Annotated in this window: 42 protein-coding genes and 2 pseudogenes; 25 read left to right on the top strand and 19 right to left on the bottom strand. The window is 71.7% G+C overall.

Annotated features, from left to right (window positions below; genetic code table 11):
• Positions 1 to 19: 19 nt before the first annotated feature.
• The gene (locus tag ACXAHD_RS13395; RefSeq protein ID WP_289212526.1) at positions 20 to 658 is read right to left on the bottom strand and encodes a DUF3710 domain-containing protein; all 639 of its coding nucleotides are present in this window, start codon (positions 656 to 658) and stop codon (positions 20 to 22) included.
• A 31-nt stretch (positions 659 to 689) separates the two neighbouring features.
• Positions 690 to 1,187, bottom strand: a complete 498-nt coding sequence (gene dut, locus ACXAHD_RS13390; RefSeq protein WP_281554077.1) for a dUTP diphosphatase — start codon at positions 1,185 to 1,187, stop codon at positions 690 to 692.
• Positions 1,188 to 1,282: 95 nt separating this feature from the next.
• On the opposite strand from dut, the gene ACXAHD_RS13385 reads away from it, so the two are divergent.
• A complete protein-coding gene (locus ACXAHD_RS13385; RefSeq protein WP_475050854.1) occupies positions 1,283 to 1,840 on the top strand; it encodes a DUF3093 domain-containing protein in 558 nt (185 codons plus the stop codon).
• 7 nt (positions 1,841 to 1,847) lie between these two features.
• Here the strand turns inward: ACXAHD_RS13385 and ACXAHD_RS13380 are convergent, their stop codons facing one another.
• Both ACXAHD_RS13380 and ACXAHD_RS13375 read right to left on the bottom strand, forming a co-directional pair.
• A complete protein-coding gene (locus ACXAHD_RS13380; RefSeq protein ID WP_475050852.1) occupies positions 1,848 to 2,672 on the bottom strand; it encodes a hypothetical protein in 825 nt (274 codons plus the stop codon).
• Between the two features lie 95 nt (positions 2,673 to 2,767).
• Positions 2,768 to 3,064: a DUF4193 domain-containing protein gene (locus tag ACXAHD_RS13375; RefSeq protein ID WP_123600728.1), complete on the bottom strand. Its 297-nt coding sequence runs from the start codon at positions 3,062 to 3,064 to the stop codon at positions 2,768 to 2,770.
• Between the two features lie 435 nt (positions 3,065 to 3,499).
• On the opposite strand from ACXAHD_RS13375, the gene ACXAHD_RS13370 reads away from it, so the two are divergent.
• Positions 3,500 to 4,018 carry a LytR C-terminal domain-containing protein gene (locus tag ACXAHD_RS13370; RefSeq protein WP_199757489.1) on the top strand — a complete coding sequence of 173 codons (519 nt, stop codon included), beginning with the start codon at positions 3,500 to 3,502 and terminating at the stop codon, positions 4,016 to 4,018.
• A gap of 12 nt (positions 4,019 to 4,030) precedes the next feature.
• Here ACXAHD_RS13370 and ACXAHD_RS13365 read toward each other — a convergent pair whose 3' ends face one another.
• Positions 4,031 to 4,846, bottom strand: coding sequence for an inositol monophosphatase family protein (locus ACXAHD_RS13365; protein WP_289212522.1), 816 nt, complete (start codon positions 4,844 to 4,846; stop codon positions 4,031 to 4,033).
• A 350-nt stretch (positions 4,847 to 5,196) separates the two neighbouring features.
• On the opposite strand from ACXAHD_RS13365, the gene ACXAHD_RS13360 reads away from it, so the two are divergent.
• The 4 genes from ACXAHD_RS13360 (at position 5,197) to ACXAHD_RS13345 (ending at position 8,411) form a co-directional block, all read left to right on the top strand.
• Positions 5,197 to 6,885, top strand: a complete 1,689-nt coding sequence (locus ACXAHD_RS13360) for an RNA polymerase sigma factor (protein WP_281554073.1) — start codon at positions 5,197 to 5,199, stop codon at positions 6,883 to 6,885.
• Between the two features lie 242 nt (positions 6,886 to 7,127).
• Positions 7,128 to 7,358 carry a DUF7455 domain-containing protein gene (locus ACXAHD_RS13355; protein WP_281554072.1) on the top strand — a complete coding sequence of 77 codons (231 nt, stop codon included), beginning with the start codon at positions 7,128 to 7,130 and terminating at the stop codon, positions 7,356 to 7,358.
• Positions 7,359 to 7,524: 166 nt separating this feature from the next.
• On the top strand, positions 7,525 to 7,911 hold the full coding sequence (locus ACXAHD_RS13350; RefSeq protein ID WP_281554071.1) for an ArsR/SmtB family transcription factor: 387 nt from the start codon (positions 7,525 to 7,527) through the stop codon (positions 7,909 to 7,911).
• Positions 7,908 to 8,411, top strand: coding sequence for an SRPBCC family protein (locus ACXAHD_RS13345; protein ID WP_289212520.1), 504 nt, complete (start codon positions 7,908 to 7,910; stop codon positions 8,409 to 8,411). The genes ACXAHD_RS13350 and ACXAHD_RS13345 overlap by 4 nt, the downstream gene beginning before the upstream one ends.
• Positions 8,412 to 8,427: 16 nt before the next feature.
• On the opposite strand, the gene ACXAHD_RS13340 is transcribed toward ACXAHD_RS13345, so the two are convergent.
• Positions 8,428 to 10,140: a DEAD/DEAH box helicase gene (locus tag ACXAHD_RS13340; protein ID WP_281555519.1), complete on the bottom strand. Its 1,713-nt coding sequence runs from the start codon at positions 10,138 to 10,140 to the stop codon at positions 8,428 to 8,430.
• Positions 10,141 to 10,302: 162 nt separating this feature from the next.
• The gene (locus tag ACXAHD_RS13335) at positions 10,303 to 10,527 is read right to left on the bottom strand and encodes a DUF3039 domain-containing protein (protein ID WP_123600724.1); all 225 of its coding nucleotides are present in this window, start codon (positions 10,525 to 10,527) and stop codon (positions 10,303 to 10,305) included.
• Between the two features lie 90 nt (positions 10,528 to 10,617).
• Between ACXAHD_RS13335 and ACXAHD_RS13330 the strand changes: the two genes are divergently transcribed.
• Together ACXAHD_RS13330 and ACXAHD_RS13325 are read left to right on the top strand one after the other, a co-directional pair.
• Positions 10,618 to 11,619: a pseudouridine-5'-phosphate glycosidase gene (locus tag ACXAHD_RS13330; RefSeq protein ID WP_281554069.1), complete on the top strand. Its 1,002-nt coding sequence runs from the start codon at positions 10,618 to 10,620 to the stop codon at positions 11,617 to 11,619.
• Positions 11,620 to 11,645: 26 nt separating this feature from the next.
• A complete protein-coding gene (locus ACXAHD_RS13325; protein ID WP_281555518.1) occupies positions 11,646 to 12,602 on the top strand; it encodes a carbohydrate kinase family protein in 957 nt (318 codons plus the stop codon).
• Here the strand turns inward: ACXAHD_RS13325 and ACXAHD_RS13320 are convergent.
• Together ACXAHD_RS13320 and ACXAHD_RS13315 are read right to left on the bottom strand one after the other, a co-directional pair.
• Positions 12,570 to 12,932 (bottom strand): DUF3099 domain-containing protein, encoded by a 363-nt coding sequence (locus ACXAHD_RS13320; RefSeq protein ID WP_281554068.1) that lies wholly within the window; start codon positions 12,930 to 12,932, stop codon positions 12,570 to 12,572. The two genes, ACXAHD_RS13325 and ACXAHD_RS13320, sit on opposite strands and share 33 nt — an antisense overlap.
• A 120-nt stretch (positions 12,933 to 13,052) precedes the next feature.
• Positions 13,053 to 13,628 (bottom strand): HhH-GPD-type base excision DNA repair protein, encoded by a 576-nt coding sequence (locus ACXAHD_RS13315; RefSeq protein WP_281554067.1) that lies wholly within the window; start codon positions 13,626 to 13,628, stop codon positions 13,053 to 13,055.
• A gap of 111 nt (positions 13,629 to 13,739) precedes the next feature.
• On the opposite strand from ACXAHD_RS13315, the gene ACXAHD_RS13310 reads away from it, so the two are divergent.
• From ACXAHD_RS13310 to sigB, 3 genes are all read left to right on the top strand, one after another.
• Positions 13,740 to 15,224, top strand: coding sequence for a DUF7782 domain-containing protein (locus ACXAHD_RS13310; RefSeq protein WP_475050861.1), 1,485 nt, complete (start codon positions 13,740 to 13,742; stop codon positions 15,222 to 15,224).
• 83 nt (positions 15,225 to 15,307) lie between these two features.
• The gene (gene dtd / locus ACXAHD_RS13305; protein ID WP_281554066.1) at positions 15,308 to 15,754 is read left to right on the top strand and encodes a D-aminoacyl-tRNA deacylase; all 447 of its coding nucleotides are present in this window, start codon (positions 15,308 to 15,310) and stop codon (positions 15,752 to 15,754) included.
• Positions 15,755 to 15,949: 195 nt separating this feature from the next.
• Positions 15,950 to 16,927 carry an RNA polymerase sigma factor SigB gene (gene sigB / locus ACXAHD_RS13300; protein WP_281555516.1) on the top strand — a complete coding sequence of 326 codons (978 nt, stop codon included), beginning with the start codon at positions 15,950 to 15,952 and terminating at the stop codon, positions 16,925 to 16,927.
• A 53-nt stretch (positions 16,928 to 16,980) separates the two neighbouring features.
• Here sigB and ACXAHD_RS13295 read toward each other — a convergent pair whose 3' ends face one another.
• The 3 genes from ACXAHD_RS13295 to ACXAHD_RS13285 all read right to left on the bottom strand — a co-directional run bounded on the left by ACXAHD_RS13295 (position 16,981) and on the right by ACXAHD_RS13285 (position 21,694).
• A complete protein-coding gene (locus tag ACXAHD_RS13295) occupies positions 16,981 to 19,527 on the bottom strand; it encodes a bifunctional acetate--CoA ligase family protein/GNAT family N-acetyltransferase (RefSeq protein ID WP_475050848.1) in 2,547 nt (848 codons plus the stop codon).
• A gap of 2 nt (positions 19,528 to 19,529) precedes the next feature.
• A complete protein-coding gene (locus ACXAHD_RS13290; RefSeq protein ID WP_475050859.1) occupies positions 19,530 to 20,747 on the bottom strand; it encodes an acetoin utilization protein AcuC in 1,218 nt (405 codons plus the stop codon).
• 89 nt (positions 20,748 to 20,836) lie between these two features.
• Positions 20,837 to 21,694, bottom strand: a complete 858-nt coding sequence (locus tag ACXAHD_RS13285) for a sulfurtransferase (protein ID WP_475050857.1) — start codon at positions 21,692 to 21,694, stop codon at positions 20,837 to 20,839.
• Between the two features lie 107 nt (positions 21,695 to 21,801).
• On the opposite strand from ACXAHD_RS13285, the gene ACXAHD_RS13280 reads away from it, so the two are divergent.
• On the top strand, positions 21,802 to 22,527 hold the full coding sequence (locus ACXAHD_RS13280) for an iron-dependent transcriptional repressor DtxR (protein ID WP_475050846.1): 726 nt from the start codon (positions 21,802 to 21,804) through the stop codon (positions 22,525 to 22,527).
• A 101-nt stretch (positions 22,528 to 22,628) separates the two neighbouring features.
• On the opposite strand, the gene ACXAHD_RS13275 is transcribed toward ACXAHD_RS13280, so the two are convergent.
• Together ACXAHD_RS13275 and ACXAHD_RS13270 are read right to left on the bottom strand one after the other, a co-directional pair.
• Positions 22,629 to 23,240 carry a hypothetical protein gene (locus ACXAHD_RS13275; protein WP_475050844.1) on the bottom strand — a complete coding sequence of 204 codons (612 nt, stop codon included), beginning with the start codon at positions 23,238 to 23,240 and terminating at the stop codon, positions 22,629 to 22,631.
• 123 nt (positions 23,241 to 23,363) lie between these two features.
• Positions 23,364 to 23,612, bottom strand: coding sequence for a DUF5522 domain-containing protein (locus ACXAHD_RS13270; RefSeq protein WP_281554062.1), 249 nt, complete (start codon positions 23,610 to 23,612; stop codon positions 23,364 to 23,366).
• A 91-nt stretch (positions 23,613 to 23,703) separates the two neighbouring features.
• On the opposite strand from ACXAHD_RS13270, the gene ACXAHD_RS13265 reads away from it, so the two are divergent.
• The 7 genes from ACXAHD_RS13265 to ACXAHD_RS13235 all read left to right on the top strand — a co-directional run bounded on the left by ACXAHD_RS13265 (position 23,704) and on the right by ACXAHD_RS13235 (position 31,727).
• Positions 23,704 to 24,804 carry a TRM11 family SAM-dependent methyltransferase gene (locus tag ACXAHD_RS13265; RefSeq protein WP_281554061.1) on the top strand — a complete coding sequence of 367 codons (1,101 nt, stop codon included), beginning with the start codon at positions 23,704 to 23,706 and terminating at the stop codon, positions 24,802 to 24,804.
• Positions 24,805 to 24,972: 168 nt separating this feature from the next.
• Positions 24,973 to 25,758 carry a class I SAM-dependent methyltransferase gene (locus ACXAHD_RS13260; RefSeq protein WP_475050842.1) on the top strand — a complete coding sequence of 262 codons (786 nt, stop codon included), beginning with the start codon at positions 24,973 to 24,975 and terminating at the stop codon, positions 25,756 to 25,758.
• Positions 25,743 to 27,242: a class I adenylate-forming enzyme family protein gene (locus tag ACXAHD_RS13255; protein ID WP_475050840.1), complete on the top strand. Its 1,500-nt coding sequence runs from the start codon at positions 25,743 to 25,745 to the stop codon at positions 27,240 to 27,242. The genes ACXAHD_RS13260 and ACXAHD_RS13255 overlap by 16 nt, the downstream gene beginning before the upstream one ends.
• Entirely contained in the window at positions 27,239 to 28,063 is an 825-nt protein-coding gene (locus ACXAHD_RS13250; protein ID WP_475050838.1) for an alpha/beta fold hydrolase, read from the top strand. The genes ACXAHD_RS13255 and ACXAHD_RS13250 overlap by 4 nt, the downstream gene beginning before the upstream one ends.
• Positions 28,064 to 28,135: 72 nt before the next feature.
• A complete protein-coding gene (locus ACXAHD_RS13245) occupies positions 28,136 to 29,161 on the top strand; it encodes an ATP-grasp domain-containing protein (RefSeq protein WP_289212517.1) in 1,026 nt (341 codons plus the stop codon).
• Positions 29,116 to 30,318, top strand: a complete 1,203-nt coding sequence (locus ACXAHD_RS13240) for an AMP-binding protein (RefSeq protein WP_475050836.1) — start codon at positions 29,116 to 29,118, stop codon at positions 30,316 to 30,318. Before ACXAHD_RS13245 ends, ACXAHD_RS13240 begins: the two co-directional genes overlap by 46 nt.
• Entirely contained in the window at positions 30,315 to 31,727 is a 1,413-nt protein-coding gene (locus tag ACXAHD_RS13235) for an MFS transporter (protein ID WP_475050834.1), read from the top strand. The genes ACXAHD_RS13240 and ACXAHD_RS13235 overlap by 4 nt, the downstream gene beginning before the upstream one ends.
• Before the next feature lie 103 nt (positions 31,728 to 31,830).
• Here ACXAHD_RS13235 and ACXAHD_RS13230 read toward each other — a convergent pair whose 3' ends face one another.
• Positions 31,831 to 32,265 (bottom strand): type II toxin-antitoxin system VapC family toxin, encoded by a 435-nt coding sequence (locus tag ACXAHD_RS13230; protein WP_475050832.1) that lies wholly within the window; start codon positions 32,263 to 32,265, stop codon positions 31,831 to 31,833.
• 632 nt (positions 32,266 to 32,897) lie between these two features.
• Here ACXAHD_RS13230 and helR point away from each other — a divergent pair.
• The 3 genes and pseudogenes from helR to ACXAHD_RS13215 form a co-directional block, all read left to right on the top strand.
• Positions 32,898 to 34,655 (top strand): annotated as a pseudogene (gene helR / locus ACXAHD_RS13225) (RNA polymerase recycling motor ATPase HelR); the annotation flags it as partial.
• Positions 34,591 to 34,737, top strand: a pseudogene (locus ACXAHD_RS13220) (hypothetical protein); the annotation flags it as partial. The pseudogenes helR and ACXAHD_RS13220, both read left to right, overlap by 65 nt.
• 43 nt (positions 34,738 to 34,780) lie before the next feature.
• On the top strand, positions 34,781 to 35,227 hold the full coding sequence (locus ACXAHD_RS13215) for an NADPH-dependent F420 reductase (RefSeq protein WP_348650091.1): 447 nt from the start codon (positions 34,781 to 34,783) through the stop codon (positions 35,225 to 35,227).
• 51 nt (positions 35,228 to 35,278) lie between these two features.
• On the opposite strand, the gene ACXAHD_RS13210 is transcribed toward ACXAHD_RS13215, so the two are convergent.
• Genes ACXAHD_RS13210 through ACXAHD_RS13200 form a run of 3 tightly spaced genes read right to left on the bottom strand, consistent with a single transcriptional unit; the run spans position 35,279 to position 37,943 of the window.
• Positions 35,279 to 35,938: a response regulator gene (locus tag ACXAHD_RS13210; protein ID WP_281554044.1), complete on the bottom strand. Its 660-nt coding sequence runs from the start codon at positions 35,936 to 35,938 to the stop codon at positions 35,279 to 35,281.
• Entirely contained in the window at positions 35,935 to 37,125 is a 1,191-nt protein-coding gene (locus ACXAHD_RS13205) for a sensor histidine kinase (protein WP_281554043.1), read from the bottom strand. Before ACXAHD_RS13205 ends, ACXAHD_RS13210 begins: the two co-directional genes overlap by 4 nt.
• On the bottom strand, positions 37,122 to 37,943 hold the full coding sequence (locus tag ACXAHD_RS13200) for a CPBP family intramembrane glutamic endopeptidase (RefSeq protein WP_281555512.1): 822 nt from the start codon (positions 37,941 to 37,943) through the stop codon (positions 37,122 to 37,124). Before ACXAHD_RS13200 ends, ACXAHD_RS13205 begins: the two co-directional genes overlap by 4 nt.
• 176 nt (positions 37,944 to 38,119) lie before the next feature.
• Between ACXAHD_RS13200 and ACXAHD_RS13195 the strand changes: the two genes are divergently transcribed.
• Together ACXAHD_RS13195 and ACXAHD_RS13190 are read left to right on the top strand one after the other, a co-directional pair.
• The gene (locus tag ACXAHD_RS13195; RefSeq protein ID WP_281554042.1) at positions 38,120 to 38,830 is read left to right on the top strand and encodes a DNA alkylation repair protein; all 711 of its coding nucleotides are present in this window, start codon (positions 38,120 to 38,122) and stop codon (positions 38,828 to 38,830) included.
• Positions 38,831 to 38,838: 8 nt separating this feature from the next.
• On the top strand, positions 38,839 to 39,450 hold the full coding sequence (locus ACXAHD_RS13190; RefSeq protein ID WP_289212514.1) for a class I SAM-dependent methyltransferase: 612 nt from the start codon (positions 38,839 to 38,841) through the stop codon (positions 39,448 to 39,450).
• Here ACXAHD_RS13190 and ACXAHD_RS13185 read toward each other — a convergent pair.
• The gene (locus tag ACXAHD_RS13185; RefSeq protein ID WP_281554040.1) at positions 39,425 to 39,856 is read right to left on the bottom strand and encodes an SHOCT-like domain-containing protein; all 432 of its coding nucleotides are present in this window, start codon (positions 39,854 to 39,856) and stop codon (positions 39,425 to 39,427) included. The genes ACXAHD_RS13190 and ACXAHD_RS13185 overlap by 26 nt on opposite strands.
• A 243-nt stretch (positions 39,857 to 40,099) precedes the next feature.
• Here ACXAHD_RS13185 and ACXAHD_RS13180 point away from each other — a divergent pair, with 243 nt between their 5' ends.
• The gene (locus ACXAHD_RS13180; RefSeq protein ID WP_475050829.1) at positions 40,100 to 40,624 is read left to right on the top strand and encodes a flavoprotein; all 525 of its coding nucleotides are present in this window, start codon (positions 40,100 to 40,102) and stop codon (positions 40,622 to 40,624) included.
• The last annotated feature ends 175 nt before the right edge of the window (positions 40,625 to 40,799 follow it).

The following is a 40,799-nucleotide window of genomic DNA, read 5'->3' as shown; positions in this document are numbered from 1 at the left end:
CGGCGGGGGCGGCTGCGCGCTACGGCGTGGCCGGCGGCGACTGCCGCGCCTGCTCGGCGAGCTCGCGGGGCAGTCGCAGCGGCAACGGTTCGCGTACCGGCTTGGCCTCCTGGCCGCGGTCGACTACCAGACCGTGCAGCACCTCGGTCAGCGTCGCGGCGGCCGCCGGGTCCACGGCGGCCGGGCCCTGGAACAGCGCCCGCACCATCCAGCGTGGTCCGTCGATGCCGACGAACCGCAGGTCGGTGCCGCCGTCCGGAGTACGCACCTGGGCCAGCAGCTCAGGTCCGTACTCGCCGACGGCTTCCCGGACGGTCGCCCCGTCGCGGCGCAGCGACTCGGTGATCTCGACGCGCACCTCGTCCCAGATGCCCTCGGTACGCGGTGCGGCGAAGACCCCGAGCTGCAGCGCACTGCCCCGGTTGGCGAGCACCACCTGCTGGATCGCCCCGTCCGGGTTGGCCTGGACCCGGACCTCCACCCCTTCGATCGCGGGGATCTGCAGGCTGCCCAGGTCGAGCCGGCGGACGCCGGTCGGGGCCTCGGTCACGTCGTACGGGCCCTGCGTGGGGTTGCCTGGCGCCAGGTCGTCGGTCTCGGGACCGACGAGTCCGTCCTGGGCGTGCCGGCCGCGCCCGCGGCCGCGGGAGAAGACCACGATGCCAACCTTCCGTATGCGCTGTCGCTGGTCAGCGGGCTGCTGGTTCGGCCGGGGTCGGCTGGACCACGACGGACAGGCCGGCATGGCCGCCGGTCGAGCCGTGTCCGGCGGAACCTCGCGCCGAGTCGGGCAGCTCGTCGACGACAGAGAACTCTGCTGTTTCGACGCGTTGTATCACAAGTTGGGCTATCCGGTCACCTCGGCATATCCGGGCCGGCCGGGACGGATCGTGGTTGATCAGGTTCACCAGGATCTCACCGCGGTAGCCCGCGTCGACCGTACCGGGGGCGTTCAGCACGGTGACGCCCAGCCGCGCGGCGAGGCCGGAGCGGGGGTGGACCAGCCCGACGTACCCGGCCGGCAGTGCGACCGCCACCCCGGTACGCACCAGTGCCCGCGCGCCGGGAGCCAACTCGGCGTCCTCGGCGGCGAACAGGTCAGCCCCGGCGTCGTCGGGATGGGCGTAGCCCGGCACCGGCAGACCCGGATCGAGCCGACACACCGCCACCCGCACCGTGTCAGACATGAACCCCACCTCTCCGCCACCGCCGACCGGGACGACTCCCGCGCACCACAGGCCGCCGAACACACCCCGCTGCTGAACCCGTACCCTCGGACGACGTGGCATCCGCTTCCGTCGAACCCGACACACCGTACCGGGCCGTGGTGCACTACCGGGAGCGACTCCGCCTGCCGTGGTGGCTCTGGGTGGGCGGATCGGCGCTCGCCGCCTTCCTTGCCGCCGAGGTCTGGATGGGCACCTCCGGGGTCCGGGCCTGGCTGCCGTTCAGCGTGCTGCTGCCGTCGACCGCCGCCGGCCTGTGGTGGCTGGGTCGAATCCCGATCCGGGTCACCTCGGACGAGCTCCAGGTCGACGATGCCCGACTGCCCCTGCGGTACGTCGCCGAGGTCGTCGCCCTGGACGGCGACGGCCGCCGGGAACTGCTCGGAGTAGGCGCCGATCCGCTGGCGTTCGTCATCCAACGGCCGTGGATCGCCGGCGCCGTACAGGTCGTGCTGAACGATCCGGCGGACCCCACGCCGTACTGGGTGGTGAGCACCCGGGACCCGGTCCGGTTGGCCGGCGAGATCCGCGCCGCCCGGCAGGGCCAGGCAGCCGGCCCGACCGGTGACCGCCCGACGGCTGGCGGCGCCACCGGCGAGCCGCCGGCACGCTGAGGCCGGATCATTCGGGCTGTGGGCGCACACCGCCGATCGCCGGTGGGGCCGGCGGATGCATCAGACCGAGCGCCCGCCGCTGGCTACCCAGGTCGGCGCGGACGCGGTCGGCGAGTGCCCGGGTCGCCCGACGGTTGAGATAGCTGGCCACCGCCGCGCCGGTCAGGAACGGGCCGAGGGTGGTGAGGTTGCGGCCGAATCGGCGAAGCAGGAGCTCGCCCAGCTCGCGACGGGCGGCGGTGCCGAGCACCGCGCCCACTCCGACACCGGGCACCATCGGGTTGACGCCCCGCTGGTTGGCCCAGGCGTGGATCATGTTGACGGCACGCTCCGTGCCGGTACCGGGCACCGGTACGCCGTACACCTGGTGCAGCTCGCCGACCAGCTTGAGCTCCACGGCCACGACGGCGACCGTCTCGGCCGCCAGCAGTACCGGCGCGGACAGCAGGGTCGGGGTGACGGTCCACTGGACCGCCGAGACGCCGCCACCCGCCGCGCCGATCCCGGCGCTGACCCGGCTGGCGTTGCGGATCAGCCGCTCGGCCAGCTCCTCGTCGTCGAGGCCCGGATGGTGCTGGCGCAACGTGGCCAGATCGCGGACCGGGAGGTACGGGGCGACGTCGGCCACCGCCTGGACCAGCCACCGGCCCGCCGCCGCCGGCTTGAACAGCTCGGTCACGCCGCGCCGACGCAGTTGTTCGACGAGCCGCCCGAGCAGGCGTCGCCGGGCGACCGGCGGGGTCGCGTCCCCGGTCAGTTCGGCCACTGTGGCGGCGAACCGGTCGGTCCCGGCCCGGTCGCCGTCCTGCGCGGAGTTGTCAGGGTCGGTCATGTTGCCTCCAGGGCCGGCGGCAGAACACGGGCACGGCGACTGTGGCGCCCTTGTGTTGAGGTCCCCCCGTGTCCCCCTCTTCCCCCGGTGTGTCGTCAGGTGCACTCGCGACAGATCAGCTCGTTGTTGCGCTCGACGGCGAGTTGACTGCGGTGGTGGACCAGGAAGCAGCGCGCGCAGCGGAACTCGTCCGACTGCATCGGCAGCACCTTCACCGTCAGTTCCTCGTCCGCCAGGTCGGCACCGGGCAGCTCGAAGCTCTCGGCCACCTCGGCTTCGTCCACATCGACGGCGCCCGACTGTGAGTCGACGCGCCGTGCCTTGAGCTCCTCCAGGCTGTCCTCGCCGAGGTCGACCTCGTCGCGACGCGGAGCGTCGTAGTCGGTGGCCATCGGTTCACTCTCCCGTATCGTTCAGTCGCTTCCGGTGATAACGCCGGACGACGGTATTTCGGTTCCCGTGCGGGCCCTGATGAGACCGCATCCCGGCGAAACGTACCGTTTTGCGCCGTTTTGCGGTTGCCGCAGGAAACTCCCCCCGCGAGCGCGGTACCTTACCCCTCTCTGGCCGACGCATGTATACCGCCCTTGTGGGACTGATGTACGCCCAGACACCGGAAGTTGTTCCCAGTGTGACTCAGGCGACACGAAGATAGGGGTACCCGCCGGCCGATCGGCGCCGGCACGCCGGCCGGACGGCGAGCTGTTTACCGTGCCGTCCGGACAACCGCTAACCTCGGCGGGCATACTCGGTACTCACCGGTGCGGCGGGCCGACACCCGGCACCGCCACACCTCGCAGGGGGCCAGATCCATGAGCTTTGCGCGCGTGCGAGCGCTCGTTGTCATCGGCGGACTTGTCGTGTTCGCCCTGGTCTTCGTCATCGTCGCGATGGTCCGCGACAGCCAGGGGGGCGAGGCCACCGCGACCACCTGCCCGGACGGCTGGGCACTGGCCGACGTCCAACTGCGGGAGGCCAAGGACGTCCGGCTCAATGTCTACAATGCGACCGACACCAGCGGGCTCGCCACCAACATCGCCGACGATCTGAGCAACCGCAACTTCCAGATCGAGGAGGCGGCCAACGACCCGGAGGGTCGGCGGATCGACGACGTGGCCGTGCTGCGGTACGGCCCCGAGGCGGTCGGCTCGGCCCACCTGATGCGCGCGTACTTCCTCGACCAGGCCAGGACCGAGTACGACCCGGCCCGCGAGGACGACATCGTGGACGTGGTCATTGGCAACGCGTTCCGGCAACTGGCGACCACCACCGAGGTGAACCAGTCGCTGGCGGCGCTGGGCAAGCCGGTGCTGCCGCCACAGACCTGCGCCGCGCCCGAGGACTGACCGACCCTGCCCTCACGGCCCGCCGGCGGCGTCCAGCCGGTTCAGGTGCCCCTCCAGCGCCGGGAACAACGCCGGTGGAGCGGCCACCACCATCTGCGGTCCGGCCGGTGCCCCGGCCAGTCCGGCGACCAGCAGGCCCGCTTCCGCCGCCACCAGTCCCCCCGCCGCCTGGTCCCAGGGGTTGAGGCCCTTCTCGAAGTACGCGTCGACCTGGCCCTCGGCGGCCAGGCACAGGTCGATCGCCGCCGCGCCGAACCGGCGGATGTCCCGCACATGCGGCATCAGGCCGACGAGCACCTGCGCCTGGTGCACCCGGCGCGCCGAGTCGTAGCCGAACCCGGTGGCGACCAGGGCCTGGGCCAGCTCCGACTGATCGGAGCCGGCCAGCCGTCGCCCGTCGCGGTAGGCACCACCGCCCCGCACGGCGGTCCATTCGGCCCCGGTGGCCGCGTTGCGCACCACTCCCGCGACCACCTGGCCGTCGACCTCTGCGGCGAGCGACACGGCGTAGTTCGGCAGCCCGTACAGGTAGTTCACCGTGCCGTCGATCGGGTCGAGGATCCAGCGCACCCGGGCCGACCCGGACGGAGCGGAGTCGCCGTACTCCTCGCCCAGCACGGAGTCGGTCGGGCGCCGCTCGCGCAGGGCCGCGACGGCCTGACGTTCGACCGCCCGGTCCGCGGCGGTCACCACGTCGGTCGCGGTGCTCTTGGTGGCCAGCCCGGAGACCCCGGCCCGGCGCATCTCGGCCGCGGTGCGCGCCGCCGCCCGCGCGACGTCGACCGCGATCTCCAACAGGTGGTCCGGTTCGGGTGTCCGCTCCGCCATCGTCTCCCCTTCTTCGCCGTACGCCCGGTTCTCCGCCGCCTTCGCCAGGGTGGCCGGGGACCGGTGGCCACCTCGGCCGGGTGGTCAACGACAATCACCCGTACGGCAGGGGTAACATCCTGTCAAAGTCCACGTTCGTCCCATGTCGGTGGCCCCCGACCGGCGGCTGGCTCGCGCGTGGCGGGATGATCCCCACAAACGGCGTTACAATTCACGCCTGCCCTCGTGTCACGGTCAGCCGGTCCGGCCGGTGGAGCGGTCGCGGGGGGACACAATCACAACCGGCACGTCGCTCCGCGCTGCGGTGGCCGGTCCGGCCGTGCTCGTTCATCGCCTCCGGAAGGTCATTCGTGACAGAACTCCGCCACACCGGCGCCGACGTACGCTCGCTAACCGACACCCTGATCGCCCATGCCGAACAGGCCGGTGGTCAGCTAACGTCGGCCGAGGTCGCACGGACGGTTGAGTCCGCCGAAGTGACTCCGGCCCAAGCCAAGAAGATTCTCCGCGCGCTCGCCGACGCCGGCGTCACGGTCGTGGTGGACGGCTCGGCCAGCACTCGGCGCCGGGTCGCCGCGGCCCGGTCCGCCACCCCGGCGTCCAAGGCCACCACGGCCAAGACCACCCGTCGGGCCCCGACCGCCCCGAAACAGGCGCCGGGTCCCGACGAGCCGGCCCCGGCCGTGGCCGTGCCGGCGAAGAAGGCCACCACCCGCAAGGCCACCACGGCGGCGGTGCCGGCCGCAGCGCAGAACGGCACCCCGGCCGAGGAGCCGGCGGCCAAGCCCGCCGCGAAGCCCGCGCCGAAGGGCACCCGGACCCGGGCCGCCAAGGCAGCCGGTGGTGCCGCCCCGGCCAAGGCCGCCGGCGCCACGCCGGCCGGCAAGGCCCCGGCCAAGGCGGGCAAGGCCACCGCGAAGGACGGCAGCAACCCGGACACGCCGGACGAGGAGATCGATCCGGAGACACTGGCGGCAGAGATCGAGGACGTCGTGGTGGAGGAGCCGGCCGAGCTCGCCCAGGCGGCCGAGGCCGACGCTACCCGGGACAACGACTTCGAGTGGGATGACGAGGAGTCCGAGGCGCTCAAGCAGGCCCGCCGGGACGCCGAGCTGACCGCCTCGGCCGACTCGGTCCGGGCGTACCTGAAGCAGATCGGCAAGGTGCCGCTGCTCAACGCCGAGCAGGAAGTCGAGCTGGCCAAGCGGATCGAGGCCGGGCTGTACGCGGCGGAGCGGCTGCGGGCCGCCGACGAGAGCGACCAGAAGATGCCCACCCAGCTGACCCGGGACCTGGGCTGGATCTCCCGGGACGGGGAGCGGGCCAAGAACCACCTGCTGGAGGCAAACCTGCGGCTGGTCGTCTCGCTGGCCAAGCGGTACACCGGTCGGGGGATGGCCTTTCTCGACCTGATCCAGGAGGGCAACCTCGGCCTGATCCGCGCCGTCGAGAAGTTCGACTACACCAAGGGCTACAAGTTCTCCACCTACGCGACCTGGTGGATCCGCCAGGCCATCACCCGTGCCATGGCCGACCAGGCGCGCACCATCCGGATCCCGGTGCACATGGTCGAGGTGATCAACAAGCTGGGTCGTATCCAACGCGAGCTGCTGCAGGACCTGGGCCGTGAGCCCACGCCGGAGGAGCTGGCCAAGGAGATGGACATCACACCGGAAAAGGTGCTGGAGATCCAGCAGTACGCCCGGGAGCCCATCTCGCTGGACCAGACCATCGGCGACGAGGGCGACAGCCAGCTCGGTGACTTCATCGAGGACTCCGAAGCCGTGGTAGCGGTGGACGCGGTCTCCTTCTCGTTGCTGCAGGACCAGCTGCAGCAGGTGCTGCAGACCCTGTCGGAACGCGAGGCCGGGGTGGTCAGGTTGCGGTTCGGTCTCACCGACGGGCAGCCGCGGACGCTGGACGAGATCGGACAGGTCTACGGGGTCACCCGGGAGCGGATCCGCCAGATCGAGTCCAAGACGATGTCCAAGTTGCGACACCCGTCACGTTCGCAGGTACTCCGGGACTACTTGGACTGACCAGTTCAGGACAACCCAATGTGTAACTTTGGTCACTTGGCGTCTACCAAACCCAGGTCATCACGGCGTTACCCGGCGGTGATCGTTGACGTGGCACCCTTGGTTCACGGCACACTGTGCCTACCAGGTGTGAGCCCGGTCCCCCGGGGGCACATCGGGAAGGCGGGGACCCCCGCCGGTGTTGGACGATGGGTGACAGACCGAAGAGTGTGTTCATCGGTGACGACCAGAGGAGGAAGGCGATGACCCCGACTCTCACGCCTCCGGAGACGGTGGATGCAGTAGGCGCCGATGAACGGTGCGACCGGTGCAACGCGGCCGGCAAACTACGGGTGACCTTGGCGGGCGGCAGCGAGCTGGTGTTCTGCGGACACCACGCCAACAAGTACGCCGACGATCTCGTCAAGATCGCGGTGCAGTTCAAGGCCGACCCTGAGTTCACTTGGCGTGGCGCCGATCTGATGGCCAACTGACACGACGAGACCACTGGACAGCGATGGCTGGGCCCCACCGGACGGTGGGGCCCAGCCCTTCTTTTTGCCTGCGCCAGCTGCTTATTCAACCAATTTGTTGCGAAGCTGCCCGGGATCAGCATAACCTCTTGTTCAACCAGAACGTTGAACAAGAGGGAGGTGCCGGGTGAGCGAGGACCGGTTGTCGCTGGTGTTCGCGGCGCTGGCCGACCCGACCCGCCGGGACATCGTCACCCGGCTGACCGACGGCGACGCCACCGTCAATCAACTGGCCGCGCCCTACGACATCTCGGTGCAAGCGGTCTCCCGGCACATCAAGGTGCTTGAGGACGCCGGCCTGGTCAGTCGCAGCCGGGACGCCCAGCGGCGGCCCTGCCACCTGGAAGCCGAGGTCTTCGACCTGATGTCCCGGTGGCTCGACCGGTACCGCCAACGGGCGGAGGAGCGGTTCAGCCGGCTGGACGCCGTTCTGGCGGCGCTGGACGACGACCAGCCGACCACCGACCGTCAAAGCACCCACGGAATCGACCCAAAACAGCAAGGAGCAGCGTGAAAGCCACGACCACGACCGGCGACCCGACCACCCGTACCCGCGTCGAGGCGCACCCCGACCTGCCCTCGATCCAGATCGTCCGCGACTTCGCCGCGCCCCGGGCCCGGGTGTTCCGCGCCTGGATCGACCCCGACCTGGTCACCCAGTGGCTCGGCCCGAAGGACCTGGAGCTGCGGATCGAACACTGGGACGGCCGCACCGGCGGCAGCTACCGCTACACGAACTGGCGCGACGGCGAACAGATCGCCGGATTCTACGGTTCCTTCCACGAGGTACGCCCCGACGAGCGGCTGGTGCAGACCTTCACCTACGACGGGGTGCCTGACGGGGTCAGCCTGGACACCGCCACCTTCGAGGACCTGCCCGATGGCGGCACTCGGGTCACCGTACTGTCGCTGGTCGAGAACCTGGTCGCCCGCGACCAGATGCTGGCCAGCGGGATGGAGCACGGCGTCCGCGAGGGGTACGAGAAGCTGGACCACCTGCTGGCGACCGGCTGACCGGCACCTGCCCGGATCACAGCGTCTGCACCGTCGCGATCCGCTCCTCCAGCTGCTCGATGGTGGCCTGCGCACTCGGCGGGCCGCCGCACCGCCGCCGCAACTCGGCGTGGATCTTGCCGTGCGGCAGTCCGGTGCGGTGGTGGTGCGCGGCGACCAGGGCGTTCAGCTGACGGCGCAGGGTGATCCGCCGCTCCCCGGCCGTCGGTGCACGTTCCGCCGGCCGGGCGGCGGGTACCGGTTGATCCGTCGACCGGGCCCGCCGCTGCGCGGCGATCTGCTCGGCCTGCCTACGGTTCAGCAGCACCGTGACCTGATCGGGGGTGAGCAGGCCGGGCAGGCCGAGGTACTCCTCCTCCTCGGCGGTGCCGGCCTGGGCGCCGGTGCCGAACGAGGCGCCGTCGAAGATCACCTGGTCCAGCTCGGCGGTGGCGGACAGCGCCTCGAACCGCTTCTCCAGCTCCCCGCTGGCCTGCTCGTTGCGCTGGGCGCGCTCCAGCAGGTCGTCGTCGAAGCCCTCCCGCTTCTTGGCCGCCCCGATCACATGGTCCCGCTCGGCCTCCATCTCGCTGGCCAGCCCGAGCAGGTGCGGGACGCTGGGCAGGAACACCGTCGCCGACTCCCCCGGCCGGCGGGCCCGGACGAACCGGCCGATCGCCTGGGCGAAGTACAGCGGCGTCGAGGCGCTGGTCGCATAGACCCCGACGGCCAGCCGGGGGATGTCCACCCCTTCGGAGACCATCCGGACCGCCACCATCCAGCGCTGCTCGGACCGGGCGAACGCGGCGATCCGGGCCGACGCGCCGGCGTCGTCGGAGAGCACCACCGCGGCCTTCTCCCCGGTGAGCCGCTCCAGCAGCCGGGCGTACGAGCGGGCCGCCGCCTGATCGCTGGCGATGACCAGACCGCCGGCGTCGGACATGCCACCGTCGCGCAGGAAGGTGAGCCGGGCGTCGGCCGCGCGCAGCACCGCCGGCATCCAGTCGCCGGCCGGATCCAAGGCGGTCCGCCAAGCCTGGGCGACGAGGTCCTGGGTCATCGGCTCGCCCAGCCGGGCGGCGAGCTCGTCCCCGGCGCTGGTCCGCCACCGGGTCTCCCCCGAATAGGCCAGGAACAGTACCGGCCGGACCACCCCGTCGCGCAACGCGTCGGAGTAGCCGTAGATGCTGTCCGCCCGGGACCTCGGCAGGCCGTCGCCGCCCGCTTCGTAACGCACGAACGGGATCGGGTTGTCGTCCGAGCGGAACGGCGTACCGGTGAGCATCAGCCGGCGGACCGCCGGCTCGAACGCGGCCTTGATCCCGTCGCCCCAGGACCGGGAATCACCCGCGTGGTGGATCTCGTCGAGGATGACCAGCGTCCGCCGGGTCATCGTGCGCCGCCGATGCACCTGGGGAGCCATCCCGACCTGGGCATAGGTGACCACCGCGCCGTGAAAATCGGCGGCCGAGTGCAGGTCGGCGTTGCGGAACGCGGCGTCGAGCTGGATGCCGACCCGGCCGGCCGCCGCCGCCCACTGGGTCTTCAGGTGCTCGGTCGGTGCGACCACGGTGACCGCCTCGACGGTGCCGTCGGCCAGCAACTCGGCCGCGATCCGCAGCGCGAACGTGGTCTTACCGGCACCCGGCGTGGCGACGGCGAGGAAGTCCTCGCTGCGCCGGCGCAGATACTCCACCAGTGCCCGGCGCTGCCAACCGCGCAGCGCCGGGAACGTGTCGACCGTCGGCATGGTGGTCGGCACGCGAACCCCTTTCCCCCGTGATCGGACCCGGACCAGCCGGCGATCACGGAACCGTCTACCCGCTCGTCCGGCGGCCGTGACCGGAGTGCGGTCGACGGCCACGAAAAGGCCCTCGCGGCCGGTGGACGCGAAGGCCGATCGGAGTCCGGCTCAGCCGGTCATCGACTCGTAGATCTCCTTGCACCGGGGACAGACGGGTGATCCGGGTTTCGGCGTACGGGTCACCGGGAAACGCTCGCCGCACAGTGCGATCACGAAGGTGCCCATGACGGCGCTCTCGGCGATCTTGTCCTTGCGGACGTAGTGGAACATCTCCGGGCCGTTGTCGGCGTCGGCATCCTTGACCTCGGGACGCTCAAGAACCTCGGTAGTCACGTCGTCTCCCACCTCCAGGCTGAGAGTCTGGCAGTTTGTGGCGTACGGGTCCAACGTCCGGCACGACCCCCGCCCCGTACCGTGGTGATCATGGCAGAATCCGCAGGCCGCACCGGGCCGTTGCACTACGACATCCAGTACGGCGCCGAGGTGGCCGACGCCCGCCGGGACGGACGGGCCATCGTCGCCCTGGAAAGCACCATCATCGCACACGGCCTGCCGCGACCCGACAATCTGCGGGTCGCCCGCGAGATCGAGGCCGCGGTACGGGCCACCGGCGCGGTGCCGGCGACCATCGGCATGCTCGGCGGGCGGCTGGTGGTCGGGCTGGACGACGCCGAGCTCACCCGGCTGGCCGGCTCCGACACCGTCGCCAAGCTCTCCGCCCGGGACCTGGCGCTGGCCGCGGCGAGCGGCGTGGACGGGGCGACGACGGTCGCCGCCACCAGTGTGGTCGCGGCGGCGGCCGGGATCGGCGTGTTCGCCACCGGCGGGCTCGGCGGGGTGCACCGGGAGGCGGCGCAGACCTTCGACGAGTCGGCTGACCTGGTCACCCTGGCCGGTACGCCGATCACCGTGGTCTGCGCCGGGGTGAAGTCGATCCTGGACGTGGCGGCCACCCTGGAGCGGCTGGAGACCCTCGGTGTGGCGGTCGCCGGCTACCGCAGCCGGCGGTTCCCCGGCTTCTTCGTCACCGACAGCGGCCACGACCTGCACTGGTCGCTCGACTCGCCGGAGCACGTCGCCGAGGTGATCCGGGCCCGGCGTCGGCACGGCTTCGGCGGGGGCGCGCTGGTGGTGGCGCATCCGCTGCCGCCGCAGGAGCAACTGGATCCGGGCCTGCACGACACCACCCTGGCCACCGGGCTGGCCCGGATGGCCGAGGCAGGCGTCACCGGCAAGGAGGTCACCCCGTTCCTACTGGCGCACTTCCACTCGGCCACCGCGGGTGCCAGCCTGGCGGTGAACATCCGGATCATCCTGCGCAACGCCGACCTCGCCGGGCGGATCGCCGTGGCGGCGGCGGAGGCGGAGGCCGCCCACGCGGCGGAGTTCGCCGGTGCCGCAGAGCCGACCGGCACGGCGGGGTGACCGGCCGCAGGCTGACCGGCGACGCGATGGCCCTCAGTCGGCCGCGCCCCGGCCGGGTCCTGGTCGTCGGCGACCTGGTCACCGACGTGGTGGCCGTGCTCACCGCTCCGTTGGCGGCCGGTTCGGACACGGCGGGCGGGATCCGGTTCACCGGCGGCGGCCAGGCCGCCAACACCGCGGCCTGGCTGGCCGCGCACGGCGTACCGGTGACGTTGGTGGCGGCGGCCGGCGACGACGCCCTCGGGGACATCCGGCTGGCCGAGCTGGCCGCGGCCGGGGTCGACCTCGCGGTACGGCGCTGTCCGGACACGGCGACCGGCACGGTGATCGTGCTCGCCCACGGTGAGCAGCGCTCGATGGTCGCCGACCGGGGTGCCAACCTGTCGCTGCGGGCCGGTGACGTCGACGCCGCCGTGTCGCTGTTTCCCGACGCGACACACCTGCACCTGTCCGGCTACCCGCTGCTGCACCCGGGCAGCCGGGAGGCGGGCCGGCACGCGCTGGTCGCCGCCCGGTCGCGCGGCATGTCGACCAGCGTCGACGCGGCGTCGGCGGCTCCGCTGCTGGCCGCCGGACCGGCGAGGTTCCTCGACTGGGTACGCGGGACCGACCTGCTGCTGGCCAACCTCGACGAGGCCACGGCGCTGGGGCTGGCCGACGGGCTGCCGGAACCGGCGCCGGTCCGGCGGCTGGTGGTCAAGCGGGGCTCCGGTGGAGCCGTCTGGCACGAGCCGTCGACGGCGGTATCGGAGGCGGCGGTGGTCGTGTCGGAGGCGGTGGCGACGACCGTGCCGGTGGTCGACCCGACCGGCGCCGGTGACGCCTTCGCCGCAGGGCTACTCGCCGCCTGGCTCACCGGCGATGATCCGGTGACCGCGCTGGCCGCCGGTGGGCGGGCGGGCGCGACCGCGGTGGGGGTGGTCGGTGCCCGGCCGGTTCGCCGCGTCGGGTCAGGGCTCGACGTCGATGACGCGGGCCGGTGACGGCGTGGTCGGCACCGCGCCGACCTGCGCCGGGCCGCCCCGTGGAGTGGGTTGGCGCCGCTGGTTGCGCATCCGGTGCCGGTCCTTCGGCGGCCGGTCGTTGGCGAGCAGCACGGCCAGCCACGGCACCAGGATCATGCCGACCGCGCAGATCGGCAGCCAGAGCCAGAGCAACGGCGCCTCGCTGGTCACCAGGACCGCGCCGACGATCAGACAGATGCCCCGGATCGACATCATCAGCACGTACCGACGTTGCCGGCCGCGCAGTTGGTCTCCCGGGCTCGGTTCGGCGTCGGTGATCACGGTGGGTTGCCCAGCGGTCCGTCGCACCGTGCCTCCTCCTGTCGCGTACCGCCAATCGTCGCACCTGCCGGCGCAGGTCGCCGAACGCCCAGCCGCAGATGTGACCGACCCACCAGCCGACGGACGTGACCGGCGGTGGCCGGTCGGTCAGCCCTTGGCCGCCTTCGCCGCCGCCTTCATCTGCTGCTTGTGTTCCCGGACCCGGACCAGGGAGTCCTCGTCGACGATGTCGGCCACCGAGACGTGCGCCCCGTCCCGGCCGAACTCGCCGGCCGCTTCCCGCCAGCCCGCCGGCTGTACGCCGAACCGCTTGCCGAGCAGCGCCAGGAAAATCTGCGCCTTCTGCTTGCCGAAGCCGGGCAGCTCGCTGATCCGGGCCAACGCGGTCGCCCCGTCCGGGGCGTCGGTCCAGATCCGGGCCGGGTCGTTGTCGTACCGGTCGACGACGATCCGGCAGACCTGCTGCACCCGTGCGGCCATCGCCTTCGGGAACCGGTGCAGCGCTGGCCGCTGTGCGAAGACCGCGATCAGCTCCTCAGGGTCGTACTCGGCGAGTTCGCGGGCGTCCGGCTGGTGCCCCAGCCGCAGACCCAGGTCGTAAGGCGCGGAGAAGGCGCGCTCCAGCGGCACCTGCTGATCCAGGACCATCGCGACGACCAGCGCCAGCGGGCTGCGCCGCAGCAACTCGTTGGCGTCCGCGTCGATGGGCAGCGAAAGGCTCATCCGCGTATCCTGCCCGATCGGAGCAGATCGTCCGGCGACGACCCGCCCCGCCGGGCAGGATGGGCCAGGATTAGTCAGGCGACCGGGCAGGATGGCAACGTGACCGACGACATGACCGATTATCCCGCGCTGCTCCACGCGGCCGGGATCGACCAGTTGCGAACCGCGCTCACCGCGGCCCGGTTCACCTCCACCGGGATCGCCGAGCGGCTGGGGCCACAGGCCACCTCCGCCGTGGCCCGCAACGACCACCGGGAAGCGCTACGACGCACCGCCGACGGTGATCCGCTCGCCACCCTGATCCGCCTGTTCGTCTGCGCCCAGACCGAGCCGGCCGACACCGTCGCCGCCGCGCTGGCGCCGCTGCCGCTTGCCGACGCGCTCGCCGCCGGACTGGTGGAGCAGTCACCGGACGGACCCGGGCTGCGGCAGGGCGTCGACCTGGAGCCGTACGGTGACGCCTGGTGGGTGATCTCGGACGTGCCGTCGCACCTGCGGGCGGGCCACCCGCTCGCCGCCGATCATGTCCTCGGCATCGGTGGCTCGTCGACCACCCTGGCCGGTGCGGTGCACCGGCGGCCGGTCGGCGCGGCGCTGGATCTCGGCACCGGCTGCGGCGTACAGGCGCTGCACCTGGCCGGCCACGCCGACAGCGTCACCGCGACCGACCTGTCGGCCCGGGCGCTGCGGTTCGCCGCCACCACCGCCGCGCTCAACGGCCAACAGTGGGAGCTGCTGCACGGTGACCTGACCGCGCCGGTCGCCGGTCGCCGGTTCGACCTCGTGGTCAGCAACCCGCCGTTCGTGGTCGGGCCGGGCACCGCCACCCACACGTACCGCGACTCTGGCCGGATCGGCGACGGAGTCTGTGCCGAACTCGCCGCCGCCGCCCCGGATCTGCTCGCCGACGGCGGCACCATGCACTACCTGGCGAACTGGATGCACGTCGCCGGGGAGGACTGGACCGAACGGGTCGCGGGCTGGCTGGCCGGTTCCGGGCTGGACGGCTGGGTGATCCAGCGGGAGGTCGCCGACCCGGTCTCCTACGTCAATCTGTGGCTGGCCGACGCCAGCGAGGGCCCGGACGCACACCGGGCGGCCGCCTGGCTCGACTGGTTCGACGCGCAGAAGGTCGAGGCGGTCGGCTTCGGTCTGGTCACCCTGCGCCGTAGCGGACACGCAGACCCGGTGGTCCGGGTCGAGGAGCTGCGCCAGCAGGTGGCACCGCCGCTGGGCGACCGGGTCGACGAGTGGTTCGCCCGGCAGGACTGGCTGCGCGCCCGCGACGCCGCCGGTCTGCTCGACGCCCGCTACCGGGCCGCCGACGGGCTGCGACTGCAGCAGGAGGCCGGCATCGGGGACGACGGCTGGGCGGTCGACCGGCAGACCGTCACGTTGACCGGTGGGCTGCGCTGGACCGAGGAGATCGATCCGCTGGTGCTGGCGGTGGTCGGCGGGTGCACCGGTCGGTTGCCGATGCGCGAGCAGTTGTCGCTGCTGGCGCTCGCGCACGACGTGCCCGAGCACGAGCTTGCCGAGGCCGCCGTGCCGGTCCTGGCCCGGCTGGTCGAACGCGGCATCCTGTTGCCGGAGTGACCGGCGGCGGTGTAATCGGCCGGCCGACGCGACCAGCCGGCCGACGCGACCAGCCGGGTGGCCGGTGTGGCAGGCTGGCCGGTGTGCGGGCGGTGGTGCAGACGGTCGGTCGGGCCTCGGTGACGGTCGACGGCGAAGTGGTCTCGGCGATCGGCCCCGGTCTGCTGGTGCTGCTCGGGGTGACCCACACCGACACGGTCACGACCGCCGCCGAGCTGGCCCGCAAGATCTACGAGCTGCGGATCTTCCCGCCTGATCCGCACGGTGAGGGCTCCGCCGAGCGTTCCGCCGCGCAGCTGGCCGCGCCGGTCCTGGTGGTCAGCCAGTTCACCTTGTATGGCGACGCGCGCCGGGGGCGACGGCCGAGCTGGTCCGCCGCCGCCCCGGCGGAGCTGGCCGAGCCACTGGTGACGGCGGTGGTCGAGGCACTGGCCGCGCGGGGCGCGACAGTACGCACCGGACGGTTCCGGGCGCACATGCAGGTGGAGAGCGTCAACATCGGACCGCAGACCATCCTCCTGGAACTGTGACGTCACTGTCAGCAACCGCCAGCCGGTGTACGGCAACGGTCAGGTCCCGAATTCATGCCACCTGGTCCCCGGCTAACCGTGACTTCACGCCCTACCCGGCAAGCTGGTTGTCACCAGCGGCAGTCCGCTGCTGGCTCACCACTTGTCGACGCGGGGAGGCGACTGAGAGTGGTCACACGTACCATCGAAGACGACATCGACACCACCGTCCAGGTCACCACCGACGGTCAGCACGACCTTGACGCCACCGACGACCGCGGCGCTTCGGCCGATCTGGTCCGCGCATACTTGAACGGGATCGGACGCACCAAGCTGCTCACCGCCGTGCAGGAGGTGCTGCTGGCCAAGCGGATCGAGGCCGGGCTGTTCGCCGAGGAGAAGCTCGCCGGGCCCGGCCGGCTGTCCGCGCAGCTGCGCGCCGACCTGGGCGTCGTCGCCGCCGAGGGCCGCGCCGCCAAGGACCACCTGCTGGAGGCGAACCTGCGGCTGGTGGTCAGCATCGCGAAGCGGTACACCGGTCGGGGGATGGCCTTCCTCGACCTGATCCAGGAGGGCAACCTCGGCCTGATCCGCGCCGTCGAGAAGTTCGACTACGCCAAGGGCTACAAGTTCTCCACCTACGCGACCTGGTGGATCCGCCAGGCCATCACCCGTGCCATGGCCGACCAGGCCCGCACCATCCGGATCCCGGTACACATGGTCGAGCAGGTCAACCGGATGGTACGGGCCCGTCGTGACCTGTCGGCGACGCTGGGGCGGGAGCCGACGATCGGCGAGATCGCCGCCGCCATGTCGGTGCCCGAGTTCCAGGTGATCGAGCTCATCTCCTACGACCGGGAGCCGGTCAGCCTGGACCAGACCGTCGGCGAGGACGGCGAGAGCGCCCTCGGCGATTTCGTCGCCGCCGTCGACCCGCGCGAGCAGGGCGGGGAGTCCGCGTCCGAGGGCAAGCTGCGCAACGAGGTGGAGATTGTCCTGTCCACCCTGTCCCAGCGGGAGCAGGCGGTGATCCGGCTGCGGTTCGGGCTGGACGACGGCCGGCAGCGCACCCTCGACGAGGTGGGCCGGGAGTTCGGCCTGTCCCGGGAGCGGATCCGGCAGATCGAGAAGGTCACGCTGCTCAAGCTGCGGCACCCGTCGCGGGCGCAGCGGCTGGAGACGTACGCCGGCTGACCAGGGGGACAGCCGGTCCATCGGGGGCGGCGGCCGGTCGCGGGCCGGTACGGTCAGAGCCGGCGCGGGCCGGTGTCCGGACGGGCGTCCGGCGACCCGATCACGACGCTGGCGTGCAGCACCGTCAGCCCGCCCGGTCGGGCCAGGACCGGGTTGAGCCGTAACCGGTGGACCTGCGGCTGCTCGTCGGCGAGCCGCCCCACCCGCAGCAGCAGATCGACCAGGGCGGCCCGGTCCACCGGGCCGGCTCCCCGGTAGCCGGACAGCAGCGGCGCCGCCCGGGGTTCGTCGACCAGCCCGGCCGCGTCCCGGTCGGTCAGCGGCGCGGCCCGCCAGGCCCGGTCACCCAGCAGATCGGTCGCCACGCCGCCAAGCCCGAAACCGACCACCGGGCCGAAGGTCGGGTCGGTGGTCGACTCGACCACGCAGGCGACGCCGGGCGGCACCATCCGTTGGATCAGCACCTGCGCGCCGAACTGGGTCGCGACGTCGCGGTACGCCCGTTGCACCGCGTCCACGGTGGCCAGGTCCAGCCGTACCGCGCCGAGGTCCAACCGGTGTCGCAGCCCGTCCGCCGCGGCCTTGAGCACGACCGGCAGGCCGAGCCGCCGCGCGGCGGCCACCGCCTGGTCGACCGAGGCGGCCGGGATCGAGTCGACCACCTCGATGCCGTACCCGGCGAGCAGCCCGACCGGGTCGACCGGGTCGACGGTCAGCGCGGCACCGGCCGCAGCCGGATCGATCCCGGCCGGGTCCGGCACCGTACCGGGTGGCTCGCGCAGCCAGTCGGCGTAGTCGGCGACCCGGGCCAGCGCCCGGACCGACTCCTCCACCGACGGGTAGGTGGGCACCCCGGCCGGCGGCTGGCCGACCAGCAGCGTCGCGACCGTCGGCTTGTCACCGGCGAGTGCGACGCTGGCCAACGCCGAGGTGAAGTCGGCGTCCTCGTCCGCCAACTGGTTGGGCAGCGGCGGCGCGAACACCACCACCAGGGCGTCCACGGCGGCATCGACGGCGGCGTCGGCGAGCGCGTCGGCGAACTCGTGCGCGCCGGCTTCGGGCGCGACGGTACGCGGGTAGTCGGCCGCCACGGTGAGCCGCTGCGCCCGGCAGGCCGCCGCGGCCAGCGTGGTCAACGCCGACGAGTTGCCGACCACGGCCACCCGCCGGCCCACCGGCAGCGGCTGGTTGGCCAGCAGGGTGCCGACGTCGAACATCTCCGCGACCGTGTCGACCCGGATCACCCCGGACCGGGCGAACAGCCGGGTCACCGCTGCGGCGTCCGGGCCCTGCTCGACGGGTGCCGTCGAGCCGGCGCCGGAGGCCAACGCCACCACCGGTTTGGTGCGCCCGATCCGGCGGGTCAGCCGGGCGAACTTGCGGGGATTGCCGAACGTCTCCAGGTACAGCAGGATCACGTCGGTGCCGGGGTCGTCCTGCCAGTACTGCAGCAGGTCGTTGCCGGAGACGTCGGCCCGGTTGCCGGCCGACACGAACGTCGACAACCCGAGCCCACGCCGGTCCGCCTCGGCGAGCAGCGCCACGCCGAGCGCACCGGACTGGCTGAAGAAGCCGACCCGGCCAGCCGGCGGAAGCTGCGGCGCCAGCGTCGCGTTGAGCCGGATCCGCTGGTCGGTGTTGGCCACACCGAGACAGTTCGGGCCGACCACCCGCAGCCCGGCCACGTGTGCGGTACGGATCAGTTCCCGCTGGGCGGCGGCGCCGGCCGGGCCGGACTCGGCGAACCCGGCCGAGATGACCACGACGCCGTGGGCACCGGCCGCGGCGGCGTCGGCGACCACGGCCGGCACCGCGTCCGGCGCCACCGCGACGACCGCCAGGTCGACCGGGTGGCCGGCGTCGGCCGCCCGACGGTACGCGGGCAGCCCGCCGATGCGGTCGACCGCCGGATGCACCGGGACCACGTCCCCGGTGAACCCGCCGTCGCGCAGGTGACCGAGGACCGCCGCGCCGACCCCCTGGCCGGTGGCGCTGGCACCGTAGACGGCGACCCCCCGGGGGGTCAGCAGCCGGGCGATCGACCGGGCCTCGGCGCTGTGTTCGCGGCTCCACTGCACCTGCAGGGACGCCTCCGTCGGGGCGATCGGGAAGCTCAGGTGGACCACACCGTCGGCGTACCGGCGGCGGACCTGGAAACCGGCGTCGGCGAAGACCCGCAGCATCGGCGCGTTGACCGGCAGCACCTCGGCGACGAAGGAGGTGACGCCTTCGGATCGGGCTGCGGCGGCAAGGTGCTCCAGCAGCACCGAGCCGACGCCCCGGCCCTGATGGGCGTCCTCGACGACGAACGCGACCTCGGCTTCGGGCGAGCCCGGACCCATCCGGTCGTAGCGGCCGACCGCGAAGATCCGGTCACCGGAGACCACCACGAACGCCTCCCGGTCGTGGTGGTCGACGTTGACGAAGCGCGCCAGGTCGCGGTCGGGGATCCGCGGGTACGGGGAGAAGTACCGCAGGTAGCGGGTGCGGTCGGAGAACCGGGCGTGCATCGCGACGATCGCGTCGCCGTCGTCCGGGCGGATCTGCCGCAGGTGGACGGTGGTGCCGTCGCGCAGCAGCACGTCAGCCGATCGGTCCATGGTCAGTCCCGGGGGTCGTGCGGATCGAGTCCGTGCAGTGGGAAGACCGCCCGGCGGGTCGCCATGATCGCCCGGTCGATCGGGTCCGGGTCACCGGCCGGCTGCCACGGCTGGAAGTCCAGGTCGGCCTCGTCGGTCATCCGCAGCGGGACCTGCCGGCCGGGACAGCGGGCGGCGGCCAGCTTTCGCCACCGGGGTGGAGTCAGCGTGGCCGGGTCGATCGGCGCGCCGGTGGCGATCGCCAGCAGATGGGTCCAGGCCCGGGGCACCACCTCGACCAGGGCGTACCCGCCACCACCGGTGGCGACCCAGCGGCCGCCGCAGTGCTCGTCGGCGAGGGCCCGCAGCGCCAGGTACGCGGCCCGCTGGCCGTCGACGCTGAGCCCCAGGTCGGCCAGCGGGTCGAGCCGGTGCGCGTCCGCCCCGCACTGGGTGACGAGCAGCTGCGGCTGGAAGGCCCGCAGCAGCGACGGCACCACGGCGTGGAACGCGCGCAGCCAGCCCCGGTCGGCGGTGCCGGACGGCAACGCGACGTTCACCGCGCTGCCCTGCGCGCCGGGGCCACCCACCTCGTCGGGGAAACCGGTGCCGGGGAACAGCGACAGCGGCGTCTCGTGCAGGCTGACGGTGAGCACCCGCGGGTCGTCGTAGAACATCTCCTGCACCCCGTCGCCGTGGTGCACGTCGATGTCGACGTACGCGATCCGTTCGGCACCGAGGTCGAGCAGCCGGGCGATGGCCACCGCCGGGTCGTTGTACACGCAGAACCCGGCGGCCCGGCCGGGCATCGCGTGGTGCAGCCCTCCGGAGACGTTGACCGCCCGCCGTACGTCGCCGCGCCAGACCGCCTCGGCAGCGGCCATCGTGGCGCCGGCCACCAACGCGCTGGCGTCGTGCATCCCGGCGAACGTCGGATTGTCCGGGGTGCCGAGGCCGTACCCAGAGAAAAACGGGTCGTCGTGGGCGACCCGGACGGCGTCGAGGTAGTCGGCCCGGTGCACCCGGGTGAGCGCCACGTCGTCGGCCGGCTCCGGGGCGAGCAGCCGCACCCCGGGGCGGTCCAGCAGGCCGTACTCGCGGGCCAACGCGATGGTCAGCTCGACCCGTACCGGGTCCAGCGGGTGGTCACCGAGGTCGTACGCCAGCAGGCGCTCGTCCCAGACCACCAGCGTCGCGTCGGTACCGCCCACCGCCGGTTGCTGACTCGTCCCGTCCGACATCTGACTCGTCCCGTCCGACATCTGGCCATCGTCGCACGCACCCGGCCGCCCTGGGCCTGATGGACAGCCCGGCCGGTAGCGGCCGCGGGTCAGCCGGGCTCTGGCCCGGTGGCGACCGGTCGGGCCGGGTCGGTGATCCACTCGCTCCACGATCCCGGGTACAGCGCCGCGTCGGTGCGGCCGACGCGGTGCAGGGCGAGCACCGTGTGCGCGGCGGTCACCCCCGACCCGCAGTACGCCGCGACCGGGGCCTGCGGCCGCAGCCCGGCACCGGTGAAACGGTCCCGCAGCGTGCCGGCGTCGTGCAGCAGCCCGGCGTCGTCGAGGTGCAGCGTGGTCGGCAGATTCACGGCGCCGGGGATGTGCCCGGCCACCGGGTCGACCGGCTCGTGCTCGCCCCGGTACCGGGCGTCGGCGCGGACATCGATCAGCAGCCCGCCCTGCCGGGGCAGCCGGCCGGCGGCGTCCGCGTCGAGCACCGGCAGACCTCCCGGGCGTACCGTGACGTCGCCGGGCGGCGGTACCGGCACGTCGGCGGTGACCGGCTGGCCGGCCGCCGCCAGCCAGGCGGGGTAGCCGCCGTCGAGCGCCCAGGTCGGCCGGTGCCCGGCCCAGCGCAGCGTCCACCAGGCGCGGGCGGCGGCGAGACCGTCGCCACCGTCGTAGACGACGACCGGGTGCCCGGTGCGTACCCCGGCCCGGCGCAGCGCCCGCTGCAGCGTCTCCGGGTCGGGCAGCGGGTGCCGGCCACCGGTGCCCGGTGGGCCGCACAGCTCGGCGTCCAGGTCGACGAAGACCGCGCCGGGCAGGTGGGCGGCGACGTAGTCGTCACGGCCCGGCGGGCCGACGAGCCGCCAGCGCACGTCCAGCAGGGTCGGCGGGCGCCCACCGGCCAGCGCGGCGGCGAGCCCGGTGACGGCGACGGTAGGGTCTGCGGTATCGAACACCATCCCAGTCAACACCATGCGGGGCTGCACCTGTCCCCTGCCGATCGTCCGTTCCGGCTGGTTATCGGCGCTGCAAGGTAGGATTGAACGCTGGAGGGCAGCTGACCGTGAATGATCTTGTCGATACCACAGAGATGTATCTGCGCACCATACTTGAGCTCGAGGAAGAGTCGGTGCCGCCGCTGCGTGCCAGGATCGCCGAGCGGCTGCACCAGAGCGGCCCCACCGTCAGCCAGACGGTCGCCCGGATGGAGCGCGACGGGCTGCTCACCATCGAGGACGACCGTAACCTGCGACTCACCGAGCTGGGCCGGGCCCAGGCGGTCTCGGTGATGCGCAAGCACCGGCTCGCCGAGCTGCTACTGGTCAACGTCATCGGCATGCCCTACGAGGAGGCCCACGAGGAGGCCTGCCGTTGGGAGCACGTGATGAGCGACGCGGTCGAGAAGAAGGTCTACGACCTGCTCAACCGGCCGACCCGGTCGCCGTACGGCAACCCGATCCCCGGCCTGGACGCGCTGGGTGACGGCCCGACGGAGCTGGCGAATCCGGACATCAGCCCGGACACCGAGCGAAACCTGGCGTTCCCCGGCCTGACCGGCACGGTCGTGGTCCGGCGGATCTGCGAGAGCGTGCAGACCAACGCCGACGTGCTGCGCCAGTTGCACGCCGCCGGGGTGGATCCGGGGGCGACGGTCACCGTGGCGCAGGAACGCGACGGGGTGACCATCGACCGGTCCGGCGACAAGATCCACCTGCCGCGCGAGGTCGCGTCCCGGGTGTTCGTCGCGGCCGCCGACCACGGACGGACACTGGCCGGCGCGGCCGCCTGAGCACCAACCCGCGGCCTGAGCACCAACCCGCGGCCGCCGGAGCACCAACCGGCCGGCGGTGCGCCACGCACCCCCGGCCGGTCACTTCGTCCTGCGGCCGGTCACTTCTTGCGGTTGTCGTGCACCACCCGGGCCAGCTCGACCATCTTGGGCGCCAGCTCCACGGCGGACAGTTCGTCGTCACCGGGAGCGAACGTCCAGCGCAGGCTGATCAGCTTCGGGTCCCCGGTGATCCAGTTGACCTCCAGTGCCGCCCCGTACCCGGTGTCCGGGTCCGGCTTGACCGGGATCCAGTAGGCGGCCTTGCCGAGATCCTTGATCTCCTTGGCACCGACCGGGGCGACGTCGTCGGCGAAGACCGACGCGCTCGCCTTGGTGTCCGAGATGGAGACCATCAGGTCGGGCAGCGGCTCCTCGGCCGGCCGCAGCACACACGACTGCGTCTTGTCGTGCTTGTTGGCCGCCGCCACCTCGAACCGGAACCCGACGGTCTGCTCGACCACGTCGAAGTCGAGCACCGTGCATGCCCCGCCGGACTCGGCGGCCGGCGGACGGGGCACCTCCGGGTACGGCTCGACCGGGCTCGGCGACGGACTGGCCTGGGCCGGGTCGTCCGGGGCGGGGTTCTCGGTGGCCACCGCTCGGCCGGAGCACCCGGCGGCGAGCAGCAGCAGGATCAGCCCGGCGCCGGACAGACGCAGCCGAACGCCCACAGTGACCTCCCACGGTCAGGCCGGTCGAAAAGGCGGATTGTTCGTCGCACACCGTACGGCCTCCGCCGCCGCCGCGAAAGCCCGCCACCCGCGCCGGCCGCGCCGCGTAGGAGATCCTCGGCATCACCGCAGATACGGGCAGTGCCGGCAACCCTGGTCACAGCAGGTGCCCCGACGGGCCAGGAACGCCGCGGTCAGCACGAACAGCCCAGTGTCCGGGTCAAGGTAGCCGGCCTGGTCGGCGTCGAGCGCCGCCGCGTGTGCGGCCAGCACCGCCGCCCGGTGCGGGTGGTCGGCTGGCAGCCGCGCCGGATGCGGTTCGGTGAGGGGGCGGTCCGCCAGCGGCAGACGCCTCCCCCGCTGCCGTGCCATGCCGGTGACCTTACGCAGGCCGCCGGTGTGGTAACACTCGTGGGTCCCACCGCGCCGTGACGGCGCGGCCACCGACCCGAACGGACCACCGATGACCTCGTACGCCCTGCTGATCCACCCGTCGGCGAACCGGGTGTACGCCGAGTCGGCGGTCGGGCTGGCCGCCGCCGAGCTGGGTGTCTTCGCCGACCGGGCACTCGGCGGCCGGGTGGACGACGTCGCGGTCACCACGATCGGCGGGCTGCCGTACGTCACCTTCACCGGCGTCGACCTGACCGACCGGGACCTGTCGGTACTGGCGAACCTGTCCGCCAGGTACGCGTTCTTCGCCCGCGACGGCGACCTGCTGCGGCCACTGGAGGTGACCGGCCGGGACCGCTTCGACAGCGATCTGATCACCATCCCGAAGTACGCCGGCAAGACCAACGAGCAGTTCACCAAGCTGCTGCTGAACGTGACCGTGCTGGCCACCGCTGACCGGGTCGGCACGGCTGGGACCATCGGCACCGGCGGGACCGCCGTTGCCGCCGGGGCGGCGGCCGGGCCGCTCGGCCCGGACTCGCCGCCGCTGCGGGTCCTCGATCCGATGTGCGGCCGGGGCACCACGCTCAACCAGGCGATGATGTACGGCTGGCACGCCGCCGGGGTGGAGATCGACGGCAAGGACTTCGAGGTGTACGCCAACTTCATCCGTACCTGGTTGAAGCACAAGCGGCTCAAGCACTCGGCCGAGATCGCACTGGTGCGGCGCAACCGGGCCGTGCTGGGCCGGCGGCTGGCGGTCACCCTGGCGGCCAGCAAGGACGACCACCGGGCCGGGCGGACCGTCGACCTGACGATGGTGCACGCCGACACCCGCCGCAGCCGGGAGGTGTTCCGGGCCGGCAGCTTCGACGCCATCGTCACCGACGCGCCGTACGGGGTGCAGCACGGCACCCGCGGTCAGGCGGACCGGTTGACCCGCGATCCGCTGGGTCTGCTGGCTGAGGCGCTGCCGGGTTGGGTGGCGCTGCTGCGCCCCGGTGGGGCGCTCGGCATCTCCTGGAACACCCTGGTCGCCGCCCGCGACGACCTGGCCGCGCTGCTGGTCAAGGCGGGCCTGGAAGTGGCCGACGGTCCGGGGTACGGCAGCTTCGCCCACCGGGTCGACCAGGCGATCGTCCGGGACCTGATCGTGGCCCAAAGAGCCTGACAAACGCCAATTCCTGACACGATCGACAGTTTGTCAATAACGGACAGAATGATCGACCATGTGACCAGCATCACACCTCGATATCGACAGCTCTCTTCATTGCCCTGCCACTCCTTGATACCTTCTGAATAGCAGATGACGGCACGCAGATGCGGACACCTCACGCAGATGCGGACACCACCGGAATCAGCATCTGACAATGTGCCGGCTCAGCAAACCACAGTTTGCCCAGCATCCGACGCCAGCGCCACAGAAGCGCCGCCTGGTGAACCACGGGGGATCATCGTGTCTTTCGAGCTGTGGAATCCAGCCACCTACGATGCGCTGCGGCGCCAACTCATCCCGTCGTTCGACCTGTTGTACGGCAGCGCATCCAGTGCCGTGCAGATGTCGGTGCCGGGCCGGCCACAGATCCTGGACCTGGGCGCGGGAACCGGGCTGCTCAGCGCCGCCCTGCTCGCCCGCATCCCAGATGCGACCATCACTCTCGTCGACCATTCAGAACGGATGCTCGCGCAGGCCAGACAACGGTTCGACGGCGACGGCCGAGCCAGTTTCGCGGTTCAGGGACTGATGGATCCGTTGCCGACAGGACCGTACGACGCAGTCGTTTCCGGCCTGGCGATCCACCACCTCGAGCACCACGATAAACAAGCGCTGTTCGGTCGCCTGCCCGCCATTCTGCGGCCGGGTGGGATCTTCGTCAACGTCGAGCAGGTCCTCGCGCCCGCGCCGCGACTGGAGAAGATGTACGACCGGCAGCACGAAAGCCACGTACACGCCGCCGGAACACCTGCCGACGAATGGGCGGCCGGCCGCGAACGGATGAAGCACGACATCTGCATCGACGTCGGAACCCAACTCGGCTGGCTACGCGACGCCGGCTTCGACACCGTGGACTGCCTGGCCAAGGACTGGCGGTTCGCCACCTACGCCGGGTGGCTGGCGTCGTGACCGCTGCCGGGCTCTACCAGGCCGTCCGTGACATGGCCGGCCGTCGACCCGACGCCGTGGCGGTGTGCACCACCGACGACGCGGCCGTGACATACCGCGAACTCGTCGAGTCGACCGACCGGGTCGCCGCCGGACTCGCCACCCGCAGCGTGGCGGCCGGCGACACCGTCGCCGTGGTGCTGCGCAACGGCATCGGCTACGTCTGCCTGATCCTGGCGGTGGCTCGGCTCGGTGCCCGCTACGTACCGCTGATGGCGAACTTCGACGACGCCGGGGTACGGACGGCTCTCGACCGGGCCCGTCCCGCACTGCTGGTCACCGACGGACACCGCCGGATCCCTGCCGACGGACCGGCCACGGTCGACCTCGACACACTGACCGCCGCGACACCCCGGCCGGAGCCCACCGCGGGCAACACCGCAGACTCCACCGCCGCAGCGGCTACCGTCTTCCGACTACTGTGGACCTCTGGCTCGACCGGCTTCCCGAAGATGATGGCCTGGCGGCAGGACCGCTTCGTCACCGAACGACGCCGCTGGCTGGCCGACACCGGGATCCGCCCCGACGACGTCTTCTTCTGCCGCCACACCCTCGACGTGGCACACGCCACCGACCTGCACGTGTTCGCGGCGCTGCTGTCCGGCGCACAACTGGTGCTCGCCGACCCGCACGCACCGGACGGCACGCTGCTGGCCCAACTGGCCGCCCACCAGGCGACCGTGACCAGCGCCCTGCCGCAGCACTACGCCGATCTGGTCGCCGCCGCCCGGCACCAGGGCCGGTTCCCGCTGTCGGCGCTGCGCCGCCCGCTGTGCGGTGGTGCCTATCTCAGCCCGACGATCGTCCGGGACGCCGCCGACGTGCTCGGCATACACATCCGGCAAATCTACGGCTCGACCGAGTTCGGCCTGGCGCTGGGCAACATGGACGACGTACCGCAGACCGACACCGCCATGGTCCCGGTCCGTGGCGTCGGCACCCGACTGGAAACCTTCGTGCCCGGTCACCCCGACGTCGGGGAGCTGGTGCTCTACTCGGACTGCACCAGCGAAGGGTACGTCGACGCGCCACAGGCAAACGCCCGTACCTTCCGCACGCCCGAGTTCTGGACCGGGGACGTGGCCGAACGCACCCCGCAGGGCGGCTACCGAATCCTGGGCCGGGTGTCCGAGACGCTGGCCACCCGGGACGGGCCGATGCTGGCACCGGTGCTCGACGAGCAACTCGCCACGGCCGAGGCGGTGGCGCAGGCCGTCAGTCTGGCCGTGCACCCCGGCGACTACCGCGACGCGGTCGCCGTGGCGGTCGTCGCCGCCGACGGGCACTCCGGCGACGAGGCCGTCAAGGCCGTCGAGGAACTGCTCTCCGGGCACGGGCTGACCGGTTCGGCGCACGCCGTCGCCGCGATTCCCCGTACCCCGGTCGGCAAAATCGACAAACCGTTGCTCCGCACGCGACTCGGACTGGTCGGAGGCAGCCGATGACCCGGCACCTGGACCGCGGTCACGGACCGGCGCTGGTCACGGGCGGTCACGGACCGGCCCTGGTCATGGTGCCCGGGCTGGCCGCCACCGCCGAGTTCTTCTCCGCCGCGGTGGCCCGGCTCGCCACCCGGCACCGGGTGGTGGTCGTCGAACTACCCGGACACGGCGACAACGCCACAGCCGACCGACCGGCCAGCCTCACCCGCGCCGCCGAGGACCTGCACACCACCATCGAAGAGCTCGACCTGGCCGGCGTCACCCTGCTGGGCTGGTCGCTCGGCGCGACCGTGGCCTACGGCTACCTGGAGCGGTTCGGGGCCGCGCGGATCCGGGCCCTGGTGTCGGTCGAACAGACGCCACGGCTGCTGTGCGACGACGACTGGCCGTACGGGGCCTTCGGCAGCCTCGACGCCGCCGGAGCCGACGCCGTCCTGGCCAGCGTGACCGACGACTACCCCGCCTTCGCCGCCGGACTGGTCCGCGGCTCGTTCGCCGCCGGCACCGACCCCGACCCGACGACGCTGGCCGACCTCATCGACCAGACCCGCCGGTGCGACCCGGACGCCGTACGGGCGCTGCTCGCCGAGGCGCTCACCGTGGACTGGCGTGACCGGCTGCGCCGGATCAGCGTACCGACGCTGCTCGTCCACGGAGCGCACAGCCAGGTCTACCCCGGCGAGGTCGGCGGGTGGCTGCGCTCGGCGATACCGGCGTCCCGGCTGGAGGTGTTCCCCGGCAGCGGCCATCTGCCGTTCGTCGAGGAACCTGACCGGTTCGCGGACCTCGTGTCGGCCTTCGTCGACCACCCGGTGGCTACCTGAATCATCCGCCGGGCACCGTCGTCCGCCCGGACCACCGACGCGAACCCGCACCACACCGCAAGGGAGAGGGCATTGACCGACCACCCGGCCGCGCCCGGTACGGCGCGGCGCCTGAGCTGGATCTACCCCGACCGGGGCACCGCCTGGCTGCGGCAGGCCGAGCAGGATGCGGTCTGGGGGCCGTACCAGGAGATCGCCGCCGACCTGGGCCTGGAGTTCACGGTGAACAAGCCCGAAGAAGTCGCGGTCGACGCGACCGACCCGGGGCGGCCCAAGGTCTACCTCGACGGTGCGCCGGTCACCCCGGCCGACACCATCTTCGTCACCTCGCTGTACTCCCTGCCGCACCAGACCCAGGACGTGTGCAACCAGGTGTTCCTGTTCACCATTCTGGAACGGCTCGGCTTCTACCTGCCGATCCCACCGGCGCTGTCCTACATCGGCGAGGACAAGCTGGCCAGCGTGGTGCACCTGGCCGGCAGTCCGATCCCGCTGCTGCCGACGGTCCGGGTGGGCAGCGGCCGGGAGGCGATGGCCGGGCGCAGCGACGCCGCGCTCGCCGCGCTGCCGTTCCCGTTGATCGTCAAACCCGCCTACTGGGGCATGGGCCTGGGCATCTCAGTGGTGCACAACATGCACGACCTGAAAGGCCTTATCGGACTCGCCGGTGGCTCGGACACCGCGCTGGTCGCCCAGCCCTACCTCAAGGTGGTACGCGAACAGCGGGTGTACGTCGTCGACGGGCAGGCGCACACCGTGCTGTACGGCTACAAGGACGGCTACTGCCTGGCCGTCACCAAGGCCAGCGGCGGTCGGCACGAACGCGGCTACTCCGCTCTGCCGCCGGAACTCGCCGACACCGTCGCCTACGTCGCCGAACGGCTGCCCACGCCGTACTTCACTCTGGACTTCCTCTTCGACGGCGAGCGGCACTGGGTGTCGGAGATCGAACTCGACGGCGCGGTCGCGTTCAACGGCATTCCCGAGCAGGACGCCGCCGCCCGGGCGATCGTGCGGGCCCGGTTCGAGGCGTACCTGGCCGGATTCGCCCGGTGGCACGCCGCTGGCGACGACCAGCCGCGTCGGCGGCAGGGATGATCGGCGCGGTGCCCTGGGACGCGCTGCGCGACCAGGCCCGACGTAACGCCGCCGCCGGTGCCCCGGCCGTGCCGGACGCCGCCGCCGGACTCGCCGACCTGCCGGTCACCGGACCGGACGAGATCTTCGCCGTCTCCCACGCGGTGACCCGGCGGACCGGTGCACTGCTGCTGTCCAGCGGCGGCACCACCGGGCAGCCCAAGCTCACCTACGTGGCGTACCACCAGGCCATCGACCGGCTGCTGCAGCAGTGGCGACCGCTGGTCGGCGGTGACCTCCTGCTCAACCTGTTCACCCCCGGAAGGCTGTGGGCGTCGCACTACTACATGCAGGAGCTGGCCGGACGCTGCGGCGCCGACGTGGCACCGTTCGGTCCGATCACCCCCGAGGAGGTCGATGGCTGGCTGCCGACCCTGCGTCGGCTCGGCGTCAACGCGGTCGCCGGCACCCCGACGGCCCTGGCCGACCTGGCCCGGGGCGTACTCGACGCGGGCGCGGCCACCCCGATCGCAAAAATCATCTGGATGGCCGAGCCGTGGACCGAGGAGAAGGCGACCATCGTGCGGAAGGCGTTCCCGCAGGTCCAGCTATGGGGCAACTACGGCTCGGTCGAAACGTACGTCATCGCCACGAACACCCCGGCCTGCGACCCCTCGGTGCTGCACCTGATGCCCGACCAGGTGCTCGAGCTCGACGACGCCGGCGCCCTGCTGTCCAGAGTGGGTGACGGCTGGACGGTGCCGACCGTAAGGTACCGGCTCGGCGACCGGGTCGCGGCGGCGACCTGTGTCTGCGGCCGACCGGACGCGCTGCGGGTGCTGGGCCGCGCCGACGACGCGATCAAGCTGCACGGCGCGCTGGTCGGCATCGGTACGGTGCTGGACATCGTCCGCGCCGCACCAGGGGTACGCGACGCACAGCTGCTGCTGCGGCGGGCCGCCGGTGAACGCCACTCGGTCAGCGCGGTGACCGTGCACTACACCGGGGACGCCGACCCGGCGGCGGTACGCACCCGGTTGCTGCACCAGTTCTACGATCTGGGCGTCGTCGCCCGGCACCACCCGACGGCGGTCGCCGTCGAGCAGGTGCCGCGGCTGCGCCGGGTGGAACGCACCAACAAGATCCCCCCGATGATCTGGCTGGAGCCGACCGGATGACGACCGTGAGCGAGCCGAAGCTGTTGACCAGACTGCGCGGCAACCCGTGGGCGGTGCTGGCCGTCCTGTCGTTGGCGTACTTCCTCACCCAGCTCGATGTGGCGGTGCTCGCCGTCGCGGTACCCAGCATCATGGCCGACCTCGACGCGTCGGCCGACCAGGTGGTGTGGTCGCTGAGCGCCTACATCTTCCTGCTGGCGATGGCTCTGATCACTGCCGGCCGGCTCGGTGACCTCTACGGCCGTCGGCGGATCTTCCTGATCGGGGTCGCCGTCTTCACCGCCGCCAGTGTCGCGGCGGGCCTGGCCCAGGGGCCCGGCCAGCTGATCGCTGCCCGCGCGGTGCAGGGTCTCGGCGCGGCGCTACTCACCCCGCAGACCCTCGCCCTGCTGATGGAGGCCTTCCCACCGGACCGCCGGGGCACGGCGTTCGGCATCCGGGGCGCGGTCGGCGGGATCGCCGCGATCAGCGGACCGGCCGCCGGCGGGGTGCTGGTCAGCACCCTCGACTGGCGGTGGATCTTCTGGCTGAACCTACCGCTCGGGTTGCTGATGCTCGTGGTCGGCCGGCTCGTGCTGCCCGAGGTCGCGCAACGCGTCCGCCGCCGGCTCGACGTGACCGGTGTGGTGCTGGCCTCGGCGGTGTTGTTCTGCCTGGCGTTCGGCATCAGCCAGGGCGAACGGTACGGCTGGAACGCCGGTATCTGGGCGACGCTCGGCGTGTCCGGGGTGTGCGTGGCGGCCTTCCTCGCGCAGCAGCGCCGCCGCCAGGACCGGGAGCCGCTGGTGCCGTTCACCCTGTTCCGGCAGCGCAACTTCCCGCTGATGAACGGCTTCTCGCTGACCACCTCCGGCACCGTCATCGGCCTGGTGCTGGTGCTGTCGCTGTACTTCCAGCAGGTGCTCGGCCTCGACGCGTGGGCCGCCGGGCTGATGATCGTGCCGGCGTCACTGTTCTCCACCCTGCTCGACCCGGTGGCCGGCAAACTCGCCGACCGGGTCCAGGGACGCTACCTGCTGCTGGTCGGGGCGGCGGCCACCGTCGCCGGCATGGCGTGGGCCGCGGTCGAGATGCGCGACGGTGCGACGTGGACGGCGTTCGTCGCCCCGATGTGCGTCATCGGTGTCGGCAACGCTTTCCTGTTCACCCCGCTGGCGGTGGTCGCGTTGTCCGACGTCGAACAGCAGCAGGCCGGCGCCGCGTCCGGGGTGCTGATCACCTCGTTGCAGATCGGTTCGATGCTGGGCGCCGCGGCCGTCGGTGCCCTGCTGCACAATCAGATCGGCGAGGTCGTCACCGTCGGGGCGGCCCGCGCGGCGATGCTGCTGCTGGCCGGGGTGGCCGTGCTGGGCGGCATCGCCTGCCTGGTCGCCGGCCCGAACCTGACCAGGACGACATCGCAACCGTGACGGCGGTCGTCGCCGGCCTGACCGTGGCCCACTGACTTCGCCACCGGTGTGACGCCTCGGCGCGCGGAGCCCAGGTGATCTATCCGCGGCGCGACGTGAGCCGTCAGACGTGCACCACCACGACCCGCTGCTCCTTCGGCCGGTCCAGCTCCTCGACGAGGCGGTTCATGTCGTCCGGGTCGCTGGTCAGCAGCACGACGGGACGCGGCATCTCCAAAGCGGTAACGGCAACCACCGCGTCGATGGCACAACGGTACCCCGACAGCCCGGTCGCTCCGAGAAGTTCACCTGCCCGCCTGCCGATCTGCGGGCTCACCGGCTGCACCACGATCCTCGACAGCACCCTGTGGAGGCGGGCATCACGCGGCCCACCTCGAAGGACCTCCGTCAGCGTGACAGCACTCGCCACGACCCTGGCGCCGCGTTCCCGGGCCGCCTCCAGGAAGGCCCTCGACTTGTTGTCGCCCTGTGCGAGCTTTACCAGGCCTTCGCTGTCGAGTACCAGCGTGCCGCCTGTTCCTACCGCCCGTCTGGCCATGACGCCCTCGCCTCGTCCAACGCGTCAGGTGGCACAGGTCCGTGCTCCGAGCGGAGGAGATCCGAAAGCTCCCCGATGAGATCCGACTCAAGCTGTCGAGCGACCGCTTCAGTCACGTACTGGCTGAACTCCCCCCGGCCCACCCGCTGCTGCACGGCGATAGTCAAGTCTTCTGGCATCGACACACTCACTTTGCGTGCGCGGCCGACCAGCCGGAGCCTGCGGCCAGCGCCGGACGCCTCGCCCACGACGGCTGCTTCCAACTCAGCCAGCAGGTCGGGCGACGCTGCCCCAGGGTCACGAATCGCCTCCAGGACTTCCGGGAGCATCAGACGCAGGCGATCCGCAGGGTCGCCCGCGCCCGGTGGGAGCGGTTCGACAGCCATACGGCCAATGCTACCAGCGGTAGGAACCTTGCGCCGTCACCATCGAAGCGGACGACGGGTCAGCGGCACCCGTTGGGCTTGGTGGCCAGGGGGACTAAATTTGCTCCCTTACTGCCGCCACTATCAACATATAGCGCATAGGTGGTCTTGCGGCAAGACCCGGGTCGTCGCGCACAATCGCGTTCCTACGCCAGTTCTCCGGCATTTGCCAATCGCTGGATGCTGCGCTTTTCCGCCGACCCGAGAATGGAGCTGATCGAGGTGCGCCCGTTGACCACCAGAGCGTTCGATCTCCCCGACCGGCTGCACGCCAAGGCCGACCCGAAACTGATCGCCGACGACGAACGGCATTTCGCGGCCGTCGCACACCGCCTCGATTAGCTGGCCACCGACCTTTCGGAGCGGCTCGACGGGGCCCGGAAGGCACCGGCCGGCGGGGGCCAGCGGGCGTTGGACCGCGACCAGGAGGTCCGTCGACTCACCGTACGGCTGCGGGCGCTGCGCCGGTTCGGCCTCGACCTGTGTCTTGGCCGGATGGTCCCCGACGACCGTTCGAACCCGGTGTACGTCGGACGGCAGGGGCTGACCGACGACACCGGCCGTCAACTGCTGCTCGACTGGCGCTCCCCCGCCGCCGAGCCGTTCTTCGGCGCCACCCACGGCAACCCGATGTGCCTGGTCAGCCGTCGGCGTTACCACTGGACGATGGGCCGGATCAGCGACTACTGGGACGAGGTGTTCAGCGCCGACGCGCTCGACGGGCACGCCGCCCTCGACGACCAGTCGGCCTTCATCGCCAGCCTCGGCGGGCACCGGTCGGACCGGATGCGCGACGTGCTGGCCACCATCGCCGCCGACCAGGACGCCATCATCCGCGCCGGCTCGGCTGGTGCCCTCGTCGTCGACGGCGGACCCGGCACCGGCAAGACCGTCGTCGCCCTGCACCGCACCGCGTACCTGCGCTACCACGACCCCCGACTCGGCCAGCGTCGCGGCGGGGTGCTGTTCGTCGGACCGCACCAGCCCTATCTGGCGTACGTCGCCGACGTCCTGCCCAACCTCGGCGAGGACGACGTGCAGACCTGCACCCTGGCCGGCCTGGTCGCCGAGGGTGCAGGCGCAGCGGCCGAACCCGACCCTGAGGTGGCCCGGCTGAAGTCGTCGGCGCGGTGGGAGGCGGCGGTCGAGGCGGCCGTCCGGTTCTACGAGGAGCCGCCGCAGACCGCGACGACGGTGGCCACCGGTTGGACCGAGCTGACCATCACTCCCGGCGACTGGGCCGACGCGTTCGCCGCACCCGGGCCGGGTGTGCCGCACAACGAGGCCCGCGAGCAGATCATGGACGAACTGCTGACCATTCTGGTCGGTCGCTACGACGGCGACGAGCCGGAAGACCAGGTCCGCGCCGCACTGGACCAGAACCGGTCGCTGCGTACGGCGGTCAACCGGGCCTGGCCGCTGCTCGACCCGGCCGACATCGTCGCCGACCTGTGGTCGGTCCCGGCCTACCTGCGCCGGTGCGCGCCGTGGCTCGACCCGGCCGAGATCCGTACGCTGCAACGCGCCGACCCTCGGGCCTGGACAGTCGAAGACCTGCCGCTGCTGGACGCGGCCCGGCTGCGTCTCGGTGACGCGCAGGCGTCCGACCGCGAGCGGCGGCACCGGGCGGCGGTGGCCGTCGAACGGGTCCACCGGGCCCGGGTGATCGACGACCTACTCGACGCGCACAGCTACGACGACGGCGAAGGCGTCCTGGCGATGCTGCGCCACCAGGATCTGCAGGAAACGCTGATCGACGAGACGGCCGGGCCGGACGCCGACCCGGACGCGTTGGCCGGCCCGTTCGCGCACATCGTGGTCGACGAGGCGCAGGAGTTGACCGACGCGCAGTGGCAGATGCTGCTGCGCCGCTGCCCGTCGCGCAGTTTCACCATCGTCGGTGACCGCGCCCAGGCCCGGCACGGCTTCACCGAGTCGTGGCCGGACCGGCTCGCCCGGATCGGGGGGACCGGACACCCTGCGGGACCTGGTCACCCAGCTCGGACCGCAGGCGCGCGCCGCCACGCCCGGCGAGGCCGCCCGCGCCGGGGACGTCGTCGTGGTGACGACCCCATTCAAGGCCTACCTCGATGTCCCCCATCGCGCCGCTGCGCGGCACGGTCGTCATCGACACCATGAACTACTACCCGGAACGCGACGGCCACTTCCCCGAACTCGACGCCGGCCGGACCACCACCGGCGAACTGCTCCAGGCCCACCTGCCCGAGTCGTTCGTCGTCAAGGCGTTCAGCAACATCTTCTTCAAACACCTGGCCACGCTCGGCCGGCCCGCCGGCGCCGCCGACCGCAGCGCCATCGCCATCGCCGGTGACGACCACAACGCGAAGGCCACCGTCGCCGCCCTCATCGACACAATCGGCTACGACGTCCACGACGCGGGCGCCCTCGCCGACAACCGCCGGTTCGGCCCTGGTACGCCGGCCCACCACGCCTACCTCGACCCGGACGGCATGTTCACCGCCCCCGGCCGGCCGGCCGACGCGGCCCGACTCGCCGAACTCCTCGACAGCAACTGACCGGCCGCCAGCCGGCTAGCAGCCGGCTAGGAGACTCCGTGCCGACCTGCGTCAGGCCACCAGGCCACGACGATAGGCGTAGATCACTGCTTGGACGCGGTCACGCAAATCCAGCTTGGTAAGAATGCGCGAGACGTACGTCTTGACGGTCTCCTGGCTGATCACCATGGCCGCGGCGATCTCGCTGTTCGACAGGCCGTCGGCCATCAGCCGCAGCACCTCCAGTTCGCGCGGGGCCAGCGGGACCTCACCCGACGGGTCAGCGACCGGGCGGACCCGTTCCGCGTACCGGCCCACCAGACCGCGGGTCACCTCCGGAGCGAGCAGCGCCGCGCCGGAGGCGACCGTGCGGATGCCCTGGAGCAGCTGGGCCGGGGGCGCGTCCTTGAGCAGAAATCCGCTCGCCCCGGCGCGCAGCGCCTCGTACACGTACTCGTCGAGGTTGAACGTGGTCACCACGAGCACTTTGACCGGCGCCGCCACCCCCGCGCCCGCCAGCATGCGGGTGGCGGCGATGCCGTTCAGGACCGGCATCCGCACGTCCATCACCACCACGTCCGGGCGCAGCCGGCCAGCCAGGTCAACCGCCGTCTGCCCGTCGCCGCACTCCCCCACCACCTGCAGGTCGGGCTGCGCGCCGATGATCGTGGCGAACCCGGTACGGACCAACGCCTGGTCGTCGCAGACCAGGACCCGCAGCGGCACCGTCATGACGGATCCCCTGCGGGGATCCGGGCGCGGACCACGAACCCGCCGCCGGGCCGCCGTCCGGCGCTGAACTTTCCGCCGAGCGCACCCACCCGCTCACGGAGACCGGCGAGGCCACGCCCGCTGCCACCCGGTGACGCGGCGTTCGACCCTGTGCCGTCGGTGTGAACTTCCACAGTGACCTCCCGCACGTCGTAGCGCACCTGGACCACGGTTCGGCCGCCGTGGTCGTGTTTCAAGGCGTTCGTCAACGACTCCTGGACGACCCGGTACGCTGCGGCCTCGGCGCTTCCGGCCACCTCGGGTGGCCTGCCCTGCTGCGTGAACTCCACCGGCTGCCCGCCTTGCCGGGTTTGTTCAACGAGCGAGGCGAGCGAGTAGAGCGGGCCAACGGAACTGTTCGGACCGGTGTCGCCGTCCGCCGACGTGCGCGCCCCGGTTCCGTGATCCGGATTGAGCAGGTCAAGCAGGTGCCGCAGGTCCCCGACGGCTCGCCGGCCGGTGTCGGTGATCGCGGTCAGGCTCTCGTCGAGACGCTCCGGGGCAGCGGTCAGATATCGTGCCGCCTCAGCCTGCACCACCATCGCGGTCACGTGATGCGTCACCACGTCGTGCAACTCCCTGGCGATCCGGGTACGCTCCGCAGCCCGGGTACGCTCCGCGACATGCCGCCGGTGATCCGCCTCGGCGGCCCGCGACATCCGCAGCCACGACCCGACGCCCCAGGCGAAGGCCAACGCCAGGTAGAAGGTCCCGAACCCGATCACTCCCTCGGTCGAGCCGTGCCGGTGCAACGCGACGGCCAGCACCACGTACCCCACCGTGGCCACCGCGACAGTTGTGCGTCGGTGGCGGCCCAGGTGCAGCCCCGCGCTCAGCAGTGCGATCGGCAGGGCCATACCGGCAACCGTGTGGTAGAAGCGCAGCTGATCGATCGCGAAGCCGAGCGCCACCAGACCGAGGCAGAGGGCCGGCAGGCGCCGTCGCACCACGAGCGGCAGACACTCCAGCGCCAGCACCACGCCGGTCAGCCCGTCGAACGGGCGACTGGGCAGGTCACCGAGCTGTGTTCCACGACTGTGCAGCGCGGGCACCAGCGACGCGACCACGAGCAGCAGCGCGAGCGGCAGATCTCGGACCACGACGTCGGACCGCCGCCACAGCTCCGGCAGGCCCCGGAGATCGATCACCGGGCGACTGTAGCGTTCGTCCTGGCCCGACACGGGACGATGTGACCGCGGCGACGCGCGAGCCACAGAAAGAACACGGTCAGCGCCACCCCGGCGCCGACCGTGTAGAGGCTGCCCTCGGGCCCGAAATCGCCACCGGTCAGCAGATCCGGACCCGACGTCGTCGCTTCCAGCAGCCCATGCGGCTCTCCGTTGCCGGAGACCACCGTGCCGAAAATGCCGGCTGCGACGAAGTTCCAGCCAAAGTGCAACCCGATCGGCACCCACAGATTCCGGGTGGCCGCATAGCAGGCGGCGAGCATGAAGCCGGCCGAGATCACGATGGCGACCGCGCCCCACAGCCCGGCGTCCGGATTGCCCAGATGGAACAGACCGAACAGCACCCCGGTCAGCACCAAGGTGAACCAGGTGCCGAGTCGTTCCTCGACGATCCGGAACAACACGCCACGGAAGAGTAGCTCCTCCGTCACCGAGGCGGCCGCCATGAGACCGAGCAGGTCGGCGGCGCCGCTCACCGAGCCCAGGCCGTGCACGTGGTAGCCGCCGAGGAGGGCGATGTTGGCAATGACGGCGCCGAACATCCCGGCCCCGATCAGCACCCCCACGGCAGTTCTGACGACTGCCCCGGAAGCAGCCACCTCGACGGGGGCGCGCTGTTCGGTGCGCCGCACCACCCACCGGTAGACAAGGACGACGGCGACGCAGGTCACGACACCGATGAGCAAGGTGAGCCAGGCGTTGTCCTGTAATGCAGCGGCGCTGCCGCCACCGACGAAGGCGACTGCCCCGACGGCCACCAACTGTTTCACCAGACGCACGAGGATTCCCTTCACCAGGCCGCGACCTGGGTGCCGCGGCTACGACGAAAACGCTATGGCTGCGACGGACAGCCCACTTCACCCCGCAGTGGACACTTACCGGTAGCTCGCACGGGGGACACGTCCGCCGGGCGACTCGACGTGCCGATCGGTGGCAGGCGTAGATTCGGCGGTCGATGGCCACCTGTGACGATGTCCGCCGGGCGCTCGCCGCCCTCGCCGACCCGCGTCGCGCGGAGCAGGCACGCCGGTTCCTGCAGATCCGACCCGGCGGGTACGGCGAGGGCGACCGGACGATCGGCGTACCGGTGCCGGACCAGCGCCGGGTGGCCGGTCGATACTGGCGTGACCTGTCGTTGGCCGAGACGACCCTGCTGCTGACCAGCGAGGTACACGAGGAGCGGCTGACGGCGATCTTCATCCTGGTGCGGATGTTCGACAAGGGCAGGCAGCGGCAGCGGGCCGCCATCTTCGACACCGTGCTGGCCCACACCGACCGGATCGACAACTGGGACCTGGTCGACTCGTGCGCCCCGTACATCGTCGGGCCGTGGCTGTTGGGCACCGACCGGACGGTGCTGGACCGGCTGGCCGCCTCCGAGCTGGTCTGGGACCGGCGGATCGCGATCATCGCGACGTTCGCCTTCATCCGGGTCGGGGACTTCGACTGGACGTTGCGGCTGGCCGAGCGGCTGCTGCACGACCCGCACGACCTAATCCACAAGGCCGTCGGCTGGATGCTGCGCGAGGTCGGCAACCGCGACCGTACGGTGGCCGAGACGTTCCTGACCCGGCACCAACGCGACATGCCGAGGGTGATGCTGCGGTACGCGATCGAGAAGTTCGAGCCGCAGCGTCGCGCCGCGTACCTCGCCGGCACGGCCTGACCGCGCCAGTGTCCGCCTCACCTGCCCGGCCCGACTTGCGGGGGGTCCGGGTCGCCTACGACACCGTGGCCGGCGACTACGCGGCCCGCATGCCGGACACCCGCGTTGAGGCACCGCTGGATCTCGCCATGATCGACACCTTCGCCGAGGCGGTCCGCTCCAGCGTCGACCCGCTGGTGCTCGACGCGGGCTGCGGTGCGGGTCGGATGAGCCGGTATCTCGCCGACCGGGACTGTCGAGTGGTCGGGGTCGACCTGTCACCAGGCATGATCGCCATGGCCCGCCGCGACCACCGAGGGCTGCCGTTCGCCGTCGGCTCGCTGGCCGACCTTCCGTTCCCGGACTCCCGGTTCGCGGGTGTACTGCTGTGGTACTCGACGATCCACGCGCCACCGGCCGGTCAGGGCCGCGTCTTCGCCGAGGCCGCCCGGGTGCTGCACCCGGGCGGCCGGGCTGCGCGAGGTGTGCCGGCTGGTCCGTCGCGCCCGGGGCGCCGAACGCGAGGACCAGGCGGTCATGCTGGCGACGGTGCGGTGACCCCCGGATGCCCGCCCGACCCCGTGGTCCGGGCGGGCATCCGCAGCTGTCGCGATGTCACTCGCAGAAGACCTTCACCTTGACGTCGGGCTGGTCGACGTCGACCGTGAGATCGTCGAGCTGCTCGACCAGCTCCTCGATGTGCTGCGGCTTGAGCTGGGTCAGGTCGATCGGCACACCCGACTTGGCCAGCTCCGCGTTGACGTGGGTCAGCGCCTGTGGCGGGATCAGGCTGGTGAGCCGGACCCCGGCGCGCAGCAGCTGCAACGGGACCCGGACGTTGACCCGGCCCGGCTCGTCGCCGCTGGGTCCGTCGGCGAAGTCCGCCATCACCCGCAGATACTTCGGCCGGGCCTTCGGGCCGGATGCGCCCCCCGGCGTCGCATCAGGCTGCTCTCGGTCGAGGGCGTCGATCAGCCGCTCGGCCTCCTCAGCGGTGATCTTGCCTTCGGCCAGCATCTCCAGAATCTGGCGGCGCTGCTCGTTCATCGTCACTCCGCTTCGACGGGCTCAGGTCCACCTGGACCTGGCTGCGGCGTTCACCACGCAGCCGGGCGGCGACCCGTCAGCTCTGCTTCACCTTCTGGCGGCCGAGCGCACCGCACCTCAGATCTTCCAGGTGCACGATCAGACCCGCACGCTGGTCACCGCCATGCTGGCCCGGGAACGTCGCGCCGCCACACCCAGCCTGCGCGCCTTGGCAGTGCGCGCCAGGATCGATGCCAACTGATCATGACTGGCACCGGCAAACCGACGCTGTACCTGGTTTCCTCCGCCGCTCCGCCGATTCACAACATCGACGAGTGCGTCGCCCTGTTGCAGGCCGACGGATGGTCGGTGTGCCTGATCGTCACGCCTACTGCGGCGACTTGGATCGACACGGACAGGCTCGCATCCCAGACCGGGTTTCCGGTCGCGTCCCGACTTCGCGCCCCTGACGAGCCCGGAACACTGCCGCGCGCCGACGCCGTCGTGGTGGCACCGGCGTCCTTCAACACGATCAACAAGTGGGCCAGCGGAATCAGCGACAACTTGGCGCTGGGTGTACTCAACGAGGCCCTTGGCACCGGGCTTCCGATAGTCGTCTCACCGTACGCAAAGCCGGCCCTCACCCAGCATCCCGCCTACCGAGCATCCGTCCGGACCCTGTCATACGTCGGCGTCCAGTTCACCGAGGACGAAGCTCTGAAACCACCAATTGGAAGCGACAGATTTCGATGGGGTGTAGTTGCCGAAGCGTTCCGCGCCACCGATTGATCACGCCTCCGCTGAACAGCCACCAGGACAACGCCTCCGCATTCAACAGTTGATCAACGGACCGCCGCCCACGTCGACCGGACGCACGGCCCCGGCGTTGTTCCTCTATGTCTGACTTGATCATTGTTTGTCAGATGTCGTAGACGGCGAAGGTGTCGGCGCGGTCGTGGAGGTC

The sequence above is a fragment of the Micromonospora sp. ABR4_055 genome (assembly GCF_056160425.1).
This window is presented reverse-complemented; position numbering and strand designations above follow the sequence as displayed.

Excerpts from the sequence above, each read along its gene's own strand:
- dut (WP_281554077.1), bottom strand. The coding sequence starts at position 1,187 with ATGTCTGACACGGTGCGGGTGGCGGTGTGTCGGCTCGATCCGGGTCTG.
- ACXAHD_RS13380 (WP_475050852.1), bottom strand. The coding sequence starts at position 2,672 with ATGACCGACCCTGACAACTCCGCGCAGGACGGCGACCGGGCCGGGACC.
- ACXAHD_RS13375 (WP_123600728.1), bottom strand. The coding sequence starts at position 3,064 with ATGGCCACCGACTACGACGCTCCGCGTCGCGACGAGGTCGACCTCGGC.
- ACXAHD_RS13365 (WP_289212522.1), bottom strand. The coding sequence starts at position 4,846 with ATGGCGGAGCGGACACCCGAACCGGACCACCTGTTGGAGATCGCGGTC.
- ACXAHD_RS13355 (WP_281554072.1), top strand. The coding sequence starts at position 7,128 with ATGACCCCGACTCTCACGCCTCCGGAGACGGTGGATGCAGTAGGCGCC.
- ACXAHD_RS13340 (WP_281555519.1), bottom strand. The coding sequence starts at position 10,140 with ATGCCGACGGTCGACACGTTCCCGGCGCTGCGCGGTTGGCAGCGCCGG.
- ACXAHD_RS13330 (WP_281554069.1), top strand. The coding sequence starts at position 10,618 with ATGGCAGAATCCGCAGGCCGCACCGGGCCGTTGCACTACGACATCCAG.
- ACXAHD_RS13325 (WP_281555518.1), top strand. The coding sequence starts at position 11,646 with ATGGCCCTCAGTCGGCCGCGCCCCGGCCGGGTCCTGGTCGTCGGCGAC.
- ACXAHD_RS13315 (WP_281554067.1), bottom strand. The coding sequence starts at position 13,628 with ATGAGCCTTTCGCTGCCCATCGACGCGGACGCCAACGAGTTGCTGCGG.
- ACXAHD_RS13310 (WP_475050861.1), top strand. The coding sequence starts at position 13,740 with ATGACCGATTATCCCGCGCTGCTCCACGCGGCCGGGATCGACCAGTTG.
- ACXAHD_RS13295 (WP_475050848.1), bottom strand. The coding sequence starts at position 19,527 with ATGGACCGATCGGCTGACGTGCTGCTGCGCGACGGCACCACCGTCCAC.
- ACXAHD_RS13290 (WP_475050859.1), bottom strand. The coding sequence starts at position 20,747 with ATGTCGGACGGGACGAGTCAGCAACCGGCGGTGGGCGGTACCGACGCG.
- ACXAHD_RS13270 (WP_281554062.1), bottom strand. The coding sequence starts at position 23,612 with ATGGCACGGCAGCGGGGGAGGCGTCTGCCGCTGGCGGACCGCCCCCTC.
- ACXAHD_RS13265 (WP_281554061.1), top strand. The coding sequence starts at position 23,704 with ATGACCTCGTACGCCCTGCTGATCCACCCGTCGGCGAACCGGGTGTAC.
- ACXAHD_RS13260 (WP_475050842.1), top strand. The coding sequence starts at position 24,973 with ATGCGGACACCACCGGAATCAGCATCTGACAATGTGCCGGCTCAGCAA.
- ACXAHD_RS13250 (WP_475050838.1), top strand. The coding sequence starts at position 27,239 with ATGACCCGGCACCTGGACCGCGGTCACGGACCGGCGCTGGTCACGGGC.
- ACXAHD_RS13235 (WP_475050834.1), top strand. The coding sequence starts at position 30,315 with ATGACGACCGTGAGCGAGCCGAAGCTGTTGACCAGACTGCGCGGCAAC.
- ACXAHD_RS13230 (WP_475050832.1), bottom strand. The coding sequence starts at position 32,265 with ATGGCCAGACGGGCGGTAGGAACAGGCGGCACGCTGGTACTCGACAGC.
- ACXAHD_RS13215 (WP_348650091.1), top strand. The coding sequence starts at position 34,781 with ATGTCCCCCATCGCGCCGCTGCGCGGCACGGTCGTCATCGACACCATG.
- ACXAHD_RS13210 (WP_281554044.1), bottom strand. The coding sequence starts at position 35,938 with ATGACGGTGCCGCTGCGGGTCCTGGTCTGCGACGACCAGGCGTTGGTC.
- ACXAHD_RS13195 (WP_281554042.1), top strand. The coding sequence starts at position 38,120 with ATGGCCACCTGTGACGATGTCCGCCGGGCGCTCGCCGCCCTCGCCGAC.
- ACXAHD_RS13185 (WP_281554040.1), bottom strand. The coding sequence starts at position 39,856 with ATGAACGAGCAGCGCCGCCAGATTCTGGAGATGCTGGCCGAAGGCAAG.
- ACXAHD_RS13180 (WP_475050829.1), top strand. The coding sequence starts at position 40,100 with ATGACTGGCACCGGCAAACCGACGCTGTACCTGGTTTCCTCCGCCGCT.